The sequence below is a fragment of the Rhizobium anhuiense bv. trifolii genome (genome assembly GCF_024346605.1).
Taxonomy (GTDB): domain Bacteria; phylum Pseudomonadota; class Alphaproteobacteria; order Rhizobiales; family Rhizobiaceae; genus Rhizobium; species Rhizobium anhuiense.
On the sequence record NZ_CP098803.1, the window covers coordinates 4,566,198 to 4,622,944 of the forward strand.

51 protein-coding genes, 1 tRNA gene and 2 pseudogenes (1 of these 54 only partly in view) are annotated in these 56,747 nt (G+C 61.4%); 24 read left to right on the forward strand and 30 right to left on the reverse strand.

The window, feature by feature from the left end:
* Positions 1-57: the 5' portion of a gamma-glutamylcyclotransferase gene (locus NE851_RS30980; RefSeq protein ID WP_047615472.1), read on the reverse strand. 474 nt of this gene lie to the left of the window's left edge; only the first 57 of its 531 coding nucleotides appear in the window; its start codon is at positions 55-57; its stop codon lies off the left edge, out of view.
* A gap of 52 nt (positions 58-109) precedes the next feature.
* Here NE851_RS30980 and NE851_RS30985 point away from each other — a divergent pair, with 52 nt between their 5' ends.
* Positions 110-1,126 carry a DUF2125 domain-containing protein gene (locus tag NE851_RS30985; RefSeq protein WP_047615879.1) on the forward strand — a complete coding sequence of 339 codons (1,017 nt, stop codon included), beginning with the start codon at positions 110-112 and terminating at the stop codon, positions 1,124-1,126.
* 13 nt (positions 1,127-1,139) lie between these two features.
* Here the strand turns inward: NE851_RS30985 and NE851_RS30990 are convergent.
* The 4 genes and pseudogenes from NE851_RS30990 to NE851_RS31005 all read right to left on the reverse strand — a co-directional run bounded on the left by NE851_RS30990 (position 1,140) and on the right by NE851_RS31005 (position 4,500).
* Positions 1,140-1,560: pseudogene (locus NE851_RS30990) on the reverse strand (GNAT family N-acetyltransferase).
* A 7-nt stretch (positions 1,561-1,567) separates the two neighbouring features.
* Entirely contained in the window at positions 1,568-2,494 is a 927-nt protein-coding gene (locus NE851_RS30995; RefSeq protein ID WP_028756429.1) for a prephenate/arogenate dehydrogenase family protein, read from the reverse strand.
* A complete protein-coding gene (gene hisC, locus NE851_RS31000; protein WP_174824525.1) occupies positions 2,491-3,588 on the reverse strand; it encodes a histidinol-phosphate transaminase in 1,098 nt (365 codons plus the stop codon). The genes NE851_RS30995 and hisC overlap by 4 nt, the downstream gene beginning before the upstream one ends.
* Before the next feature lie 135 nt (positions 3,589-3,723).
* The gene (locus NE851_RS31005) at positions 3,724-4,500 is read right to left on the reverse strand and encodes a class I SAM-dependent methyltransferase (RefSeq protein WP_028756431.1); all 777 of its coding nucleotides are present in this window, start codon (positions 4,498-4,500) and stop codon (positions 3,724-3,726) included.
* Positions 4,501-4,553: 53 nt separating this feature from the next.
* Here NE851_RS31005 and gloB point away from each other — a divergent pair, with 53 nt between their 5' ends.
* Both gloB and NE851_RS31015 read left to right on the forward strand, forming a co-directional pair.
* Positions 4,554-5,324 (forward strand): hydroxyacylglutathione hydrolase, encoded by a 771-nt coding sequence (gene gloB / locus NE851_RS31010; RefSeq protein ID WP_028756432.1) that lies wholly within the window; start codon positions 4,554-4,556, stop codon positions 5,322-5,324.
* A complete protein-coding gene (locus NE851_RS31015) occupies positions 5,324-5,752 on the forward strand; it encodes a cupin domain-containing protein (protein ID WP_047615477.1) in 429 nt (142 codons plus the stop codon). Before gloB ends, NE851_RS31015 begins: the two co-directional genes overlap by 1 nt.
* 112 nt (positions 5,753-5,864) lie before the next feature.
* On the opposite strand, the gene yddG is transcribed toward NE851_RS31015, so the two are convergent.
* Both yddG and NE851_RS31025 read right to left on the reverse strand, forming a co-directional pair.
* Entirely contained in the window at positions 5,865-6,752 is an 888-nt protein-coding gene (gene yddG, locus NE851_RS31020; protein ID WP_047615891.1) for an aromatic amino acid exporter YddG, read from the reverse strand.
* Positions 6,753-6,782: 30 nt separating this feature from the next.
* Entirely contained in the window at positions 6,783-7,562 is a 780-nt protein-coding gene (locus tag NE851_RS31025; RefSeq protein WP_254959620.1) for a DUF3108 domain-containing protein, read from the reverse strand.
* A gap of 240 nt (positions 7,563-7,802) precedes the next feature.
* On the opposite strand from NE851_RS31025, the gene rpmB reads away from it, so the two are divergent.
* Positions 7,803-8,099 (forward strand): 50S ribosomal protein L28, encoded by a 297-nt coding sequence (rpmB, locus tag NE851_RS31030; RefSeq protein WP_028756436.1) that lies wholly within the window; start codon positions 7,803-7,805, stop codon positions 8,097-8,099.
* A 112-nt stretch (positions 8,100-8,211) separates the two neighbouring features.
* Complete coding sequence (locus NE851_RS31035; RefSeq protein ID WP_017962311.1) at positions 8,212-8,847, forward strand: VUT family protein; 636 nt, start codon at positions 8,212-8,214, stop codon at positions 8,845-8,847.
* Here NE851_RS31035 and NE851_RS31040 read toward each other — a convergent pair whose 3' ends face one another.
* The 5 genes from NE851_RS31040 to NE851_RS31060 all read right to left on the reverse strand — a co-directional run bounded on the left by NE851_RS31040 (position 8,848) and on the right by NE851_RS31060 (position 14,449).
* A complete protein-coding gene (locus NE851_RS31040; protein WP_047615484.1) occupies positions 8,848-9,414 on the reverse strand; it encodes an ATP-binding protein in 567 nt (188 codons plus the stop codon).
* A gap of 136 nt (positions 9,415-9,550) precedes the next feature.
* Positions 9,551-10,588: an esterase-like activity of phytase family protein gene (locus tag NE851_RS31045; RefSeq protein WP_028756439.1), complete on the reverse strand. Its 1,038-nt coding sequence runs from the start codon at positions 10,586-10,588 to the stop codon at positions 9,551-9,553.
* A gap of 24 nt (positions 10,589-10,612) precedes the next feature.
* Complete coding sequence (gene cobT, locus NE851_RS31050; RefSeq protein ID WP_047615893.1) at positions 10,613-12,514, reverse strand: cobaltochelatase subunit CobT; 1,902 nt, start codon at positions 12,512-12,514, stop codon at positions 10,613-10,615.
* Between the two features lie 12 nt (positions 12,515-12,526).
* Positions 12,527-13,519, reverse strand: a complete 993-nt coding sequence (gene cobS, locus NE851_RS31055; protein ID WP_047615895.1) for a cobaltochelatase subunit CobS — start codon at positions 13,517-13,519, stop codon at positions 12,527-12,529.
* A 309-nt stretch (positions 13,520-13,828) separates the two neighbouring features.
* On the reverse strand, positions 13,829-14,449 hold the full coding sequence (locus NE851_RS31060) for a J domain-containing protein (RefSeq protein WP_028756442.1): 621 nt from the start codon (positions 14,447-14,449) through the stop codon (positions 13,829-13,831).
* Positions 14,450-14,551: 102 nt separating this feature from the next.
* Here NE851_RS31060 and NE851_RS31065 point away from each other — a divergent pair, with 102 nt between their 5' ends.
* Positions 14,552-14,836: a BolA family protein gene (locus tag NE851_RS31065; RefSeq protein ID WP_028756443.1), complete on the forward strand. Its 285-nt coding sequence runs from the start codon at positions 14,552-14,554 to the stop codon at positions 14,834-14,836.
* Positions 14,837-14,932: 96 nt separating this feature from the next.
* Here NE851_RS31065 and NE851_RS31070 read toward each other — a convergent pair whose 3' ends face one another.
* The 3 genes from NE851_RS31070 to NE851_RS31080 are packed head-to-tail and all read right to left on the reverse strand — an operon-like array spanning position 14,933 to position 17,960.
* Entirely contained in the window at positions 14,933-16,243 is a 1,311-nt protein-coding gene (locus tag NE851_RS31070) for an HlyC/CorC family transporter (protein ID WP_028756444.1), read from the reverse strand.
* A complete protein-coding gene (aroB, locus tag NE851_RS31075) occupies positions 16,243-17,373 on the reverse strand; it encodes a 3-dehydroquinate synthase (protein WP_127431853.1) in 1,131 nt (376 codons plus the stop codon). The genes NE851_RS31070 and aroB overlap by 1 nt, the downstream gene beginning before the upstream one ends.
* Entirely contained in the window at positions 17,370-17,960 is a 591-nt protein-coding gene (locus NE851_RS31080) for a shikimate kinase (protein WP_028756446.1), read from the reverse strand. The genes aroB and NE851_RS31080 overlap by 4 nt, the downstream gene beginning before the upstream one ends.
* 148 nt (positions 17,961-18,108) lie before the next feature.
* Between NE851_RS31080 and NE851_RS31085 the strand changes: the two genes are divergently transcribed.
* The 5 genes from NE851_RS31085 (at position 18,109) to NE851_RS31105 (ending at position 21,935) form a co-directional block, all read left to right on the forward strand.
* Positions 18,109-18,285, forward strand: coding sequence for a hypothetical protein (locus NE851_RS31085; RefSeq protein WP_012759201.1), 177 nt, complete (start codon positions 18,109-18,111; stop codon positions 18,283-18,285).
* A 5-nt stretch (positions 18,286-18,290) separates the two neighbouring features.
* The gene (gene xerD, locus NE851_RS31090) at positions 18,291-19,244 is read left to right on the forward strand and encodes a site-specific tyrosine recombinase XerD (protein WP_127431854.1); all 954 of its coding nucleotides are present in this window, start codon (positions 18,291-18,293) and stop codon (positions 19,242-19,244) included.
* A gap of 62 nt (positions 19,245-19,306) precedes the next feature.
* Positions 19,307-20,260, forward strand: coding sequence for an acetyl-CoA carboxylase carboxyltransferase subunit alpha (locus tag NE851_RS31095; RefSeq protein ID WP_028756449.1), 954 nt, complete (start codon positions 19,307-19,309; stop codon positions 20,258-20,260).
* A gap of 197 nt (positions 20,261-20,457) precedes the next feature.
* The gene (locus NE851_RS31100) at positions 20,458-21,705 is read left to right on the forward strand and encodes a L,D-transpeptidase family protein (RefSeq protein WP_028756450.1); all 1,248 of its coding nucleotides are present in this window, start codon (positions 20,458-20,460) and stop codon (positions 21,703-21,705) included.
* Positions 21,706-21,710: 5 nt separating this feature from the next.
* Positions 21,711-21,935, forward strand: a complete 225-nt coding sequence (locus NE851_RS31105; RefSeq protein ID WP_028756451.1) for a sulfurtransferase TusA family protein — start codon at positions 21,711-21,713, stop codon at positions 21,933-21,935.
* Positions 21,936-21,982: 47 nt separating this feature from the next.
* Here NE851_RS31105 and NE851_RS31110 read toward each other — a convergent pair whose 3' ends face one another.
* Positions 21,983-23,164 carry a CobW family GTP-binding protein gene (locus tag NE851_RS31110; RefSeq protein WP_028756452.1) on the reverse strand — a complete coding sequence of 394 codons (1,182 nt, stop codon included), beginning with the start codon at positions 23,162-23,164 and terminating at the stop codon, positions 21,983-21,985.
* Positions 23,165-23,182: 18 nt separating this feature from the next.
* On the reverse strand, positions 23,183-24,316 hold the full coding sequence (locus NE851_RS31115) for a D-alanyl-D-alanine carboxypeptidase family protein (protein WP_028756453.1): 1,134 nt from the start codon (positions 24,314-24,316) through the stop codon (positions 23,183-23,185).
* Positions 24,317-24,487: 171 nt separating this feature from the next.
* Between NE851_RS31115 and NE851_RS31120 the strand changes: the two genes are divergently transcribed.
* The 3 genes from NE851_RS31120 (at position 24,488) to NE851_RS31130 (ending at position 26,776) form a co-directional block, all read left to right on the forward strand.
* Entirely contained in the window at positions 24,488-25,651 is a 1,164-nt protein-coding gene (locus NE851_RS31120) for a M20 aminoacylase family protein (protein WP_028756454.1), read from the forward strand.
* 54 nt (positions 25,652-25,705) lie between these two features.
* Positions 25,706-25,782, forward strand: a tRNA-Arg gene (locus NE851_RS31125).
* 469 nt (positions 25,783-26,251) lie between these two features.
* Complete coding sequence (locus NE851_RS31130; RefSeq protein ID WP_127431855.1) at positions 26,252-26,776, forward strand: hypothetical protein; 525 nt, start codon at positions 26,252-26,254, stop codon at positions 26,774-26,776.
* A 167-nt stretch (positions 26,777-26,943) separates the two neighbouring features.
* On the opposite strand, the pseudogene istB reads toward NE851_RS31130, so the two are convergent.
* Both istB and istA read right to left on the reverse strand, forming a co-directional pair.
* Positions 26,944-27,740, reverse strand: a pseudogene (gene istB / locus NE851_RS31135) (IS21-like element helper ATPase IstB).
* Positions 27,730-29,256 (reverse strand): IS21 family transposase, encoded by a 1,527-nt coding sequence (gene istA / locus NE851_RS31140; protein ID WP_127431856.1) that lies wholly within the window; start codon positions 29,254-29,256, stop codon positions 27,730-27,732. The pseudogene istB and the gene istA overlap by 11 nt, the downstream one beginning before the upstream one ends.
* 716 nt (positions 29,257-29,972) lie before the next feature.
* Here istA and NE851_RS31145 point away from each other — a divergent pair.
* From NE851_RS31145 to eat, 3 genes are read left to right on the forward strand one after another with little or no spacing between them, the layout of a single operon-like run.
* Entirely contained in the window at positions 29,973-31,421 is a 1,449-nt protein-coding gene (locus NE851_RS31145) for an ethanolamine ammonia-lyase subunit EutB (protein WP_127431857.1), read from the forward strand.
* Positions 31,418-32,164 carry an ethanolamine ammonia-lyase subunit EutC gene (gene eutC / locus NE851_RS31150; RefSeq protein WP_028756456.1) on the forward strand — a complete coding sequence of 249 codons (747 nt, stop codon included), beginning with the start codon at positions 31,418-31,420 and terminating at the stop codon, positions 32,162-32,164. The genes NE851_RS31145 and eutC overlap by 4 nt, the downstream gene beginning before the upstream one ends.
* A 29-nt stretch (positions 32,165-32,193) precedes the next feature.
* The gene (gene eat, locus NE851_RS31155) at positions 32,194-33,558 is read left to right on the forward strand and encodes an ethanolamine permease (RefSeq protein ID WP_164736002.1); all 1,365 of its coding nucleotides are present in this window, start codon (positions 32,194-32,196) and stop codon (positions 33,556-33,558) included.
* 177 nt (positions 33,559-33,735) lie between these two features.
* Here the strand turns inward: eat and NE851_RS31160 are convergent, their stop codons facing one another.
* Entirely contained in the window at positions 33,736-34,254 is a 519-nt protein-coding gene (locus NE851_RS31160; protein WP_063476277.1) for a DUF2937 family protein, read from the reverse strand.
* A 160-nt stretch (positions 34,255-34,414) separates the two neighbouring features.
* On the opposite strand from NE851_RS31160, the gene NE851_RS31165 reads away from it, so the two are divergent.
* Together NE851_RS31165 and NE851_RS31170 are read left to right on the forward strand one after the other, a co-directional pair.
* Positions 34,415-34,657 carry a hypothetical protein gene (locus NE851_RS31165; RefSeq protein ID WP_018482748.1) on the forward strand — a complete coding sequence of 81 codons (243 nt, stop codon included), beginning with the start codon at positions 34,415-34,417 and terminating at the stop codon, positions 34,655-34,657.
* A 128-nt stretch (positions 34,658-34,785) separates the two neighbouring features.
* Positions 34,786-34,938 (forward strand): hypothetical protein, encoded by a 153-nt coding sequence (locus NE851_RS31170; protein ID WP_164736003.1) that lies wholly within the window; start codon positions 34,786-34,788, stop codon positions 34,936-34,938.
* A gap of 77 nt (positions 34,939-35,015) precedes the next feature.
* On the opposite strand, the gene NE851_RS31175 is transcribed toward NE851_RS31170, so the two are convergent.
* Complete coding sequence (locus NE851_RS31175) at positions 35,016-35,318, reverse strand: BON domain-containing protein (protein WP_028756459.1); 303 nt, start codon at positions 35,316-35,318, stop codon at positions 35,016-35,018.
* A 62-nt stretch (positions 35,319-35,380) separates the two neighbouring features.
* Positions 35,381-36,031 (reverse strand): hypothetical protein, encoded by a 651-nt coding sequence (locus NE851_RS31180; protein WP_047615501.1) that lies wholly within the window; start codon positions 36,029-36,031, stop codon positions 35,381-35,383.
* A 381-nt stretch (positions 36,032-36,412) separates the two neighbouring features.
* Between NE851_RS31180 and dxr the strand changes: the two genes are divergently transcribed.
* Complete coding sequence (gene dxr / locus NE851_RS31185; RefSeq protein WP_028756461.1) at positions 36,413-37,603, forward strand: 1-deoxy-D-xylulose-5-phosphate reductoisomerase; 1,191 nt, start codon at positions 36,413-36,415, stop codon at positions 37,601-37,603.
* Positions 37,604-37,657: 54 nt separating this feature from the next.
* Here dxr and NE851_RS31190 read toward each other — a convergent pair whose 3' ends face one another.
* The 6 genes from NE851_RS31190 to NE851_RS31215 form a co-directional block, all read right to left on the reverse strand.
* Complete coding sequence (locus NE851_RS31190) at positions 37,658-38,731, reverse strand: ABC transporter ATP-binding protein (protein WP_174824527.1); 1,074 nt, start codon at positions 38,729-38,731, stop codon at positions 37,658-37,660.
* Between the two features lie 23 nt (positions 38,732-38,754).
* Positions 38,755-40,677 (reverse strand): glycoside hydrolase family 127 protein, encoded by a 1,923-nt coding sequence (locus tag NE851_RS31195; RefSeq protein WP_127431859.1) that lies wholly within the window; start codon positions 40,675-40,677, stop codon positions 38,755-38,757.
* Positions 40,678-40,696: 19 nt separating this feature from the next.
* A complete protein-coding gene (locus NE851_RS31200; protein WP_063476273.1) occupies positions 40,697-41,560 on the reverse strand; it encodes a carbohydrate ABC transporter permease in 864 nt (287 codons plus the stop codon).
* Positions 41,557-42,474 carry a carbohydrate ABC transporter permease gene (locus NE851_RS31205; RefSeq protein WP_063476272.1) on the reverse strand — a complete coding sequence of 306 codons (918 nt, stop codon included), beginning with the start codon at positions 42,472-42,474 and terminating at the stop codon, positions 41,557-41,559. The genes NE851_RS31200 and NE851_RS31205 overlap by 4 nt, the downstream gene beginning before the upstream one ends.
* A gap of 73 nt (positions 42,475-42,547) precedes the next feature.
* The gene (locus NE851_RS31210; RefSeq protein ID WP_063476271.1) at positions 42,548-43,786 is read right to left on the reverse strand and encodes an ABC transporter substrate-binding protein; all 1,239 of its coding nucleotides are present in this window, start codon (positions 43,784-43,786) and stop codon (positions 42,548-42,550) included.
* 54 nt (positions 43,787-43,840) lie between these two features.
* Positions 43,841-44,818: a LacI family DNA-binding transcriptional regulator gene (locus NE851_RS31215; protein ID WP_063476270.1), complete on the reverse strand. Its 978-nt coding sequence runs from the start codon at positions 44,816-44,818 to the stop codon at positions 43,841-43,843.
* Positions 44,819-45,212: 394 nt separating this feature from the next.
* Between NE851_RS31215 and NE851_RS31220 the strand changes: the two genes are divergently transcribed.
* A complete protein-coding gene (locus NE851_RS31220) occupies positions 45,213-45,872 on the forward strand; it encodes a DUF4145 domain-containing protein (RefSeq protein ID WP_127431860.1) in 660 nt (219 codons plus the stop codon).
* A gap of 260 nt (positions 45,873-46,132) precedes the next feature.
* Here the strand turns inward: NE851_RS31220 and hemA are convergent, their stop codons facing one another.
* Positions 46,133-47,347, reverse strand: coding sequence for a 5-aminolevulinate synthase (gene hemA / locus NE851_RS31225; RefSeq protein ID WP_254962465.1), 1,215 nt, complete (start codon positions 47,345-47,347; stop codon positions 46,133-46,135).
* Between the two features lie 326 nt (positions 47,348-47,673).
* On the opposite strand from hemA, the gene NE851_RS31230 reads away from it, so the two are divergent.
* The 3 genes from NE851_RS31230 to NE851_RS31240 all read left to right on the forward strand — a co-directional run bounded on the left by NE851_RS31230 (position 47,674) and on the right by NE851_RS31240 (position 56,197).
* On the forward strand, positions 47,674-47,931 hold the full coding sequence (locus NE851_RS31230) for a YMGG-like glycine zipper-containing protein (RefSeq protein WP_028756469.1): 258 nt from the start codon (positions 47,674-47,676) through the stop codon (positions 47,929-47,931).
* Between the two features lie 169 nt (positions 47,932-48,100).
* Positions 48,101-50,029, forward strand: coding sequence for an autotransporter assembly complex protein TamA (locus NE851_RS31235; protein ID WP_174824497.1), 1,929 nt, complete (start codon positions 48,101-48,103; stop codon positions 50,027-50,029).
* A gap of 66 nt (positions 50,030-50,095) precedes the next feature.
* Positions 50,096-56,197, forward strand: a complete 6,102-nt coding sequence (locus tag NE851_RS31240) for a translocation/assembly module TamB domain-containing protein (protein WP_127431333.1) — start codon at positions 50,096-50,098, stop codon at positions 56,195-56,197.
* Positions 56,198-56,268: 71 nt separating this feature from the next.
* On the opposite strand, the gene NE851_RS31245 is transcribed toward NE851_RS31240, so the two are convergent.
* Positions 56,269-56,706: an Lrp/AsnC family transcriptional regulator gene (locus tag NE851_RS31245; protein WP_174824498.1), complete on the reverse strand. Its 438-nt coding sequence runs from the start codon at positions 56,704-56,706 to the stop codon at positions 56,269-56,271.
* Positions 56,707-56,747: the final 41 nt, after the last annotated feature.

Here is a 56,747-nt window from a genome sequence, read left to right on the forward strand (position 1 = left end):
CTCGAAGCCCGGATTCCACATCAGTGAACCGTAGCCAAATACCCAAAATTCGTCCATATCGCACGCCAATACCGGGAATCACATTCGCGATTCACCATTGGAGAACATCATGGCAGCGTCAAGCCGATCCGGCAGCAGCCAATCCGGCAGCGGCAAGAAATTCTGGTTGCTGGGTGGAGGCGTCCTCCTGGCGATCGCGCTTTATACCGGCGGCTGGTTCTATGCAGCGTCGGCGCTGAAGACCACGGTGTTGAAGGCGATCGCGCCGGGCGGAGAGGCTGGCGTCAGCGGCGAATGCTCCGATATCGAATTCCGCGGCTATCCCTTCCGCATCGGCCTGTTCTGCTCCAGGATCGACGTCGACGACAACGTCAACGGTGTCTCCGCCACCTTCGGCGCGCTGCGCTCGGCAGCCCAAGTCTATGCGCCCGGCAATATCGTGTGGGAGCTCGATTCGCCGGCCGAGATCCGCACCGGCAACGGCCTTTCGATCTCGGCCCAATGGACGAACCTGCAATCGAGCCTTGCGACCAGGCTCAGGGGCATCGACCGCAGCTCGACCGTCATCGAGGGGCTGAAGGCGATGGCGGTCTCCTCTTTCACCGGCCAGACCATCAGCTTCGATGCGGCCCGCACCGAAATCCATCTGCGTCAGAACGGCGCCGATCTCGACGGCGCGATCTCCGTGCAGGATGCGAACACGGCGATCAAGGATTGGCCGCAGATCTTCCCGAAACTGTCGGCCAGCATTGACCTGACCGTCGCCGGCAAGGCCGGACTGATCGACGGCAGCGACCCGAATGGCCTCAATGGCGCCACCGGTGAACTGCGCCGCATCGTCGCCGACATCGGCGACGGCAAGGTGATGACGCTCACCGGCCCCTTCTCCTTCGACGAGCAGGGCTTCCTTTCGGGAAAATTCAAGCTGGAGATCGAACAGCTCGGTCCCTGGAGCGACAGCCTGAAGCAGGCCTTTCCCGACCTCGCCTCGACCGTCAACACGGCGACGAAGCTCTTGAAGGCGCTTGCCGCCGGCAGCGACAAGGTCTCGGTCGATCTCGTCGTCGATCGTGGCAACGCCACCGTCAGCGGCTTCATCCCGCTCGGCCGGATTCCGCCGATCTGACCTATCTCGCCTTTCAGGCTATCGGCTTGATGAAGAAGACCTCCGGCACCGATTGCAGGCCTGGCAGCTCGATCGCACCGGTTTCAGTAAATCCGTTGCGGCGATGCCAGTCCTGGGGGCCTGCTTTCATCGCATTCGCTCGACGTCATCAGCAGACGGGCGCCTTCGCCACGCATCGCCTCTTCCCAGGCGAGAAACAGCGCGGTGCCGACGCCCGACCGGCGATGGCCGGGCAGGACGCGGATCATTTCCATATAGGGAACCCTGCCCCAGAAGCGGGAGAAGCGCAGAAAGCCGACGATCTCGCTGCCCTCCTTGGCAACGAGGTATTCGCCGAGCGTCACGCAGCGCGATACCCATGCTTCACCGGAACTGGCATCTTCGCGAACCAGCCAATCGGTATCCGCGTGGCTCGCGTTCGCCACTTCCACCATCGCGGGGCTACTTCTTATCAAGCGCGTGGGGGCGGCCGAAATCAGGCGCGTCGACATCCTGGCCGGCCTGGACGATCGAGCGGCGGATGGCGCGCGTGCGGGTGAAGAGTTCGAAAATCTTGTCGCCCTCGCCCCAGCGGATGGCGCGCTGCAAATAGGCGAGATCCTCCGAGAAACGCGCCAGCATTTCGAGGATCGCATCGCGATTGTGCAGGCAGACGTCGCGCCACATGGTCGGATCGGAGGCGGCAAGGCGGGTGAAATCACGAAAACCCGAGGCGGAATATTTGATGACCTCGGACTCCGTCACCGTCTCCAGATCGTCGGCAGTGCCGACGATATTATAGGCGATGATATGCGGCAGGTGCGAAACGATGGCGAGCACCTTGTCGTGATGCTCGGCATCCATCTCATCGACCTTCGAGCCCAGCGCTTCCCAGAAGCTGCGCAGCCGCTTCAGCGCCACCTCGTCGGTACCGGCGACCGGCGTGAAGATGCACCAGCGGCCTTCGAAGAGGCCGGGAAAGCCGGCATCCGGGCCGGATTTTTCGGTACCGGCCAGCGGATGGCCGGGGATGAAATGCACATTATCAGGCATATGCGGCAGCATCTGTGCGATGACCGAGGCCTTGGTGGAGCCGACATCGGTGACGACAGCCCCGGGCTTCAGGCTTCCCGCAATCTCCTTCGCCACGCTTTCCGAAGCGCCGACCGGCACCGAGACGATCACCAGATCGGCATCCTTGACGGCATCCTGCGACGACGTCGTGTAGCGGTCGCCAAGGCCGAGTTCTTCCGCACGCTTCAGCGTATCGGCGCTGCGGGTGGCGACGACGATCTCCCTTGCAAGGCCGAGCCGTCTGATATCGTAGGCAAGCGAAGAGCCGATCAGGCCGATGCCGATCAGCGCGATCCGATCGAACTGCACGCTCATGACTGATGTCCCATAAATTCGCTGAGCGCGGCAATGACGCCGCGGTTGGCCTCTTCGGGACCGATGCTCATGCGCAACGCATTGGCGAAGCCATAGCCGCGGACGGCACGCAGGATGTAGCCGCGGCTCGTCAGGAACTCGTCGGCATCGGCGGCGCGCTTGCCGTCGATCTCGGGGAAATGGATGAGGACGAAATTGGCGACCGACGGCGTCACCTTCAGCCCGATCGCTTCGAGCGCCCGGGTGAGCGTCTCCACCCACATCTGATTGAAGGAGACGGCCTGCTGGACGAAGGCTTGGTCGCGGATGGCCGCGGCGCCGGCGGCGATTGCCGGCGCGTTCAAATTGAACGGCCCGCGCACGCGGTTCAGCGCGTCGACGATCTCGGCGGGCGCATACATCCAGCCGACACGCAGCGCCGCAAGACCATAGGCCTTCGAGAAGGTGCGGGTCATCACCACGTTGGCATTGGAGGACACGACCTCGATGCCGGCTTCATAATCGTTGCGGCGCACATATTCGGCATAGGCAGCATCGAGCACGAGGACGACATGTTTCGGCAGCCCGGCCTGCAGGCGGCGGATCTCGCTGACGGGAACATAGGTGCCTGTGGGATTGCCGGGATTGGCGATGAAGACGATCTTCGTCTTCTCCGTCACCGCGGCAAGGATCACATCGACATCGACGGTACAGTCCTTTTCCCTGACGACGACAGGCACGGCACCCGCGCCCAGGATCTGGATCTTGTAGACGAGGAACCCGTGCTCGGTGATGATGCCCTCGTCGCCGGCGCCGAGATAGACATGGCAGAGCAGGCCGAGCAATTCGTCCGAACCGTTGCCGCAAAGGATGTTTGCCGGATTGAGACCATGCACGGCGGCGATCGCCTCGCGCAGCTCGACCGCCTGCCCGTCGGGATAACGCGCCAGAGTGTCGGCAGCCGCCTTGAACGCCTCGATTGCCTTCGGGCTGGCGCCGAGCGGCGTTTCGTTGGACGAAAGCTTGTAGACGCGGGCAACGCCCGGCGCATGTTCCTTACCCGGCACATAGGCTGCGATATCGAGAATACCGGGACGCGGAACGGGCTTGCTCATCTCAACGCTCATGGGTCGACCTTGGAATTGCCGGAAATCCGGGCTGAAAAACACCAAGTGGCATTAAAGCGGAATGCGATTGTTGTCGAGAGGTATGGGCGTGACGCAAGCAGCCTGAGAAGGCTGAGAGCGGCGTCAGCGGTTGCGTGTGGTCGGCACGCCATGCGGTGCGAGAACCGGCACGAAGACGCGGCGGGAAGCCCGCGCTGCAACCGGCAGCCCCTGATAAAGCCGCTTCTGCGCCTCGACGATGATGACGCCCGAGAAGGCCGGCCACAGCGTTCGGCCGATCCGCTCGAAGGCACGGCGAAGGCGCAGAATGGTCCTGAGCTTCGAAGGTGGGAAGAACAGCGCTTCAGCCGTCGCGCCCGGCGTGAAATTCGTCTCGCGCAGCAGATGCGTCAGCTGGCCGCGCGAATAGGGCCGGCCCGAACCGAAGGGTGTATGCTCCATGCGCGCCCAGACGCCGCGCCGGTTCGGCACGACGATAACAAGCCGTCCGCCCGGCGCCAGCACCCGCCAGAGCTCCTTCAGCGTCTCGCGCGGACTTTCGGCGAATTCCAGCGAATGCACCATCAGCACCCGGTCGATCGAGGAATCCGGCAGCGGCAACTCCTCGTCAAAGACAAGCGTCGTCGACGAGAGCGAGCCCATCGGCCAGTTCACCGCGCCCTGCCCGGCCGGCATGAAGGCGAAGGTGCGCTCGGTATCGGCCTGGAAACGGTCGAGGAAGGGCACGGCATAGCCGAGACCGACCAGACGCTCCTGCGGCAGCCGCACCCAGAGCGAGGATAGCGCCATGGCGATCGACTGCTCGGCAAGACGTCCGAGCTCGGAATGATAGAACTGGCGTAGGTCGACGATATCGGCGTGCATTGCGACAAATGTTATCAGCGGGCGGTTGGACTTCAAGGCCGGAACCTCTACATTCCCGCGAGACTCCTGAGACAAGGGATTATTGAACGATGAAACCTTTGGAATTAGACGTTTTTCTCTGCCGCACCGACAATTTCGGCGTTCTCGTGCACGATCCGGAGACAGGCTTGACCGCGGCGATCGATGCGCCGGAGGAGGCGCCGATCCTGGAAGCGGCGACTCGCCGCGGCTGGAAAATCAGCCATATCTTCACCACCCACCACCACACCGACCATGTTAGTGCCAACCTGGCGCTGAAGGAGCAGTTTGGCTGCGAGATCATCGGCCCGATCAACGAGGCCGTCGCCATTCCCGGCCTCGACCGGACGATGGCCGATGGCGACAGCTTCCTTTTCGGCGATCACACGGTCAAGGTCATCGAGACTCCAGGCCACACCGCCGGCCATATCTGCTATCACTTCGTCGACGACAAGCTGCTCTTTGCCGCCGACACATTGTTTGCGCTCGGCTGCGGCCGGCTGTTCGAACGCCCGGCCGCCGACATGTGGCATTCCCTGCAGAAGCTCGCCGTGCTGCCCGATGAGACCGCCGTCTATTTCGGCCATGAATACACCTTGTCCAATGCCCGCTTCGCGCTGACGGTCGATCCGGACAACGAGCGCCTGAAGAGCCGCGCCGCCGAGGTCGAGGCCCTTCGTGCCGACGGCAAATTCACCATTCCGACGACGCTGGGACTGGAAAAGGAGACCAACCCGTTCCTGCGCGCCGCCGATCCGGCGATCCGCCGCAATCTGATCATGGAAGGCAAGACCAACGAGGAGGTCTTTGCCGAGATCCGCAAGCGCAAGGACAATTTCTGATGTCGCCTCAGGACATCATCCGCGAACTCGGCATGCAGCCGCATCCCGAGGGTGGCTGGTATGTGCAGACGTTTCGCGATACGGCGGGCGGAGAACGCGGCCACTCGACGGCGATCTATTACCTGCTGACCGGGGGCCAGCGCTCGCGCTGGCATCGCGTCCATGACGCGGTTGAGGTCTGGCATTATTACGCCGGCGCGCCGCTCTTCCTGCATCGTTCGGAAGACGGAACCGCAAGCGAGACCCTGACGCTCGGAACGAACCTGTCCGCCGGCGAGCGGCCGCAGGCGATCGTTCCCGCCAATTGCTGGCAATCGGCCGAAACCCTCGGCGATTTCACCCTGGTCGGCTGCACCGTCTCGCCCGGCTTCGAATTTTCGAGCTTCGAGATGGCGCCACCCGATTGGAAGCCCGGCGCTAGAGCATGATGCCGAAAAGTGTGAGCGGCTTTCGGACGACATCATGCTCTAACTATATAATTTAGAACAGGATTCAGAATTTAGGCCAACCGGGCGTAAAATCTGAATCCTGTTTTAAGGCCTACTCTGCCGCAGACTGCGCCGGAACCTTGCGGCGGAACATGTCCTGGGCGGCCAGCACCGCCCCGCCGGTAACGAGCAGGCAGGCAAGAGCAATGCGCCAGCTCGGCTCGGCAAATCCGAACAGCAGCAGGATCAGCGTCGAAAGCAGAGGCGCGGCATAACTTGCCGCGCCGAGGATCTGAATGTCGCCGTTCTTGACGCCGTGATCCCATGCATAGAAGGCAGCACCGACCGGAAAAAGCCCGAGCCCGGCGACGGCAACCCATTCGAAACCCGTGGCCGGCCAGACGGTCGTCTCCAGGCCGAGATGGCAGAAGAACGACAGGATGGATGTCGCAAGGCAAAAGCCGGTGACGACATCCGTGGAGACGGCATCGAAACGCCGCGTCAGCAGCGAATAGCCGGACCATGTGAAGGCGCACAGAAAGGCGGCCCCGTAGCCGACGGCATAGGCGCCGTCGAAATCGATGCCATTGCGGCCGACGATCAGGAAGGTGCCGCAAAGCCCGGCAAGCGCACCCGCCAGATGATACCAGCGCATCCGTTCGCCCGGCAGCAGCGCCGAACCGACGACGATCAACAGCGGCCAGAGATAGGCGACCAGCCCCGCCTCCACCGCCGGTGCGTTGCGGAGCGCGGTGAAATAGAGGAAATGATAACCGAACAGCCCTGCAATACCCGTTATCCAGACCTTGGCCGGCTGCTTCAGCAGCGCCAGCCGCGCGGGGTTGAGGACAAGCACCACGAGGCCGGGGATGCTGCCGATCGCAAAGCAGATGGCCGCAAGCTGGAACGGCGGCATCTTGCCGGAGGCGGCCGTGAACAACGCCAGGAACGACCACATCAGGATGGCCGTAAAACCGATCAACGTCGCGCGAAGCCTCACCCGTCCCCCTTCACGGAGACAGAAGCTCCGTCAGCTGTCGCTGCCGTATTTGACGGCAGTGATCGTCACCATTCCATATTCGGTTGGAATACGCACATAGACGGGAGCGTATACATTTGCCGCGTCCGACTTGGCAAACCAGATTTCCATGCGGTTGCTCTTGCTGAGATAGTCGATGTCCTTGCGGCCCTTCTTGTAGCCGGAGCGCGGCACGAAGCGCACGCCGCAGACATCCGCCTTGCCTTTGAAGCCGTTGGTCGAAAAATCCTCGTCGCCCTTCGGCGAAAGCACCAGATCCATGCGCGTCTCGCCGTCGAAGATCGGCAGCGTCTGCGAGCAGACCTTGGTATCGCCGGTGAAGACCAGGCCGGAGATCGGATCGAGCACCGATCGCATGTCGCGCGGCGTGACGTCGATCCAGTTCTTCGGACGCTTCGGCGCCGGTGTCGTCGTCGCCGAAACGATGTTGCCGTCGCGGTAACTGACCTCGTAGACGCGGGCCTTCTTGCCGCTCTTGTAGTAGAGCGAATATTTCTGCGCCTGCAATCTGTCATTGCGCACGACACCGCTCACGCTGGTCTTGGCCGAAATCGTCGTGACGAGATCGGCAAGGCCGGCAGAATTGATACTGCCGGCGATCTTGTAGCTGTGATCGTCCTCGATCTGCGTCAGGAAGGCCGCGCGCGCGATCGGCAAGCCGGCGAGCGTCACCCGGTATTCCGTCCGATGTTGGATTTCGGCCGCCGATGCCGGTATGGCAAGCAGCGCGGCGATGGCCGAAATGAAAATCCGTCTGCCCGAATGAGCCATGAATCAAGCCTTGTCTTGGCGCGCGCTGGCAGCCTTGTTAAGCGCTCTATACTCCTGCCGTGAAGGGAAGAAAACAGCAGCTTTTTGACAGAATTGCGGGAAAGGCCAAGGTTTGGCTTGACGCAAGCAGCCTGTCTGACTATAGAACCGCAACTTTCCAATCATGCCTGTTGGATTGCGCGCCTGGTTTTGCCGGGAATGTCAATTCGATGGCCCGACAAAAACAAGAATAGGTGTTCCATGTCCCGCGTGTGCGAATTGACCGGCAAGGCCGTCCTGACTGGTAACAATGTCAGCCATGCCAACAACAAGACCAAGCGCCGGTTCCTGCCGAACCTGTGCCAGGTCACGCTGATTTCCGACGCTCTCAACCAGCGTTATCGTCTTCGCGTTTCGGCTGCTGCCCTTCGCTCCGTCGAGCATCGTGGCGGCCTCGATGCCTTCCTGCTGAAGGCTGGTGAAAACGAACTCTCGATGCGCGCGCGCCTGCTGCGCCGTCAGATCGTGAAGAAGACCGCCGAAGCCGCTGCTGCGTAAGCTTCTGCCTTTCTTTCATACGGCTTCAAAAGGCTTGAACGGATAATACCGGACAAGCCTTTTGCTTTGTCGGTTTACTCCTCCAACTGGTGGCATCACCCAGGATAAAAAAATGCTGAAGACCCGCTATACCATCGCCTATGTCGCGCTGATGACGCTCGTCGTCGTCGCCTCCAACTTCCTCGTCCAGTTTCCGCTGAACGCCGAAGTCGCCGGCATCAACCTTGCCGACATCCTGACCTGGGGCGCCTTTTCCTATCCGATCGCCTTCCTGATCACCGATCTGACCAACCGCCAGTTCGGCCCGCAGGCGGCCCGTAAGGTCGTCTTTGCCGGCTTCGTCGTTGGCGTGACGCTCTCCTTCTTCACCTCGGTTCCGCGCATCGCCATCGCCTCCGGCTCGGCCTATCTCGCCGGCCAGTTGCTCGATATCGCCGTCTTCAACCGCCTTCGCCGCCAGGCCTGGTGGCGCGCGCCGCTGGTCGGCTCGCTGATCGGCTCGGCGCTCGATACGGTGATGTTCTTCTCGCTGTCCTTCGCCGCGTTCTTCGTCTTCCTCGGCCCGAACGATCCTTTCGCGCTGGAAGCAGCTCCCGTCCTGGGCGTCTTCGCCACGGAGGCTCCACGCTGGATTTCCTGGGCGATCGGCGATTTCGCCGTGAAGATGATCGTCGGCCTCGTCATGCTGCTGCCCTATGGCGCGCTGATGAACGTACTGCGGCCGATGCAGGCCGCCCGCGCCAGCTAATCACCGACGCCGCCGGACCGCACCGGCGGCGATCGCCGGATGCAGCAGAGCCTCTGCAACCAGATCGTCGATATCTCGTGACGAATCGAGCCGCAACACCGGCGCTGTCTGCGTTTCCAGCCATTGCTCATGCGCCGCAAGACTGCGGCGTTCCGGACCGGCTGTGTCGTAACTCGCCGCCCACTGCAGGAATTCCCCGCTTTTAACTTCCATGTCGCCACCGGGCCCGATCCTGTTTCCATACCGGGCAATCTCCCGCGCATGGATTCGCGCCATCCGCAGTTCCGGCTCGATCCTGAGAAATACGATCAGCTCGTAAAGCGGCTCCACTGGCCCGCCCCATTTCAGCGCCGATCCGGAGAGAACCCAGCCGTCATGCCGTGCGGTTTCATCAAGGAGCAGCCGGATACGCTCGTCGGCATTCCTCGGCGTCGTGAACGGCGGATCGGTCGGCATCCAGAAGAAATCGTCGGTGTCGAGATGGGCGATATCGAGCCTTTCGGCAAGCGCACGGCCGAGCGATGTCGTACCGGAACCGGACGCGCCCATGACATGAATATGCACCATGAATCTCCCTCCGAAGACGGATCCCCGATTGCGCGGGATAGCCGAGGCATATGACATCAGTCTGACGCTCTAGCATTTTCAATCCTCGCATCGCGCTTTCCGAAAATCGATTCCGATTTCGGGCCGGTGGCTAGGATCAATTCCGCTTCTGGGAACTCGGCGCTACCCACGCGGCTTCTTCCGAAAGCCGGAATTCCAGCATCAGGTTGCGCTGCAGGATCGAATGATTGTCGTCCGACACCAGGATGATATGGGTCGTGCCGTCGGCCGCCTGAAAGGCATCGAGCCCTTCCATATTGTCGATCTGCGAGTTGAAATTACCTTCCAGCAGCAAGTCGCCGCTGACGACGGCGCCGGGCTTGATATCGGCGCCCTTGATGCGCCGAAGGCGCATGCCGATGCCTTCGGCCATGTTGAAGCGGCGTTCCAGCAGCAGCAGGTCGCCGTTCGGCAGGAAGGCGCCGTCGGTGACGTCGAAGCTGCCATCCCGCTCGACCGAGAAACGCCCTTTCAGCGGCCCGCTGAGAATGGCCGCCAGCCGGTTGCCGTCGCTGTCGAGACCGCGCTCGGAGACGATGACCACGCCGCCCTTCAGCGGGCTCGATGCCGGCGCCACCGTGATGGTCTCGATGCCGCGATTGTCGCTCAACATCTTCCGCGGGATAAGGATCGGCAAAGTGGCGATCGCGCTCGAATCGGCGAAGCCGGGGTCGGGATAGACATCGACGCGATGGCGCTGCTCGAAGGAGACCAGAATCCGGTCACCGTCCAGCGCCAGGCCCTCGGCATCCATATATCCCTTGCCCTCGAAGCTCAGCCCGGCGCTGTTCTTCATCGGCGTGATCTCGACATCCAAAAGGCCGGAAAGCCTGCCCTTGACGTCGCGCTCGATGCTGCCGGTCAGCCATTGGCCGGTATCGAGCACGACGACGAAATGTTTTTGGTCCGGCCGGAAACGGATGGAGGAGAGCGAACCGAACAGCGCGCGGCTGGACACCATCTCCAGCCCGCCGAGAAATTCCATCGATCCGAATTTCGTCTCTGAAGAGCCGATCCTGAAGTCCGATATTTGCCGGCTAATGACCGGCACCTCGTCAGCAGCCCAGGATGGAAAGGCGCCTGTGGCGATACAGAGGGCAATCGACGCCGCACCGCAGAGACGCTTGATCGTCATGCCGGGTATTTCCTTTGAGCGACATCAGCCGGCACGGCGCAGCCGGCCGCCACGCGGCTGGACGGATTGATCTTCGAATAGCGAGGCAAGCTGCTCGGTCATTGCACCGGCAAGCTCGTCCGCATCGACGATCGTCACGGCGCGGCGATAGTAGCGCGTCACGTCGTGACCGATGCCGATCGCCAGCAATTCCACAGGCGAGCGCGTCTCGATCCGTTCGATGACGGCGCGCAGGTGCCGCTCCAGATAATTGCCCGGATTGACCGACAGCGTCGAATCGTCCACCGGCGCCCCGTCCGAGATCATCATCAGGATGCGGCGCTGCTCGCGGCGTGCGAGCAGGCGATTGTGTGCCCAGATCAGCGCCTCGCCGTCGATATTTTCCTTGAGCAGACCCTCGCGCATCATCAGCCCGAGATTGGCGCGGGCGCGCCGCCACGGCGCGTCGGCCGACTTGTAGATGATGTGGCGCAGGTCGTTGAGGCGGCCCGGCGTCTGCGGCTTGCCGCCGGCAAGCCAGCTTTCACGCGCCTGCCCGCCCTTCCAGGCCTTCGTCGTAAAGCCCAGGATCTCGACCTTGACGCCGCAGCGCTCCAGCGTGCGGGCGAGAATATCGGCGCAGGTGGCGGCAACCGTGATCGGCCGGCCGCGCATCGAGCCCGAATTGTCGATGAGCAGGGTGACGACAGTGTCGCGGAACTGCGTGTCGCGCTCCATCTTGAAGGACAGCGCCTGCATCGGATCGATGATGATGCGCTGCAGCCGGGCCGGATCGAGATAGCCCTCTTCCAGATCGAAATCCCAGGAACGGTTCTGCTGCGCCATCAGCCGGCGCTGCAGCCGGTTGGCGAGCCGCCCGACCGCGCCCTGCAGATGCGCCAGCTGCTTGTCGAGGAAAGCGCGCAGGCGCTCCAACTCGGCGGCATCGCAGAGCTCCTCGGCGGTGATGATCTCGTCGAACTCTTCGGTATAGACGTGATAATCGACCTTCTCGTTGAAATCGGCAAAAGGCGTGTTCGGACGGCGGGTTTCGCCCGGCGTTTCCGAATCGTCCTCGCCCTCTTCCATCATGTCGTCGTCGGAAATCTCGGCGCCTTCGGTCTCGCCGTCCTCCATCTGCTCGTCGGCGACTTCGCTGTCCTCGACGGGGGCGGCATCGGTGCCGGCATCCTCGTCGACCTCGTCCTGATCCTGCTCGTCGCCGTTCGGCTGGTCTTCCTGCTCCGACTGGTCGTCATTGTCGGCTTCGCTGTCGTCGTCGCCATACTCCTCGGCCATTTCCATGGCCGACAGCATGTTGCGGATGACCTTGGCGAAGGCCTGCTGGTCGTTGATCGAGTTCGACAGGTTGTCGAGCTCGGTCCCTGCCTTGTCCTCGATGAAGCCGCGCCAGAGATCGAGCACCTTGCCGGCAGAGGCCGGCGGGCGCTGGCCGGTCAGCTTCTCGCGCACCATCATCGCCACGGCTTCGCCGACCGGTGCGTCTTCCTGACGCTCGATGCCGGTAAAATTCGCCTTGGAATATTTCTCCTCGGTCATCGAGCGCAGGTTCGACGCCACGCCCTCCATGCGCAGCGCGCCGATCGATTCGACGCGCGCCTGCTCGACCGCATCGAAGATCGCCCGGGCGTCCGAGCCCTGCGGCGCCATCGTCGCATGCACCTTCTCGTCATGGCAGGCGAGGCGCAGCGCCATGGAATCGCCGAGCCCGCGGGTGACCGCCAGCTCATGCGCCGTCGGCCGCTTGGAAAGCTCCGGCAGCCGGATGCGCTCGCCGGTCATCCCCGGCCGTTCGTTGGCGAAGGTCACCTCGACATCGCCGTCGCCGGCGATCGAGCGCACGCAGCCGGTTATCGCCCGGCGCAATGGCTCGACGTCGACAGGCGCGCCGGGTTTTGCTTTCGAATTGTCACCGCGAGCTGCCATGATCGGTCGATCTCAAGCTCCGAGAACGATATTGGCGGCACTTTCCTTCAGCTCGACGCCGAAGGCGCGCTGATAGTGCTCGGCGACCAGCGGCCGCTCCAGCTCGTCGCACTTGTTGAGGAAGGTGACGCGGAAGGCGAAGGCGAGATCGCCGAAGATCTCGGCGTTTTCAGCCCAGGTGATGACCGTGCGCGGGCTCATGACGGTGGAGAGATCGCCGTTCATGAAGGCGGCGCGCGTCAGATCGGCAACCCGAACCATCTTCGAAACCGTCTCGCGGCCGTTCTTGTCCTTGCCGAAGCTCTTCACCTTGGCCGCGACGATATTCACTTCGTGATCATGCGGCAGGTAGTTCAGCGTCGTCACGATCGACCAGCGGTCCATCTGCGCCTGGTTGATCTGCTGCGTGCCGTGATAGAGGCCGGTCGTGTCGCCAAGGCCGATCGTGTTCGCCGTCGCAAACAGGCGGAAGGCAGGGTGCGGCCGAATGACGCGGCTCTGGTCGAGCAGCGTCAGGCGGCCGGAGGATTCGAGCACGCGCTGGATGACGAACATCACGTCGGGACGGCCGGCATCATATTCGTCGAAGACGAGTGCGACATTGTGCTGATAGGCCCAGGGCAGGATGCCGTCCTTGAATTCGGTGACCTGCAGCCCGTCCTTGACGACGATCGCATCCTTGCCGACGAGATCGATACGGCTGACATGGCTGTCGAGATTGATGCGCACGCAGGGCCAGTTGAGGCGCGCCGCCACCTGCTCGATATGCGAGGACTTGCCCGTGCCGTGATAGCCGGAGATCATCACGCGGCGGTTATGCGCGAAGCCTGCGAGAATGGCGAGCGTCGTGTCGCGGTCGAACAGGTAGTCGGGGTCGAGGTCCGGCACATAGGCGTCGCCCTTGCTGTAGGCGGGAACGCGGATGTCGGAATCGATACCGTAGGCCTCGCGGACCGAAACGGTGGTATCGGGCAGTTCTGATATATCCAGGTCGATCTTGCTCATCATGTCTCCAAGGCGGGTGATGCCACCCGGCCATACTGTCTCAGGCCATGTCGCAACCCGGACGCCGCGATTTTATTCCACGCCCGTCCAGGTCGGAACGTCGGCGATACTTCTCCGGGACTGAAACGAAACCTCGGCGGGATGATGACCGCGTGCGAGCATTCTTGAAAGAGTCCCGGACAAGAAACGCCGCGTCCGGAAGGTCGGCGGAGGCGATGTCGGGAAAACGCACAAATATGAGCCGCGTTTGCCTGCGGCCTCAGCCGATTTGGACCATACCCGATTGAAGCCCAAGAGCAAGGATGGGAATTAACAAAAACCGTTCTGCTTCAACAATTGATAGGCCTGGATGACGGCGCGGAAACGCTCCTCCGAGCCGCGGTCGCCGCCATTGGCATCCGGATGGTGTTTCTTGACCAGTTCCTTGTAGCGGCTCTTGATCTCCGCCGACGTCGCATTGGCGTCGAGGCCCATCGTTTCGAAGGCTTTGCTTTCCAGCGATTTCAGTTTGCGGGCCTGGGGAAAACGCGGTCCGCTGCCCTTGCCGCCGCCTTCCTTGACGAAGCCAAAGGGATCGCGAACGCGGGTATAGGCGCCGGAGCGGACCTCCGAATGCAGCGGACTGTCCTTCGCCGCCTTGTTGACGCCGACGGTCCATGTCGGCCGGTGGCCGGTGATTGCCTCTTTCTGATATCGCGCGATCTCACCGTCGGAAAGACCGGAGAAATAATTGTAGCCTTTGTTGTAGTCCTTGACGTGCTCGAAGCAGAACAAAAAGAACTGGCCTTCCGCATTGCGTCCGACAGGAGCGCGATGCGTGCCTTTCTTGTCGCAGCCGTCCCACTGACAGGTAGGCGGTGCCTGCTCTGGCTCCGGCTCCCGTTTGCGGCGTGTTCGGATGCGATCGAAATATTTGGAATCAAGTCTCATGACGGCGCTAATTATGGTCCTGCCGCGAAGCGACAACAAGAATTGACAAATGGGAATGTTACTGGCTTGGTGGGAACCCTTTTCGCGAAGCTGCAAGACCGGATGATGACCCTGCGAACCCGCATTGAAGAAAAACTGGTCGAAGCCTTCGCGCCCGAACGCCTGAGCGTCATCGACGAAAGCCATCTGCATGCCGGCCATCAGCCTGATATCACGGGCACCGGCGAAACCCATATGCGGGTGAGAATCGTTTCGGCCAAATTTACCGGCATGTCGCGGCTGGCGCGCCACCGGGCAATCACCGACCTGTTGAAACCGGAGCTGGATGCCGGACTGCACGCGCTGGCCGTAGAACCGGCAGCACCTGACGAACCGACCCGCTGGTAGCGGCAGCAAAGCTTATATAGGCATTGGCGGCCGGCAATCCTACAGCGCCGCGCATCTTTTCAGATGCGCAAGGGATACTGTAGCAATTTGAATGGATCAGGCTGGCTTTGCGCCGTCTTCCCCGGCCGGGCGGATACGCAGCTTGGTGATGCGGTTCTTCTCCCGCTTCATGACGATGAAACGCTTGCCATGAAAGGTGAAGGCCTGGCGCTCTTCCGGGATGGTCATCGATTCGTGGATGACGAGGCCGGCGATCGTCGTTGCCTCCTCGTCGGGCAGGTTCCAGTCGAGCGCGCGGTTCAAGTCGCGAATCGGTACGCCGCCGTCGACGACGACGGAACCGTCGGCCTCCTGACGCACGCCCTGTATTTCGATATCGTGCTCATCGGAAATGTCGCCGACGATTTCCTCGAGAATATCCTCCAGCGTGACGATGCCCTGCACCTCGCCATATTCGTCGACGACGACGGCGAAATGCTGCTTGCGGCGCAGGAAAGCGTTGAGCTGATCCTCGAGGTTGGTGCTGTCGGGCACGAACCACGGCTTCTGCGCGATTTTCACGATATCGAGGTTCTGCGGCTCCATGTTCGGCTCGGCAAGCGCCCGCAGCAGATCCTTGGCGTGCACGACACCGATGATGTTGTCGATCGTGCCGCGCCACAACGGCATGCGCGTATAGGGGCTTTCGAGAATGGCGCGCACCACCGCTTCCGGCGGATCGTCGGCATTGATCGCCCGCATCGCCGTGCGGTGGACCATGATGTCGGACAGTTCGAGCTCGCTGAGATCGAGCACGCCACCGAGGCGGTCACGGTCGGCCTTCACCACCGATCCCTCGCGGTGCAACAGGTCGACGGCGCCGCGCAGTTCCTCATGGGCCGTCAGCATCGAGGTCTCTCGTGACAGATTGATACCGAACAGCGAAAGAATCCGGCGAACGATCGCATTGACGAAGGAGGAAGCCGGGCCGACGACGATGACGAAGAGCCTGGCCGGGATAGCGATGGCGAGTGCGAAGCGGTCGGGCGTCGAAATCGCCCAGCTCTTCGGCAGCACTTCGGCGAAGATGACCAGGATAACGGTCATCGCCAGCGTCGCCAGCGCCACGCCGGAACTGCCGAACAGCCCGAGAAAGAGGCTGGTGGCGATCGAGGATGACAGGATGTTGGCGAGATTGTTGCCGATGAGCAGCGCCCCGATCAGCCGGTCGCGCCGCTCGATCAGCTGCCGGACAAGGCCGGCGCGTTCGTCGCCATTGACTTCAAGCGTATGGATACGGCTGCGCGAAACGGCGGTCAGCGCGGTCTCCGAGCCGGAAAAGAAGGCGGACATGAGCACGAGCGCCGTGATCGAAAGGATCTCCGGCCAATATGTCGCGAGAAATGCCAGAGCGCCTTCGACCGACATCAGGGATGCTTTTCCCGGAGAAAGCTGATCACTTCGGACGCCGGAACATCGTCGGCGACGAAGGACTGGCCGATGCCCCGTGTCAGGATGAAGGTGAGCTTGCCGCTTTTGACTTTCTTGTCCTGCGCAATCGCATCCATCAGCGATTCCGCCGGCGGCAGGTCGCCCGGAATATCGGACATGCGGGTCGGCAAGCCGACCTCCTTCAGATGCCGTTCGACGCGCCGGGCGTCGTCCGGGCTTGCAAGGTTCATGCGTGCGGAGAATTCGTGCGCCAGCACCATGCCGATCGAAACACCCTCGCCGTGCACGAGGCGCGAGCTGTCATAGGCGGTCGCCGCTTCGAGCGCATGGCCGAAAGTATGGCCGAGATTGAGCAGCGCCCGTTGACCGTTCTCGCGCTCGTCGGCAACGACGACATCGGCCTTCGCCTGGCAGCTCTTGGCAATCGCCTCGATACGCGCGGGGCCGCCTGTAAAAACCGACGTCCAGTTCGCTTCCAGCCAGGCGAAGAAATCCGGCTTGTCGATCAGCCCGTATTTCGCCACTTCGGCGTAACCTGCGCGGAATTCGCGCTCGCTCAGCGTATCCAGCACATCGGTATCGGCCAGCACCAGATCCGGCTGGTGGAAGACCCCGATCAGATTCTTGCCATGGCGGGAATTGATGCCGGTCTTGCCGCCGACCGAGGAATCGACCTGCGACAGCAGCGAGGTCGGCACCTGGACGAAACGCACGCCGCGCCGGACGATGCCGGCGGCAAATCCCGAGAGATCGCCGATGACGCCTCCGCCGAGCGCGATGACGCAATCATTACGTTCGACGCGAGCCTCCAGCACCTTGTCGCAGGCCGTGATGAGATGTTTGAAGCTCTTGGTCTTCTCGCCCGCTGGCAGGACGACCTCAGCCGACACGATGCCCGCTTGATTCAGGCTTGCGACGAGAGCCTCGAGATAGAGCGGAGCGACATTTTCGTCAGTGACGACAGCCGCCTTGCGGCCCTTGAGGCGAGAGGCGATCTCGGCGCCTGCCCGTGCAATCAGCCCCGGCCCGATCAGGATGTCGTAGGCGCGCTCGCCGAGCGGCACATGCACCGTTCGGATCGTGGAGGCGGAGGGTATCGCATTCATGACGCTGCACTTTCCTTCTGAGCTTCGATCATGGCCTTCAGCACCTCGTCGGCCATGATTTCCTTGCGCACGTCGCGCGAAAGCACGGTGATATCTGCCTGCGCGTAGATCGGATAACGCGCGTTCATCAGGTTTTCGAGCGTCTGCTTGGGATTTTCGGTCTTCAGCAGCGGCCGCGTGTCGCGTTTGTTGACCCGCTCCCACAACACGTCGAGATCCGCCTTCAGCCAGACCGACAGGCCGCCCTTCTTGATATGTTTGCGCGTCCGCTCGTTGATGAAGGCGCCGCCGCCGGTAGAGACGACACGCGGCCCGCTTTTCAGCAGCCGCTTCATCACCCGCGTTTCCAGCGCCCGGAACTCTTCCTCGCCATAGGCGGCGAAAAGTTCGGGGATCGTCATCCGCGACACACGCTCGATCTCGAGGTCGCTGTCGACGAAGGGAATGGCCAGCTGGCTGGCGACGATGCGCCCGACGGCGGATTTGCCAGCGCCCATCAGCCCGACAAGGATCAGATTACGTGAACCGAGCGCGGCGCGAGCTCTGTCTTTCAGGCTGTCAGCAACGGTCAGCAGTGGTTCACTCATCGGTCCATTCACACTTTGTTTGCAAACGGTATCGACAAATGCAGATGGAGCGTCAAGTCGCGGACAAGGGAATCATGGCTTGAATACCGCTTCTTGCACTTGCAGACAGGCTTCCTATAACAGAAGCAGAGCATGAAGGAGTTGCCGGATGCCGACCCTGTTCCGTTTCCTGTTCGTCTGCGCGATCCTCGCCGGGACGGTCTACGGAGCGATGCTGGCGCTTGTGACCTTCGTGGAGCCGCAGCAGCGCGACGTGACGATCCGCATTCCGTCCGAGCGGGTCAATCCGCCCGCCACGGGCGCCATCGACACGACCAGGAAGTGACCGACATGGTGGATTTCGGCCGCGTCCACGTGGAATCCTTCCTGGAGATGATGAGCGCCGAGCGGGGTGCCGCCGCCAATACGCTGCAATCCTATGAGCGCGACCTCGATGACGTCAGCTCCTTCCTGAACGGCCGCAGCGTGCGGCTGACCGAAGCCGCCTCCGCCGATCTCGCCGCCTATCTCTCCTCGCTCGCCCAAAAGGGCTTCAAACCCTCTTCCCAGGCGCGCCGGCTTGCCGCCATGCGGCAATTCTACAAGTTCCTCTATGCCGAGGGCCTGAGGACCGACGACCCCACCGGCATTCTCGACGCGCCGAAGAAAGGCCGTCCGCTGCCGAAGACGATGGGCGTCGAGGAGGTCGGCAGGCTGCTTTCCCAAGCTGAGACCGAGGCGGAAGATCCGGCTCCGGGCCAGCTGCAGCGCCTGCGCATGCTGGCGCTGCTGGAGCTTCTCTATGCCACCGGCATGCGCGTCAGCGAACTCGTTTCGCTTCCTGCCCGCGTGCTCGATCAGGAAGGCCGGTTCCTGATGATCCGCGGCAAGGGCAACAAGGAGCGGCTGGTGCCACTGTCGCAATCGGCAATCACAGCCTTGAAATCCTATGGGCGCCTGCTGGCGACCGAAAACGCCGCGGCAAACGAGCCGCAGGAAAGCGCCTGGCTGTTTCCCGCCGCCTCGAAGGAGGGATACCTGCCGCGCCAGGTTTTCGCCCGCGACCTCAAGAACCTGGCGATCCGCGCCGGCCTGACGCCGTCGCTGATCTCGCCGCATGTCATGCGCCACGCCTTTGCCAGCCACCTGCTGGCCAACGGCGCCGATCTGCGCGTCGTGCAGGAACTGCTCGGCCATTCGGACATTTCGACTACGCAGATCTACACACATGTCCTGGAAGAGAGGCTGCAGCAGCTCGTCCAGACGCATCACCCCCTTGCCAAACAGGCGAAAAAGCACGAATAGGACCGGCGACATGGGGCGGAGCCAGGAAAACGCCCCGGGCACAAGGAACGGAAACGCACCTCATGCACAATTATCTCGACTTCGAAAAGCCGATCTCCGACCTCGAAGGCAAGATCATCGAGCTGAAGAAGCTCGCAACGGAAGACGAGAGCATCGACACCACCGATGAAATCGGCAGGCTGGAGGTTCGCGTCCGTGAGGCGATCGTCGAAATCTACTCCAAGCTCAACGCCTGGCAGAAGACCCAGGTTGCCCGCCATCCGCAGCGCCCGCATTTCGTCGATTATGCCAAGACGCTGTTCCAGGAATTCACACCGCTTGCCGGCGACCGCAAGTTTTCCGAAGATGCCGCGATCCAGGCGGGCCTTGCCCGTTTCCGCGGCCAGCCGGTCGCCGTCATCGGCCAGGAAAAGGGCAACGACACCAAGAGCCGCATCAAGCACAATTTCGGCAGCCCCCGTCCGGAAGGCTACCGCAAGGCGATCCGCATCCTTGAAATGGCCGATCGTTTCGGCCTGCCGGTGATTTCGCTGGTGGATACGGCAGGCGCCTATCCCGGCGTCGGCGCCGAAGAACGCGGCCAGGCCGAGGCGATCGCCCGCTCGACGGAAATGTGCCTCGGCGTCAAGGTTCCGCTCGTTTCCGTCGTCATCGGCGAAGGCGGCTCGGGCGGCGCGATTGCCATCGCCACCGGCAACCGCGTCTATATGCTCGAGCATTCGATCTACAGCGTCATCTCGCCGGAAGGCGCCGCCTCGATCCTCTGGCGCGATTCCACCCGCGCCCGGGAAGCGGCGACCAACATGAAGATCACCGCCGAAGACCTGAAATCGCTCGGCGTCATCGACGGCATCATTTCCGAGCCGCTCGGCGGCGCGCATCGTGATCCCGACAGCGTCATTGCCGCGACCGGCGATGTGATCGCCAATGCTCTGGCCGAAATGGCGTCGCGCTCCGGCGAGCAGTTGCGCAACGATCGTCGCCAGAAATTCCTCGCCATGGGCCGCAATCTCTAACTCAACTTCGGCTCTTCACCGATTGGGGCCAAATCTTGGCCACATTGATGTTATCTCTAACTTTCGCGCTTGCGGGGATGTTCGTGGCAAGTCATAGGCTGGTAGGGATTTATAAAGTATAAGCCGCCTATGATTCCTTCCAATGCCCGGACTCCATAGGCGGGACCGGATCGCACTATCTTTATGGGCTAGTTTGGATGCGCATACGTCATTTTGCCTATATTTCCCTCATGGCGCTGGCTCTGTCCGGCTGCAATGACGCGTTGGAAACCGCGCAGGTCGATCTTTCCAAGGTCAAGAACAAGGTGGAGCAGCCGCTTCCCCCACATATCCTCACCGCCATGGCCGCCAAGGGCATGGACCGCAATTCGCCGATCATGATCCGCATCTTCAAGGAAGAAGGTGCCATGGAGATCTGGAAGGCGAAGACCGACAACCGTTTCGACAAGGTCGCCGATTACAAGATCTGCGCCTGGTCCGGCCGTCTCGGCCCGAAGGTAAAGACCGGCGACCGGCAGGCGCCGGAAGGTTTCTACGAGCTGACGCGCGCCAACCTGAACCCCAATTCGAAATATTATCTGGCGATCAACACCGGCTTCCCGAACCGCTACGACGCGGCGAACGGCCGCAGCGGCTCCGATCTGATGATCCACGGCGCCTGCTCGTCCTCCGGCTGCTATTCGATGACCGACCAGCAGGTGCTGGAGATCTACGCCTTCGCCCGCGACGCCTTCAAGGGCGGCCAGGCAACGGTGCAACTGCAGGCCTTCCCCTTCCGCATGACCGCGGAAAACATGGTCAAGCATCGCCTCGACAGCAATTACGACTTCTGGAAGATGCTGAAGGTCGGCTACGACAATTTCGAAGTCACCAAGCGCCCGCCTGAGGTGAACGTCTGCGAGAAGAAATACGTCTTCAATCAGCAGGCAACCGACGGCAGCGCCTTCAATGCCGCCGGCAAGTGCCCTGCTATGTCGACACCGCCGGCGCTGACGGCGGCCCTTGCCTCCTACGGCAAGACCTATGATGCCGACTATGCCAAGGCGATGAGCAAATATGACGGCATGGCCTGGTACGATCCCACGGAAGCCGAGCGCAAGGCCGTGGTCGCCAAGCTGCGTAAGGGCCGCGAACTCGCTTACGCCCCGACCGGCACCTCGCTGGAAGCCGGCCGCATGGTCAAGGTCGCCGAACTCGAAGACCTGATGGCCAAGCGCACCGCGCAGGGCCTTGCCGCCAAGAGCGCGCCGGGCGCCACGCCGGCAGCGCCTGCCGGGCCGCAGGCAATCTCCGCCCAGCCGCAGGAAACGGCCATCGCTGCCGCCACACCGGCGGTCGTGCCGGTGCCGATGCAGAATCCGCTGGCCTTTACCGCGCCCGAACCGCAAGAAACGGCAGACGCCGCGGCAAAGAAGCCGTTCTGGAAATTCTGGGCGAGGAACTGAACGGCTTGAACCCCGTTCTCTACGATCTTCGCGGCCTGAAATGCCCATTCCCCGTGATCAAGACACGCAAGAAGCTTGCCGCCATGGCAAGCGGTGCACTCATTCGCGTCGACACGACAGATCCGCTGGCTGTGATCGACATGCCGCATTTCTGCAATGAGGAAGGCCACGAGCTGGTCGAGACGGAAAAGACCGAAAGCGGCCATCGCTTCCTGATCCGCAAGCGCTAAAACGCGTCGTTATCGCAACACCGCTGCCGAGTTTTTCGCGACATGCTCTAAATTCGCATGCCGGGGATAGCAAGCGGATTGTCGGACAGCGCCGCGCGGTCGGGCATGTCGATGCGCGGCTTGCCTAGGAAGGCGTCGAAGAGGTCCTTCACGAAGGCTTCCGGCAGATCCCGGGTGATCAGCACCATGCGCGTGCGCCGGTCTTCTCCCGGCCAGGCAGGCAGCCGCACCGGCGGATGGAAGATGCTCTGCACCCCATGCAGCACCAGCGGCCGATCCGGCCGGTCGGAGACCGACACGATCGCCTTCATCCTCAAAAGCTTCTCGCCATGGGCCGAACGCAGGAGATCGATGAACATGTCGAGCGCCATCGGATCGATCGGCTTCTCCTCGATGATCGAGAAAGAGCGGATCGAGGCATCGTGACGATTGACGTCGTGCGGGTCCTGATCCGCATGCCCGTGATGATGATGGTGGTGGTGCCCATGGTGATCGCCATCATGATCCTGATCGCCATCACGATTGTCATCGTGATTGTGATGATGATGCGCCTCATGCGCATCCTCGTCCTGCAGCCAGCGGCCGACATCGGCGATCTTCGTCGCCGGATCGTAAAGCCCGTTCACCAGCACTGCGGCACTGCCCGCCTCGGCACTGTCGGCATCCATAATCGCCGCCCGAGGATTGAGCGCCCGCAGGCGCTTTTCCAGCCCGTCGGTTGCCTCGGCCATCGCCTTTTTCGAGACGATCAGCCGGTCGGCGACCGCTGCCTGCTTGCGCGCTTCCTCATGATTGTCGAGCGTCTGCAGGCCATTCACGGCATCCACGACGGTCACGACGCCATCGAGTTCGAAATTTGTAGCGATGACCGGATTTCCCATGATCGCCTGCATGACGGGTGCGGGATCGGCAAGGCCCGTCGTCTCGATGACGACGCGTTTCACCGGCTTGACGCGGCCCGTCTGCACGGCATCCATCAGGTTCGCCAGCGTATCCACCAGCTCGCCGCGCACGGTGCAGCACAGGCAGCCATCGGACAGTTCGATGATCGAATCGCCGGAGCTTTCGACCAGGAGATGGTCGATACCGACATCGCCGAATTCGTTGATGATGACGGCCGCATCCTTCATCACCGGGTCTTTGAGGATACGGTTGAGCAGCGTCGATTTGCCGGCGCCGAGAAAGCCGGTCAGGATGGTGACCGGAATCCTGTCGTTGAGCGCGCTCATGTCATTTTACCTTGAAGCTTAAAAGGATGTCGGGCGCGGCATCGGCACCGGCACGTTGGCGATCGCGCTTGCGGTATCGCCCCGCGCCATCTTTTCCGGCTGCGCGGCCGGCTGAGGGTCCTGGCCCGGAATGAGGCCGGCGAAGACGAATCGCGGATCGTGGTCCATTTCCAGGATATAGGGCGACTGCACCCTCATCCGGCCGACCTCGTCGCGCGTTTCGCTGCGCACCTTGGCGCCCTTGGCGCTGCAGATATCGGCGGTGATGTCGGTAACCTGATCCTGTCCCGGGCCGTAGGGCCGCAGCGAACCCAGCGTGTCATTGCCGGGAAACTGCGCGGTGAACCCCTTCTGCAAAAGGTTCGCCGTCGCATCGGCGCGCGCCGCAAGACTGTCGGTGCCGAGCACGACGGAGACGAGAGTGCGGCCGTTACGCGTCGCCGAACCGATCTGGTTGAAGCCCGAGGCGCAAATGAAGCCGGTCTTCATGCCATCGGCGCCGGCGAAGCGGCCGATCAGCATGTTGAGGCTCGGTACATTCTGCTGGCCGGTGGTGAAGCCCTCCAGCGAGAAATAACCGGCATATTGCGGAAAATCGCGGCGCAACGCCACGGTCAGCACCGCGAGGTCGCGCGCCGTCGTATATTGGCCCTTGCCGGGCAGGCCGTTCGGATTGACGAAATGCGAATCCGTCATGCCGAGCTTCAGCGCCTCGCCGTTCATCCGCGTCACGAAGCCTTCCTGCGTACCGCCGATGGCTTCCGCGACCGCGACGGCGATGTCGTTGGCCGATTTCACCATCAGGATCTTCAGCGCGCTGTCGAGCGTCAGCTTCTGGCCCGGCTTGAAATACATCTTGGCAGCCGGCTGCGCGGCGGCGCGCTTGCTCATGACGATAGGCGTATCGAGGCTGATCTGACCGGCGCGGATCGCGTCGAACACGGTATAGACGGTCATCAGTTTGGTCAGCGAGGCTGGATACCACTTGCGGAAGGCTTCTTCATGCTCGAGCACGCGGCCGGTCTGCACGTCGACGAGAATATGCGGATTGGCCTGGGCAAGCGGAACGAAGGCAAGAAAGCTAGTTGTCGCAGCGACGATGAAGCTCAACGGTCGCAGCGCTGCAAACAAACGGAAGTGGCTCGTCGACACAGTTCGTCCTTCGGATATCAGGAAAATCTCGAAACCTTCCCCTATTTAGCCTATATGGCTATGACATGGCAAAGGTCATTGACTAAGTAATTTCCAAAAGCCTCACACCCCAGCTTCACACCGTTGTGATGCGGTGAAAGATTGTCGGGATTTCATAACAGGAACGCGAATATGCCGATTTTGAACAGAGCCGCGGAGTTGCAGGACGAAGTCGCCGAATGGCGCCGCCACATCCACGCCCGGCCCGAACTCCTCTTCGCGGTGGAAAACACGGCTGCCTTCGTCGCCGAAAAACTCAAGGAATTCGGCGTCGACGAGATCGTCACCGGCATCGGCCGCACCGGCGTCGTCGGCCTGATCAAGGGCAAGGGTGAAGGCCGCCGCACGGTCGGCCTGCGCGCCGACATGGACGCCTTGCCGCTGACCGAGATCACCGGAAAACCCTGGGCCTCGAAGACGCCGGGCAAGATGCATGCCTGCGGCCATGACGGCCACACCGCCATGCTGCTCGGCGCTGCGAAATACCTGGCCGAGACCCGCAACTTCAACGGCAATGTCGCCGTCATCTTCCAGCCCGCCGAAGAAGGCGGCGGCGGCGGCAATCTGATGGTCAAGGACGGCATGATGGAGCGCTTCGCGATTGAAGAGGTCTATGGCATGCACAATCTGCCGGGCCTGCCCGTCGGCCAGTTCGCCATCCGCAAGGGCGCGATCATGGCGGCGACCGACGAATTCACCGTCACCATCAAGGGCCGCGGCGGCCACGCCGCCCAGCCGCACCGGACGATCGACCCGATCGCCATCGGTGCCCAGATCGTCGCCAACCTGCAGATGATCGCCTCACGCAGCGCCGATCCGCTGCGCTCTGTGGTCGTCTCGGTGACCAAGTTCAACGCCGGTTTTGCCCATAACGTCATTCCGAACGATGCCACCTTCGCCGGGACGGTCCGCACCCTCGACCCCGAGGTGCGCACACTCGCCGAGACACGGTTCCGGCAGATCGTCGAGGGCCTGGTCGCAGCCCACGGCGCCGAGGCCGACATCAGCTTCCACCGCAATTATCCGGTTACTGTCAACCACCCCGACGAGACAGAGCATGCGGTCGCCACCGCCAGTGCCATCGCTGGTGAAGGCAATGTCAACGCCGAGATCGATCCGATGATGGGCGGCGAGGATTTCTCCTACATGCTGAACGCCCGCCCCGGCGCCTTCATCTTCATCGGCAATGGCGACAGCGCCGGCCTCCACAACCCGGCCTACGACTTCAACGACGAAGCCATCGCCCACGGCATCTCCTATTGGGTCCGCCTCGCCGAACAACGCCTCGGCGCTTAGCAACAATTAAGGCTTGGCTTCCCGCCAAGCCTTTTGTATGCATGGCGTGCAAGTGGTCCCGTAGCTCAGCAGGATAGAGCACCAGATTCCTAATCTGGGGGTCGCGCGTTCGAATCGCGCCGGGATCACCAGTCAAACAGATGCTTATCTCCCTTGAAAGAACGCACGTTCCTGTGGAATCGCTCGAAAGGTCTGTCCCCACAAGCGCTGTTTTGTCCCTGACGCTTCAATAGATTTGTCCCTGAGATCAAAACCTGTTTTTCTCGTTCCAGGTCTTTGATTAATTTCTCGGTGGTGGGAAGCCATATGGCTCAGCCGACGGCCGCCTCCTTGAATTGCATCACCGCTGCGGCTTCGATGTTGATGCGCCTACTCGTGCAGTAGGGAGCTTGGTTTGAAGGCTGATCCTTGCTGGACTCCCGCCTTGACCCGATCTGCTCTCCCAGGACAGGGATTTCGACGGACGCTCGTCGATGATTGGAACCGCACTGAGCGCGGCATCGAGGCTCATTTTGGATAGGCGTATGGCAGCGCCGGTTAATCCACCGGCGCGATTTGGGTGCGATGGAAACTCGATCACGCTTATGCTACCGAGCCGTCATGGATAAAGAGGATTTCGATATGCTCTTTAATGAGCGCGTGGCTGGCCGCTTAGCTCGGCTTGGCTTCGTGTCGAAGGGCAAGACGCTGTACTTCCAAGAGAAGCACTTTACAATTGCGCTCGTCCGGCTGGGTGGCCGGATGAGCAGTCCCGGGTCAATCTCGCATATTCTCTGTTTTCGGCACTCGTTTCTGCGGGACAGGACCGAACGGATTCCGAGCAAGTTCCCCACAGAAGTGTTCGATTATCCCTATAAGTTCAAGCCGCTCGAAGATGCCGATAAGGAATTGGTCTATCGGCCTCAGAATCTGAATTATGATTACGAGCGCTTTCATTGGGAGAGCGCTGATGAACGATCAGTCTGTCAAGAGCTTGATCGAATAGCGGCTCATATCGAGAACCGATTTCTTCCGTGGGCTAAGACCCTGACGCCCGCGACGGCGAGGTTAGAAATCACGCAGTTTGGTGAGAAGGCGTGGTGCGAGCAAATGTGGATCGCAGACTACGCTGCTGCGGCTGAATGACCGCTATCCGTCAAACTACGACATAGCGTTTTCGCGAAAATCCTAATATTCGCGACAGAAAGATGATCGGTAGGAACGCTTCGGGATGACGTCAGACTGAAGTCCTATAACCTGTTGATTTGCACTGAGAAGTGACCCGGCATTTGCGCCGAGAATTGACCCGTCTCTTAGGTATGTTTCGGGTCGGTGGTTGCCGTCAAGTTTTTGCTTTTCTCCTTTGTAGTTTTGGGCCCATGAGCTGAGCTGTTCTTGAATCGGAAGCTGTCGTTTCCGGTTTCGAGGATGTGGCAGTGATGCGTCAGGCGATCGAGCAGCGCGGTGGTCATCTTGGCGTCGCCGAAGACGCTGGCCCATTCGCTGAAGCTCAGGTTGGTGGTGATGATGACGCTGGTTCTCTCGTAGAGCTTACTCAACAAGTGGAAGAGCAGTGCGCCGCCTGATGCGCTGAATGGCAGGTAGCCAAGCTCGTCCAGGATAACGAGGTCGGAGTGTATGAGGCGATTGGCGATTTGACCGGACCGTCCTTGGGCCTTCTCCTGCTCGAGAGCGTTGACCAGTTCGACGGTCGAGAAGAACCGAACCCGCTTATGATGATGCTCGATGGCTTGAACGCCGATCGCCGTGGCGACATGCGTTTTACCTCCGCCGGGTCCGCCAACCAGAACGATGTTGTTAGCCTCGCCGAGGAAGTCGCAGCGATGAAGCTGGCGCACGAGCTCTTCGTTGATCTCGCTGCTGTCAGATCACGGTAGGCGGGAAAGCGTGCCGTCTTGAGCTGATAGGCTCTCGATCTGACCTCCCTTTCTGCCGTCTCCGCTTTGAGGAGCTGCGACAGGACCGGAATCGCGGCCTCGAAAGCCGGCGCTCCCTGTTCGGTCAGTTCCCCGACAGCCTGGGCCATACCGTGCATCTTCAATTGCCGCAGCATGATCACGATCGCGCCGCTTGCTGGGTTATGACGCATGGCGAATCTCCGTCTTTCTCAGGGTGTCGTAGCGTTCGACATTGGCCTTTGGTTCATTGGTGAGTGTCAGTGCTTGCGGCGCATCTATGGTCGGCGGCGTGAAGGATTTGCCGTTAACGAGGCGATGCAACAAGTTCAGCACATGCGTCTTGGTCGGAACGCCGGACTTCAGCGCCATGTCGACGGCCGAGAGGACGGCTTGTTCATCGTGCTGCAGGACGAGCGCCAGGATATCGACCATCTCACGGTCTCCGCCGGGCTTCTTTAGCAGGTGCTGCTGCAAGGTTTTGAAGGCCTCGGGAAGCTCGGTGAATGGAGCACCGTTGCGCAGAGCGCCGGGTTTGCGTTGCACGACCGCGAGATAATGTCGCCAGTCATAAACCGTCTGTCCCGGCCGATCATGGGAGCGGTCGATAATACGCTGGTGTTCGCAGATGATCAGGCCTTCGGCGACGACGACGACACGATCCGGATAGACCCGCAGGCTCACCGGTCGATTGGCGAAGGACGCCGGAACGCTGTAGCGGTTGCGCTCCAGATGCACGAGGCAGGTCGGCGAGACACGTTTGGTGTATTCGACAAATCCATCAAATGGACGGGAGACCGGCATGAGAGTCCGTGCTTCCTCCGCCCAGATATCGGCGATGGTGCCGCGCATTTGGCCGTGTGGCGTCTTCGCCCAGAACTCTTTGCAACGTTGCTCCAGCCACTCGTTGAGGGCCTCCAGCGATGGAAAGCGCGGCATGGGTTGCCAAAGGCGATGACGAGCGTCCTGGACGTTCTTCTCGACCTGCCCCTTTTCCCAGCCTGACGCCGGATTGCAGAACTCCGGTTCGAACAGATAGTGGCTGGCCATCGCCAGGAAGCGGCCGTTGACGTCGCGCTCCTTGGCGCGGCCGACCTTGTCAATCGCCGTCTTCATGTTGTCGTAGATGCCGCGCCGGGGGACGCCACCGAAGACGCGAAATGCGTGATTGTGGGCGTCGAACAGCATCTCGTGCGTCTGCAGGAGATAGGCCCGGACGATAAAGGCCCTGGAGTAGCTCAGCTTCGTATGGGCCACCTGCAGCTTGGTGCGCTCATTGCCGATGATGGCCCAATCTTCCGACCAATCGAACTGGAACGCTTCACCGGGTTCGAATGCCAAAGGCACGAATGTTCCGCGTCCCGACCTCTGAAGTTCTCTCTGCCGGTCGGCTCTCCAATCCCGAGCAAAAGCGGCGACACGGCAATAGGAACCCTCGTAGCCCAAGCTCAGCAGGTCGGCATGGAGCTGCTTGAGAGTCCGCTTCTGTTTGCGGGATTTGTTCGCTTCCGTCTTCAGCCAGGCCGATAGTCTATCGGCAAAGGGGTCAAGCTTGCTCGGGCGGGCCGGGACCTTGAACTTTGGCTCCACGCCATCAAGACCGAGATATTTGCGGATGGTATTCCGGGACAGGCCGATCCTGCGGCAAATCTCCCGGATCGATAAATGCTCTCTAAGATGCCAGCGTCGGATCACGCTCAATAACGCCATGTCGATCACTCCATAGCTCCCGCTGAAAACACGCGGAGCAAGGTTCAAAACATCGGTCAATTCTCGATGAAAATATCTCGCAATGCCGGATCACTTCTCAGTGCAAATCAACAGCAATACAATCAATGGCCGCCTATCTCCTCTGGGACAAACCTACCGAACCGCTCCATCCTGCGGACATGCAAGAACGCAATAATGATGTCATGAGAAACCGGCCTTTGATCGGTAATAGCCAGGCCAAGTGTCGCGTTGAGGCCGCACGACCGAACTCTTCGGATGCAGAAATTGGCGATCGATTGGATTCGTTCAATTGGCTAGTTTTTCGACATCGGCGTCGATCTACGGTCAGTCAGCTCAAAATGGACGATCGCGTCTCAGCACAGACTGCCCCATCGAAAAAACACTCCGGCTAGAACCGCTGGATCAGGACGATCAACGAATATATTTGCAATCAGTGTTGAGCCGGTCGCAAATCTGCGCACATCGGAGCATGCTATCGCAAAGTGGATAGAACCACGCTAGCGAATTAGCCGTCCTAAACTGAAAACAGTCTCTGCAATAACCGCGCGCAGCGTCGGCCCTGATGGTCAGCCATGCGAAGTCCTTGGCACGGCTGCCTCGGCATCCCAGCCCGTAAAGAATGGCACGCTTCTTGCGTTGTTTGGCGTAGTGCCGAGCATACTCGGCGGAAGCCCGCGAATGCCCACAATCGGAAGGTGGACGAGTTCCCGGACATCGAGAATAGGCTGATCGACGGCCAGGAGCAGATGACAACATATTCGATCGTTCTAGGACGCGAACGCCATGTCTTTCAGGATCTGAAATCGGTATTGGCTTGCGCTTCGCCATTGAAATCAGGTGACGTGCTGGCCGGGATCGCCGCGTCAAGCAACGAGCGGCGGGTGGCCGCCCGCTATCTGCTTGCGGATATGCCTCTCAAAACCTTCCTGGAGGATCTCGTCATCCCATACGAGATCGACGAGGTCAGCCGACTGATCGTCGACCGCCATGATTGGACGGCATTCGCGCCGATATCTCATATGACGGTCGGCGAGTTTCGCGATTGGCTTCTCTCCTATGACGCGACCGCCGAAAGACTGCTTGCCATTGCACCGGGCCTCACCCCCGAGATGGTCGCGGCGGTCTCCAAGATCATGCGCAACCATGATCTGATCACCGTCGCCGGCAAATGCAGGGTGGTCACGGCCTTTCGTTCCACGATCGGTCTGCCCGGCCGGCTGTCGAGCCGTCTTCAGCCCAATCATCCCACCGATGATCCTGAAGGTGTCGCCGGCTCGACGCTCGACGGACTTCTTTATGGGATCGGCGATGCGGTGATCGGCATCAACCCGGCTACCGACAATCTCGAGGCATGCACAAGATTGATGGTTCTTTTCGACCGGCTGCGCGAACAGTTCGATATCCCGACCCAATCCTGCGTGTTGACCCATGTCACCACGTCAATCAAGGCGATCGAGGCTGGAGCGCCGCTCGATCTGGTGTTCCAGTCAATCGCCGGCTCGGAAGCCGCCAATAAGGGTTTCGGCATCGACCTCGCCCTCCTGAGGGAAGGCCAGCAGGCGGCACTTTCCATGAAGCGCGGCACGGTCGGCAACAATGTCATGTATCTGGAGACCGGCCAGGGCAGCGCCCTCTCGGCCGACGCCCATCATGGCGTGGACGAACAGACGGTGGAGGCGCGGGCCTATGCCGTTGCACGTGAGCTCGATCCGTTGCTCGTCAATACCGTGGTCGGCTTCATTGGCCCCGAATATCTTTTCGACGCCAAGCAAATTATCCGCGCCGGGCTCGAAGACCATTTCTGCGGCAAACTGCTTGGCGTGCCGATGGGGGTCGACGTTTGCTACACGAACCATGCGGAAGCCGACCAGGACGATATGGACAATCTGATGGTGCTGCTGACTGTCGCGGGTGTCAGCTTTCTGATCGCGGTGCCCGGCGCCGACGACGTCATGCTCAATTATCAGAGCCTTTCCTACCACGATATTGTCGGCCTCAGGCACCAGTTCAATCGTCCGCCGGCTCCGGAGTTCGAAGCCTGGCTTCATCGCATGGGCATGCTTGATCACACGGGTCGTCTTGCGCCTGCCAGCGCCTCGGGCGCCTTCTTCCGCAATCTCTTGAGCTACAGGGCATCCGCATGACTCCCTTCGAACGCGATCCGTTTGCGCGGTTCCGCAACGCCACACGCGCCCGCATTGGGCTTGGAAGAGCAGGCGACGCCTTGCCGACATCGGCAATTCTCGACTTCCAGCTTGCCCATGCCCGGGCGCGGGATGCCGTGCATGGGCAAGTGGATTTTGTCGCCCTTGCCAAGCAGCTTGCTCCCGTGCCGACGATCCGGATTCGGTCTCGCGCCAAAGACCGGACGATCTATCTGGCGCGCCCGGATCTCGGCCGTCAGACCAACGCAGCCGATCTCCCGAGCCCAGGCGATCGTTATGATATCGCCTTCATCATTGCCGACGGACTTTCGGCCTCGGCGGTCGAGCACCACGCGGTGCCGCTGTTTAACGCATGCATGAAGCGTCTCGGGGCCTTCAGCGTCGCCCCGGTGATATTGGGCGAGCAGGCGCGGGTGGCATTTGGCGATGAAGCGGCGGCGGCGTTTGGTGCGGAAGTTGCCATCGTGCTGATCGGCGAGAGGCCGGGACTAAGCGTGCCTGACAGCCTCGGCGCCTACATCACCTTCCGACCGCAATCGGGACGGCGCGACAGCGAGCGCAACTGTATTTCCAATATTCATGCCGACGGGCTCAGCTACGAGGTCGCGGCCGACAAGATCGTCTGGATCGTCCGGGAGGCGCTGCGACTGCAGCTGACCGGTGTCGATCTCAAGGAAAATGCCGAAGGCGCCATAGAAGCGCTGCCACACCAAGAAGCATAAAGTTCAATCTACAAAACAGGGGAACAATCATGTCAAATTCTCAACCGACGCTCGCCAAGAGCCTGACCGGGCTGCACTTATGGGGACTTGCAGTCGGCCTCGTCATCTCCGGCGAATATTTCGGCTGGAGCTATGGCTGGGCGGCGGCCGGCACACTCGGCTTCTTGATCACCACGATTCTGATCGCCGTCATGTACACCACCTTCATTTTCTCCTTCACGGAGTTGACAACGGCTATTCCGCATGCGGGTGGGCCGTTTGCCTATGCGCTCAGGGCCTTCGGCCCGCTCGGCGGCTTCGTTGCGGGCTTTGCAACACTGGTGGAATTCGTCTTCGCGCCTCCGGCCATCGCGCTTGCGATCGGCGCCTATCTCAATGTGCAGTTTCCGGGGCTCGATCCGAAACTGGCGGCCGTCGGCGCCTATCTCATCTTCATGGCGCTCAATATCGTCGGCGTCACCATCGCCGCGACATTCGAGCTCTTCATTACCATCCTCGCCATTATTGAACTCCTGGTCTTTATGGGTGTCGTTCTGCCCGGCTTCTCCGTCGCCAACTTCGCGGCCAATGGCTGGGCTGGCGCCCCTGAATTATCGGTTGGCGCCATTGGAGGCATCTTTGCCGCGATTCCGTTCGCCATCTGGTTCTTCCTGGCGATCGAAGGTGCGGCAATGGCTGCAGAGGAAACCAAAAATCCCACCCGCACCGTGCCGATCGCCTATATCGCAGGGATTCTCACTCTCGTATTCCTGGCTTTCGGCACGATGATCTTCGCGGGAGGTGTTGGCGACTGGCGTACGCTGTCCAACATCAACGATCCGTTGCCGCAGGCGATGAAGGCTGTCGTCGGAGAATCCTCCGGCTGGCTGCACATGCTCGTCTGGATCGGCCTGTTCGGCCTGATCGCATCGTTCCATGGCATCATCATGGGGTATTCCAGGCAGATCTTTGCGCTGGGTCGCGCAGGCTACCTGCCGGAAGTTCTCGCGAAGATTCACCCGAAATTCCGCACGCCCTACCTTGCTATCCTCGCAGGCGGCGTTGTCGGCATTGCCGCGATCTTCTCCGACAACCTGATCCAGATCGGCGGCTTGCCGCTGACTGCCAATATCGTCACGATGTCGGTGTTCGGCGCGATCATCATGTACATCGTCTCCATGGCATCGCTGTTCAAACTTCGTCGGACCGAGCCCGAGCTTGCCCGGCCGTTCAAGGCCTGGGGCTATCCGGTTATCCCGGCCATTGCCCTTGGGCTTGCGCTGGTCGCGCTGGCGGCGATGATCTACTACAACTTCCTGATCTTCTTGATCTTCCTGGCGATGGGCGCGGTAGCGTTCGGTATCTGGCGCTTGCTGTCCGGCGGCGTCGCCAAGGAAGCGGCCGCTTCCGCGTAACAAGGCTCTCCGGCCCGATCATCAAGCAGGCAACGGGACGAGCCTGTTTCGATCGATATCAACGATCCCCCACCGACATTTGGCGGGGGAATTCGAGCACAAAGCCCAGCCCGCTCGCAAAATTCTTAATTTCCTCCTCGAGATAAGCTCGCGCCAAGCCGCTTTCGCCGTCGTTGGTTACCGCACCTCACGATGGACCCGCCGCGTCCTCACCGCCTGCCGCGCGCCTAATCCCAGCAGCGCCGCCACGATCCAGCCACCGATAAAACCGATCGCGCCCCAGACAAGCCCGGCAAAACTGACCGGCACGCCGGGCACGAAATCACGCCAGGTATTGGCGAAGACGACGTCATCGGCATTGCCCAGCAGCACGAAGGGCTTGGCGACGGGTGCGGCGGTACCGAGGTGGAGCTGCTGCGACAGCAGCGTTTCGTAGCGCGTGATCGTGCTGCGCATCGAGACGCCGCGGTCGCGCAGGAAATCATCGGACGATTGCGCATAGGCGTTCAGCGCTTGCTGGCGATCGAGATGGTGTTCGGCCGCCTGGGCATTGAAATCCTCGACGATGACGCGCAATTCGTCGATCGCCCCGCCGATCCGCTGGCGGTATTGCTGCGCAAATTCCGGCGCCTGCGAAAACACCGTGCCGCCGGCAAGCCCGGCGACAATAGCGATGATTCTTGCAATCGGACCCATGATTGATGCCTCCGGCTGTCCCCTGCGCTAACGATCCGCGGCCGTAAAGGTTTCTGCCTTCGACACAATCGGTAACGCTATGTGATTGAACCGACGGCGCTTCCGGCGAGTTGATGCCCTGACCAACCCAGAATGACCAACTCAGAAAGAGAGACTTGTCATGAAACAGATTATCCTTGCCTGCACGCTCACTGCTGCATCCATCTTTTCCGCAATGCCGTCCCAGGCGGCAAGTGTAACCATCACCACGGACGACGCGCGTCCCACCTACCGTCATGCGGAACGGCCCTATTACCGCCATCACATGAGGCCGCGCCACGTCTCCCAGGATTGCTTCACCAAGACGGAAAAAATCCGCCGTCACGGCCATACGGTCGTCAAGGAAACCCGAATCTGCCGATAAGGCAAATCCCTACGGGAAAGCCCGGCTGATCTTCGCAGCCGGGCTTTTCATCTGATCTCGCCTCGATCTCGCAGATGAGGAACTTTCGCAATATCAGCCGCGTTTATTGCGAAACGGGAGTGTTCATCATGCGTATCAAGATGATTCTTTTGGCCATCGCCTATGTCGCCGTCAGCGCCGTGCTGCTGGCCATCGCCTACCAGCCGCAGGGGTCGGGCGCCATGCAGAAGACGGATCGTCTGGCCGGCTCGTCCTTCCTCGTCGAACGCTTCGCCGGTTGACCAGCTGAGCGCGGCCCTACCGGTGACGACGTGATAGTCCTCGTCCGGGATGTTTGGCCCCGGAGCGAGCTTTCGGTTTAATGCGTGCCGTCAAGTGACAATCCACCAAGCGGGCCGCCAAGCAGGATTCGGTTCTGCACCGAATGCACGCCCTCGACCGCCTTGGCGACCACGGTTGCCCGTTCGATCTCGCCGACCGTGCCGACAGTGCCGGTGAGCACGATGTGGTCGTTTTCCATCGTCACCTCGACATCAGACGCATCAATCCCGCCGGCAATCGCCAGCGCATTGGCGACATCCGCCTCAACAGATGCACGATTGGCGATTTCCGCTTCCATCTCGGGCTCGAGCCCGTGAAATGTCTGCTCCTTGAAAACCATGATCCATTCCTCCGTGAAACCTGCTTAGCAAACGCCGTTCGACGGAGTTGGTTTCAGCGCCGCTACCACTGCACGCGATAGCGGAGATTGATGCTGCCGGTCTCACCTCCCGAAAACGGATTGTTCACCGAGGCATCGAGATTGAGGTTCGGCAGGATGGCCTGGTTGACCGCCACCGTGCTCGAGAAGTCGCCGCTGGCATTGCTGACGCCTGTGCCCGCCGAAAGCGACGTTCCCGTCCAGGGATGGATCAGTTTCAGCGCCTGCGATGCCGTCACCGAGGCCTGCCTGATATCGACCGCATCAAATTGAACGCTGATGGACCGGCTCGATTGCATATCGAGCGAATCGGACAGGATCCAGCTGCGCGAGCGGCTCAGCGTCAGCGCGCCGCTGCCGCGCAGCGTATCGACGCTGACCTTCGCGCCCTGCTGCGATTGGCCCGCTGGCGTGACGGCCGTCTTTACGATCCTGCCCCAGAGCATTGCCTGTTCGGAATCGGGCAGCGGCGCGCCGCCTTTGGTCGAGGCAAGGGCTATGTCGGCGCCGGCGCTCGTTTCCCATTCCGCCGGCAGGCGAAAACCCAAGGTCGCCTTGTAGGACCGGTCCGAAAGCTTGGCCGGCGACCAGATCACCAGATCATCAGCTCTCGCTGCAACGGTGAGCGAGAGCAGGATGGCGAAAAGAATGCATGCTATTTTGAATGTCGTCATGAAGTTAAGAACGTTTTGACCTGACACGGGGCCGCCGTGCCGAAACCGACGCAACAGCGGACATGAAGCGCTCGCAGCCGAACGCGATGGGGGATCACGGCAAGCCGTCCATCCCGGTTTCATCCTCGATTTAATGTTGGCCGAAAAGGCCGGCGGCACGCGTGCCAGTTCTTCGATGGACGCCGCAGCGCCCCGAATTGCCATGCGACCGTGACCGGCCGCAGCGGAATCGCGATTCCGCCAGCAATGTTAGAAGGATCACATCTACCTGCGGCTCTGTAAACCCCTTATGGGCTGAAATCTGCTGCACCGCACACTTGCCGCCCCTTCCAAACCCTAGTAGAGCCTGAGCCTACGAGAGAAATTTTCGCGAAATTTCACATGATGACCGGCAAAAGCGCGCCGCGGCGCCTCAGCATCTTCGGTTCGACGGGTTCGATCGGCCAGAATACACTCAATGTCGTCGAGCACCTGGGCGGACGGGAGAATTTCGAAATCTCCGTGCTGACCGGCAACGGCAATATAGAATTGCTGGCCCGACAGGCGAAATCATCCGGCGCGCGGCTGGCGGTAACGGCAAACGACCGGCACTACGAATCACTGAAAAGCGAACTTTCCGGCAGCGGCATCGCCGTCGCCTCGGGAAAATCCGGCCTGATGGAAGCGGCTGAGCGCGAAGCCGACTGGGTGATGGCGGCAATCGTCGGCACCGCAGGCCTGGCGCCGACGCTTGCAGCTGCGCGCCGCGGCGCCGATATCGCCCTTGCCAACAAGGAATGCCTGGTATCGGCGGGCGATCTCTTTATCGCAGCCGTTCGCCAGGGCGGCGGCAGGCTGCTTCCTGTCGACAGCGAGCACAATGCCATCTTCCAGGTGTTGGAGGAAACCCAGCGCCACGCGGTCGAGCGCGTCATCCTGACGGCGTCGGGTGGTCCCTTCCGCACCGCCTCGCTGCGGCAGATGGCCGATGTGACGGTGGAAAGCGCGCGCGCCCACCCGAACTGGTCGATGGGGTTGAAGATCTCGATCGACAGCGCCTCGATGTTCAACAAGGCGCTGGAGATGATCGAAGCTCGACACCTTTTCGGTCTCAGGCCCGAACAGATCGAAGTCATCCTCCATCCGCAATCGATCATCCATTCCATGGTCGGCTATACGGATGGGTCGGTGCTGGCGCAACTCGGCGCACCGGATATGCGCACCGCCATCGGTTATGCCCTGTCCTTTCCGCGCCGGCCGAACCTGCCGATCGAGCGGCTGGATTTCGCCAAGCTCGCCAGGCTGGATTTCGAGGCGCCGGATGAGGTGCGGTTTCCCGCGTTGCGGCTGGCGCGCCTGGCGATGACGCGCGGCGGCGTTCAGGGTGCGGTGCTGAACGGCGCCAAGGAAGTGGCGCTTGAAGCCTTCATCGAGGGGCGGCTGCCCTTCCTTGCCATGGCCGAGATCACCGAGAGGGTCATGGACGATCTCGCCGGCCTGCCGCCGGCTGCCGGCATGGACGATGTCTTCGCCGCCGACAGGCAGGCCCGGCAGAGAGCGGCGGAGCTCATGACACCGGCGATCGCCGTGTGAAATGCCCACGGGCCGTTCGCCGAGAGGCCGCCCGCTTATCCCTGGCGGCCGCCATTACCGCAACCGGTTGCCGCCCTCGTCGAACAATCTGCAATCCGACGGTTCGAACAGCAGGCTCACCTGCTCACCCGCTGCGATGCTGACCGGTGACCGATGCTCGACGGTGAGCGACTGGCCATCGGCAAGCTGGCAATAGAGATATTGCGTTCCGCCGAGATACTCCGAAAAATCGACCCTGGCCGTCAGGCTGCCCGAAAGGTCGGATGCCACCTTCAGATGCTCCGGCCGCAGGCCGAGCGTCACCGCGGCGCCAACCGGCCTGTCTGCCGGCGGCAAGCCGCTGCCGATGCGCCGGCCTGCGACTTCGACCAGACCGCCCTCACCCCAGCGGGCGTTCAAAAGGTTCATCCGAGGCGAGCCGATGAAGCCCGCGACGAAGGTATTCGAGGGATTTTCGTAGATTTCCCGGGGCGTCCCGGCCTGTTCGACACGGCCATCGCGCAGCACGACGATCTTGTCGGCGAGCGTCATCGCCTCGGTCTGGTCGTGCGTGACATAGATCATCGTGTTGCCGAGTTCGCGGTGAAGGCGGGCGATCTCGATGCGCATCGAAACGCGCAGTTCCGCATCGAGATTGGACAGCGGTTCGTCGAACAGGAAGACATCGGGCTTGCGCACGATCGCACGGCCGATCGCCACGCGCTGCCGCTGACCGCCGGAAAGCTGTCCCGGCCGCCGGTCGAGAAGATGATCGATCTTCAGGATCGCGGACGCGGCCTTGACACGCGTCTCTATCTCGGCGGCTTGCGTGCGCGCCATCTTCAAGCCGAAGGCCAGATTCTCCCGCACGCTCATATGCGGATAGAGCGCGTAGGACTGGAAGACCATGGCGATGCCGCGCTCGGATGGATCGAGATCGGTGACAACACGTCCCTTGATTTCGACCTCCCCGTCGGTCACGTCTTCCAAGCCGGCGATCATGCGAAGAAGCGTCGATTTTCCGCAGCCGGACGGCCCGACGAAGACGACGAATTCGCCCTCGGCGATCGTCAGGTCGATGCCGTGAACCACCTGCAGACTGCCATAGCTTTTTCGCACGTCCTGGAGCACGACGCTCTTGTTACCCATATCCTTCGTCATCCCCAAACGGCCTATTTGTCCGACTGGACCCAGACGAGCATCTCTCCGGGCGCGCGGTTGTCCCAGAGATGATAGGGCACGAAACGCGCGGTGGCGACCTGCCTTTCGGCCGGCGCTTTGCGGTAGAGCGGCGTTCCCCAATTCGATGTTTCCTCGCGCTCGACCTGGAGATCGAGGGCGACGGCATCGTTGAGATCCTTCAGCACCACGGTTTCGGCGGCCGGAAGCTCGCGGGGCAGGACGATGGCGTTGAGGTCTTCGCCATTGTCTGTGGTTTCGACGCAATAGACGAGCGGGCCGCGCATCAATGCGACCCGGCCGGCATCCTGACGCACCTTCGGATTGGCATATTGCGGGCGAAGCGAAAGCGGCAGGTAGAGGGCGACACGATCGCCGTCGGCCCATTCACGATCGATCCTGATATATCCGTCCTGCATATTGGCGTTGAGATCGAGCATCGTTCCGTTGATGCTGAGGGTGGCGCCCTCCGCCCAGTCCGGGATGCGCAGCGACAGCGCGAAGCGCGCCGGCCTCTCCAGCCGGGTGGTAAAGGCGACCGCGCCCTCCCACGGGTAGTTGGTCACCTGCTCGAACTCCACGTTGGCGCCGTTGGCAAGCTTCAGCCGCGCGGTGCTCTCGCCATAGAGATGCACGGCGATCTCGTTGTCGGCAACGGCGTACATATAGGAGCCGATCGAGGTCACCAGCCGGGCAATGTTGGGCGGGCAGCAGGGGCAATGGTGCCACTTCCAGCGGTGGTGCTTGCCGGCACTTTCGAGCGGATTGTCATAGAAGAACGTCTTGCCGTCGGTCGAAAGCCCCGGCAGCGCGCCGTTGTAAAGCGCCTGCTCCATGATATCGGCATAGCGCCGATCCGGACCGCGGCCGAGCATTCGGCTTGCCCAGAACACCAGGCCGACCGAAGCGCAGGTCTCGGCATAGGCGGTGGCATTGGGCAGGTCGTAATAGTCGGTGAAGCCTTCGTTGGAGGCTGCCGGGCCGATGCCGCCGGTAATGTACATCTGCTTGGTGGTCAGATCGTCCCAGAGCGTTTCCAGCGCCGCCGTCAGGCTGTCGTCCTTGTATTCGGTGGCGATGTCGGCCATGCCCGAATAGAGGTACATGGCGCGCACCGCATGGCCGACGACCTTCGTCTGCGCACGCACCGGCTGGTGCGCCTGCGCATATTCATAGGTCTTCTGGTGGTATTCGGAGACATTGCGGCCGTCGCGGCTTGCCTCGGCGGTGAAGAAATGCGGCTCGGTGCCGCGTTCGTCGATGAAATATTTCGACAGGTCGAGATATTTCTTCTCGCCGGTCACGCGGGCGAGCTTGACCAGTGCCAGCTCGACTTCCTCATGGCCGCAATAGCCTGATATCTGGCCTTCGCCGTGGCCAAAAATCTTGATCATGTAATCGGCATAGCGGCACATGATGTCGAGCAGCTTGCGTTTGCCGGTCGCCTGGTAATAGGCGACCGCGGCTTCCATGAGATGGCCGGCGCAATAGAGCTCATGATGGTCGCGCAGATTGGTCCAGCGGCGGTTCGGTTCGACGCGCTGGAACCAGGCGTTCAGATAACCGTCCTCGTCCTGCAGTTTCTCATACATGTCGATGATTTCGTCGGCGCGCGCCTCGAGCTTCGGGTTCGGCCGGCGATAAAGCGAATAGGCGATGGTCTCGATCGACTTGCCGAGGTCGGAATCCCAGAACATCTGCGTCGTCCCGCCCCAAGGCTGAATGGGAATGACGACCCCGGGGCTCGGCTGGCTGACATCGATCGCCTTGAGCATGCCGGCCTCGACGCAGCGGTCGAGCAGGGTCTCGGCGGTGGAATTGCAGACGGCGTCCTGCCATTTGCCCCAGAAGCCGCCGAGCTCGACATCGGGAACGGCGACGGGACGAAACTGGCGATCGTTGCTTGCTTTGGTCATGGCTCCACTTTCTCTCAAATCATTTCACCGCGCCGGCCATCAGCCCGCGCATGTAGTAGCGTTGCAAAAGCAGGAAGACGATCAGGCAGGGGATCGTCATGACGACGACACCGGCTTGGACCGCTCCCCAGTTGATGGCGCCGAGCCGTCCGGCGCGAACCGCCGTCATCAGCACCGGCAGGGTGTATTTCTCATTGCTGGAGAGCAGCACGAGCGCCGCGAGAAACTCGTTCCAGGCGTTGAGGAAAGCAAAGATCGCGACCGTCGCCACACCGGGAAGCACCAGCGGCAGAAGAACCCGGACCAAGAGCCTGAGGTCGCGCGCGCCGTCGATGCGCGCCGCCTCTTCGATCTCCTTCGGCACGGCGTCGAAGGCGTTGCGCATCATGAAGACCGAGAAGGGCAGTTGCAGCGTCACATAGACGAGCGTCAGCCCAAGCAGCGAATTGTTGAGGCCGAGCTTTGCCAGGATGATGAAGAGCGGCGTCAAGATCGATTGGAACGGGATCATCAGCGTCGCGATGATCAACACGAAGAGCGCATTCTTCATCGGGAACCGGTAGCGCGAGAAGCCGTAGCCGGCGAGCAGGCTGACGGCGACGGTGAGCACCACGGTGGCGACCGAAACGAACAGCGAATTGATCATGTGCCGCCATATGCCGGCGCCGAACGTATCGAGCAGCGCATAGGAATCGATGCTGACGCCGGAGGTCGGCCACGGCGGCAAGGGCGGCAGGCTGGCCTCCGTGCCATGTCGGAAGGACGACAAGAGCGTGATCGCGAAAGGGGCGAGAAAGAAGATCGATATGGCGATGCCGGTCAGGTGATAGACCGATTTCGTCCGGATCGCCTTGCGCGTGCGGCGCTCTTTTGAGGTGGTCATGGACGCTCCTCCCCGACGCGAAGCAGCCAGAGCTGCACGATGCTGATCGCCACCAGGATGGCGAGAAGCACGATCGAGAGTGCTGCGCCATAACCGAGATTGAACGACACGAAGGACTGATTGAAGATGTAGTAGACCACCGAGATCATCTTGTTCTGCGGTCCGCCTGCGGTCATGATGTAGAACTGGTCGAAGGCGAGGATCGAACCGGTGACGGAGACGATCAGCGCCAGCGCGATCGTCCTGCGCATCAGCGGCAAGGTCAGATGCCTGAACCGCTGCCAGCGGCCGGCGCCGTCGATGCGGGCGGCCTCCGTCAGCTCGGACGGAATGGCCTGGAGCCCGGTTAGAAGAATGATCATGGTGAAGCCCGCGATCTTCCAGACGACCATCACCACGATCGTCAGAAAGGCGGTGTCGAAGGTCGCGAGAAGATTGGGGCTCTTTTCCAGAAGACCGAGCGCCTTCAAGGCGGGACCGATGAAGCCGCTATCGACATTGGCAAGCCAGACCCAAAGCAGCGAGGCCGTGGCAAGGCCGACCACGACGGGCAGGAAGATGATCGTGCGGTAGGCGCTGACGAACTGCCGTTCCTTTTCGACGAAGATCGCCAGCGGAAAGGCGATCGCGAAGATCGCGACAGTGACGATCACCGTATAATAGGCCGTGAAATTCAGCGCCGTCATGAAGCGGCTGTCGTTGGCCATGCGAACGTAATTGTTGAAGCCGATCCAGCGCGACGCCCCCATCAGCGGCCAGTTGTGAAGGCTCATCCATCCAGTGAAGAGAACCGGCATGATGAAGAAGACGATGACCAGCGCCATAGCAGGCGCGATGTAGACGAGGCCGCGCCAGTTCGATTTGCGCCGTCGTCTGCGTCGAGGCAACAGGATCTCCGAACCGAAACCGGTCATCAAACGCTCCGCATCTGTCAATTGAAATTGGCCGGGAAGCTGCCACCGCTCCCCGGCCGCGGCCGAGGGAGAGTTATTGGCCGCTATCGATGATCGATTGCATTTCCGACTGGGCGCTCGAAAACGCGCCGTCGACGTCCTCGCCGAAGATCGCGGCGTTGGTGAAGCTTGCCCAAGGCCCGTTGGCGCTGTTGATCAGATCGTTGAACTGCAGCGTATAGGGCGTCTTGGCGACGGCGATCGCCTTCAGGCCAACCTGCATGCGCGGGTCGAGACCCTCCAGCACCTTGTCGGCGATATCACCGCGCGTCGGCAGGCTGCCATATTTCGCCATGATCTTCTGGCCGTCCATCGAATAGACGTATTCGAGGAACTCCTTCACCGCATCGATCTTCTTCGTGCCCTTGGTGATGACGAAATTGTCGCCGCCGGCAAAGGACGAAGGCTTGCCGTCGACACCGGGAATGAGGGTCACGCCGAAGTTGATATCGGGATGTTCGGTCACCAGCGTGCCGATGGCAAAGGCGCCGAGGCTTTGCTGTCCGATCTTGCCGTTGGTGAAGGTCAGGAAGTTGGCGCCGTTGTCGCTGGCAGCACCCGCCGGCACGAGGTCCTTCTTGACCATGTTGCGGTAGATATCGACCGCCTTGCGCATCTGAGGCGTATCCAGCGTCGCCGTCTTGCTGTCGGCCGACAGGATATCGACGCCGGCGCCCCAGACCAGCGGCGTGAAGGTGAAGATCATGCAGCCGCCGCAGCCGCCGCCGGAGAAATAGAAGCCGTAGGTATCGTCACCCAGCGCCCGGATCTTCTCGGCATTGGCGGTGATTTCGTCCCAATTCACCGGTGCTTTCTCCGGGTCGAGACCGGCCTTCTTGTAGAGGTCCTTGTTCCAGGCAAAGACCGAGGTTTCGACCGAAAGCGGCAGGCCGTAGATCCGATCCTGATAGGTGCCGAGGCGAACATGCGACGGCGAAAGCGAATTGAAATAGGGAAGCGACTTCGCCCAGTCCGTCAGGTCTTCCAGCTGGCCGGCCGCGGCAAAGGCAGGGTTATAAATCAGATCCATCGACAGGGCGTCCGGCGCCTGTCCGCCGGCGATCGCCGTCGCATATTTCTGCACCAACTCGGAGAACGGCACCTCGGTCATCACGACCTTGTTCTCGTGACCGGAATTATAGGCTTCGACGACCTTCTTGAAGGCATCGCCGATCCCCGAGCGAACCCACATCTCGACATTTTCGGCAGCCGACGCGGCCGATACCAGACATAGGGTAGCGATGCTGGTCGCCACCAATAAACGCTTGATCATGACACTCCTCCCGATATGGCGCATCTCCCTGCGCCTTTGCTCATTCCCTTGTTCTCATTCCGTGGAAGCTTTGCTCCCGCATGACTGCCGGACGATCAGCCGGCAGGGCAATTTCCTCACGCCCGGCTCGACAGGCCGTCCTTCCGCGAGCGCCAGCACCGTCAATCCGGCCTGCCGTCCGAGTTCCTTCAATTCCATGTCCACCGTCGTCAGCGGCGGCCGCGTCTGGGCCGCGACAATCTCCCAATTGTCGAAGCCGATGACCGAGACGTCCTGCGGCACCTTGACGCCGCGCTCGCGCAACGCATCCACAGCGCCGCGGGCGATCTGGTCATTGCCGCAGAAGAGCGCATCCGGTTTTTCTCCCGGCCTCTTCCACAGCTGTTCGACCGCGTCATGGCCCCAGCTTTCCGACCAGACGCCGTAGAGCACCGGTTCGCGGTGACCGGCCACCTCGTGATAGGCGCCGGCGCGTTCCCGCACCGAGAAGAAGTCCTCCGGCCCGGTGATATGGGCAATCCGCCGCCGCCCGATCTTCACGAGCCATTCCACCGCCAGCCGCGCACCCTGCTCGTCGTCCGACCGGAAGGTAACGCTGTTCTGCGTCCCCTCCGTGAAGGCGTAGACAACAGGCACATGCAAATTCGACAGATCGACGGGCAGGCGCCGATCCAGGCGCTTCCCCGTCGCGATGATGCCGTCGACCTGTTTGTCCAACATCGCATCGACATGGATCTGCGCAAGGGCCGGATCGTCTTCGATGGCGCACAGGAAGACCGAAACGCCGTGATCGACGAGCGCGTCCGAAATACCCGCCATGACAGGCAGCGTGAAACGGCCGTAGGTATCGTTCGTCAGCAGCCCGACGGTGAAACTGCGCTTGCTGAGAAGACCTCTTGCCAGCGCATTCGGCCGGTAGCCGATTTCGGCGGCGATCCGCTTCACCCGTTCACGCGTTTCCGACCCCATCCGGCCGGTATCGTTGAGCGCTTTCGACGCCGTCGAGATGCTCACCGCGGCAGCCGCCGCCACCTCGTGGATGGTGATCCTGCCCCTTTTTCCTCCCGATATGTTCAGACCTTCCTCCTTCTGAAGTGACATGAGAAAAGCTTTTACCAACTTGCATGTCAAGTGAGAAAAGGTTTTCTCATGCAATTCCAAGAGGGTCAGGAGGCGCAGGCTACAGCAAGGAAGCATAGGAAAAGACCGATGCGATCTGATCGGAGCGGATTGCAATACGTCATAGAGTTGCCAACTTTGCGACAGGCGATATCGACAAACGACAACTCAAGGCCTTCCGTACGTGACGCCTTATTGCATTTGCCTCGCGACTGCAGGTTGAATTCTTAGTAGACGTATGTGACCTTCAGAACGTCGCTGACTTCCTTGAAGAAAGCGCTTCCACAAGATCTGCGGAACGGAACACATGCCCACACAGAAATTATCGGCACGCTTTGCTGACTTAATTGTCCAAGCGAGGACGGTCGAAGCGACCAAAACGCATCATCGCTCGGAATACTCCGGTGAATATGACAGCGTGGACAAAAATCAACTCATCGGCTGGAAAGTAAAGGCGAAAAACCTCCTAGCATCCGCGTGCGCTAAGGACTCAGAACATTATCAAGCGTTTGTGGAGGCTGAAAAGCCGGAGAGCTATAGGGATAGCTGGCAGGAGCTTCAGCAGTTGAAGTCCATTCTGATGGCCGCCCAAGAGGACTACAACGGCGGTTATCTTGATAAGGTTCGTTCGCTCGTTCAGGCGGAACTATTCAGCGATGAGTTGGATCAAGCGCGACAGCTCCTTGCAGCATCGTACGCTACACCGGCCGCTGTCGTCGCTGGCGTTGTGCTTGAAACCAAACTTCGCGACATGTGTATCGCCCAAGGCCTTTCCACCGGAAAGCTCGACAAAATGAATGCCGATCTAGCCAAAGCTGGCGAGTACAGCCTGCTGGTCCAAAAGCGGGTCACCGCAATCGCAGACGTGCGGAACAGTGCGGCGCACGGCCACCCAGAAAAATTCACTGCTGATGACGTCCGAGAAATGATCGAATATGTGGAACGTTTCCTCCTCGATCATTCATAGCAACCGCCCGAGAGCCTAATTCGAGGGACCGTTGCAATCATAGCCGGCGCGCGCAAACCTTTACTTCCGAAGGACGCGGCAACGGTGACGAAGCCCGTTTTTGAAGTGCCAATAGTAAGAAAGATTGGAAGTACGCTGACTGACAAAACTTTTCGGGCGAGACGATGAGCGGAAGAAGGTTTGCAAAAGCAAAACGATGACGGTCAGGATCTCTGGCGGAGATCCTGATTCATGGGGAAACCCAAGCAATCATCGAAAAATCAGGCAACCATCCGCGCCAATGCACAGCGCGACCAGAGCGAATGCAGCGCCTCGACCAGATGGGCGATATCGGCATCGGAATGCAGCGGGGTCGGCGTGATGCGCAGCCGTTCGGTCTTCTTCGGCACCGTGGGGTAGTTGATCGGCTGGACGTAGACGCCGCAATTGTCGAGCAGCAGGTCGGAGATCCACTTGCACTTGGCCGCATCGCCGACCAGCACCGGCACGATATGGCTCGGATTGGGCATATGCGGAATGCCGCGCTGGTCGAGCAGCGCTCTCAGCTTGCGGACCCGGTCCTGATGGCGGGCGCGCTCGAACTGGCTGACCTTCAGATGCTGGATCGAGGCGACGGCGCCGGCGGCGAGCGCCGGCGGCAGCGCCGTGGTGAAGATGAAGCCGGAGGCGAATGAGCGGATGAAATCGCATAGGGCCGTCGAAGCGGCGATATAACCGCCCATCACCCCGAACGCCTTGCCGAGCGTGCCCTCGATGACGGTGAGCCGGTCCATCAGCCCTTCGCGCTCGGCAATGCCGCCGCCGCGCGGGCCGTACATGCCGACGCCATGCACTTCGTCGAGATAGGTCATCGCGCCGTATTTGTCGGCGAGGTCGCAGATCTCCTTGATCGGAGCGATATCGCCGTCCATCGAATAGACGCTCTCGAAGGCGATCAGCTTCGGCGCCTTCGGATCGGCGGTCGCAAGCTTGGCTTCGAGATCGGCCACGTCATTGTGCTTCCAGATCACCTTGTCGCATTTGGCGTAGCGGATGCCCTCGATCATCGAGGCATGGTTCAGCGCATCGGAGAAGATGATCAGGCCGGGGATCTTCGCACCGAGCGTGCCAAGCGCCGCCCAGTTGGACACATAGCCCGACGTGAAGATCAGCGCCGCTTCCTTGCCGTGCAGATCGGCAAGCTCACGCTCGAGCATGACGTGATGGTGGTTGGTGCCAGAAATATTCCGGGTGCCTCCCGCACCCGCGCCACAGTGGTCGATGGCGTTCTTCATCGCCTCGATCACCTTCGGGTTCTGGCCCATGCCGAGATAGTCGTTGGAGCACCAGACCGTGACTTCCTTTTGGCCATCGGCCGTATGGCGCGTCGCGCGCGGGAAATTGCCGCGGTGACGTTCGAGATCGGCAAAAACGCGGTAACGGCCCTCAGCATGAAGCCCGTCCAGCTCGTTTTTGAAAAACGCTTCGAAATCCATCATATGCTCCAGTATCACGCGGACGTTCTTGATGACCGGACGTCCGCGCGTCAATGCTTACCCTTTGCTTTAACATCAACTGCGGCAAAAGGCCCAGATTTTTGAATGATTCCAGATAAAAAATATGCGAGCCGAGATCAATGGAATTGATGCGGCAGAATGCAGCGAAGTTTGCCAACCATGCGAAAGGTGACGACGGCCGCATCGCAAAAAAATCAGCACATCGGATGGACAACCCTTTCTTCCGACATAGTTTTCGGTCTAGCGTGACGAAAAAATAGAAGGGACGGCCTTTGCCCGTTGGGCAACAACCTCGGAGAGAAAAGATGAAGAAAGCTGTCATACTCGCATTGATCGGCCTGTCGATCGCAAGCTGCACACCGACACAGCAGGGCGCCGGCATCGGCGCTGCATCCGGTGCCGTGATCGGCGGCGTCGTCACCGGCGATGTCCGTGGTGCGGCAGTCGGCGCCGCCATCGGCGGCGTGTCCGGCGCCCTGATCGGCAGTGTCGCCGAACAGCCCGGCCAGTGCTACTATCGCGACCGTTACGGCCGCCGCTACATCGATAGCTGCCCGCGCTGAGAGCGCTTGGAAAGCGTCAAATTCGGAAAATCCCGGACACATGTCCGGGATTTTTTGTGCTAAATTAGCGCGTTGGCAATTTAAAATGGTACACGCCGCGCGATTTTGCCGCTAAGCTGTTCACGGCTGGGCAACGAAGCTTCATTGTAGGCATAACCAAAAGCGGCGGATGCGGATCAGAGGGACAGGCCCGAAAACAGGTACTGCGTATCGGCGAACAGGCACCATGATGGTGGTCGCAGCGGCAGCTGCGTTCTCACCGGTCCTGATCGGCGACGCTTATGCCTTCAAGCTTTTCGGCATCACCATTTTCGGCAAGGAAGAAGACGAAGGTGAACAGGTGCCCGATCCGGTGCGCTACCACGTCGACCTCAGAGCCGATACCGTCGATCCCGACCTGAAAGAAGCGCTGGAAAACAGTTCCCGCCTCCTCAGTGACCAGAAACTGCCGGTGTCCGGCGATCTCGGCATCGTCGTCAAGGCGCGCGACGACCGTGAGCGGCTGATCGCCACCTTGTATGAAAAGGCCCGCTATGGCGGCCTGGTAACGATCACCATCGACGGCAGAAACATCGACGACCTGCCGCCCAATCCGACATTCGACCGGTCCGGGCCGATCCCCGTCACCGTCGACATTGCTCCCGGCCCGGTTTTCAAGGTCAGGGAGGTCCAGTTCGGCGGCGATGCCGCAAACCATAATCCCGCCGATTACGATCTCGCCCCGGGCGCCGAGGCCGGCTCGCTCGCCATCATCAGAGCCGGCGACAAGATCGTCGAACAGTTGAAGAGCGAAGGCCGTCCCTTCGCCAAACTGACCGAACGCAAGGTGGTCGCCGACCACAAAAGCGATACCGTCGATATCGTCCTTGCCGCCGAAGGTGGTCCGGTCGCCCCGATCGGCGATGTCGGCGTCACCGGCGAGAAGACCGTCAAGCCAGCTTTCATCCAGCGTTATTCCCGGCTGAACAAGGGCGAAGCCTATTCCCCGGAAGCGTTGAAGAAAGCCGGCGAGCGCCTTCGCGCCCTCGGCGTCTTTTCGAGCGTCACCATCCACGAAGGAGATGCGCTGGCGCCGGATGGCACCCTGCCGATGACGATCGAGGTTTCCGAAGGCAAGAGGCGCTATTTCGGCGTCGGCGCGCAATATTCCACCACCGACGGCTTCGGCATTCAAGGCTATTGGGGCCACCGCAACCTGTTCGGCGAAGCCGAAACGCTGAGGATCGAGGGAGCGGTCTCTCGGCTTGGCGAAACGACGGATGTGGGCAGCCTCGACTATTCCGCCGGCATCCTCTTCACCAAACCCGGCGCCTTCTTCCCCGCCGCCACCCTGAAGGCCGGCATCGTCGCCAAGACCGAAAATCCGGATGCCTATAATGCGACGCTCGTCACCGCCTCGCTCGGCCTGTCCTACGAGTTGACCGACCAGGACAGTGTCTCGGCGAGCGGCGAGCTCAGCTGGGAGCGCGACGACGACGCATTCGGCGAGAACGACTATCTGACCTTCACCCTGCCGATCCAATATGATCGCGACGCACGCGACGACAAGTTCAACCCGACGGAGGGCTATCGCGCGACCTTCTCGGCAAAGCCCGGCTACGAAATCTTCAACGCCACGCCCTATGCGGCATTCCAAGGCTCGATCTCCGGTTATCTGCCGTTCGGCCAGGACGACGGCTTGGTGCTGGCCGGCAAGGTAGCCGCCGGCGTCCTGATCGGCGGCGACAGCATCGGCGACATTCCCGCCACGCAGCGCTTCTTTGCCGGCGGCGGCGGCTCGGTCCGTGGATACAGCTATCAGGAAATCTCGCCCTATAACGACAATGGCGATGCCACCGGCGGCCGCTCCTATGTGACCGGTTCGCTGGAGGCCCGCATCAAGATCACCGATACGATCGGCATCGTGCCCTTCATCGATGTCGGTACTGTATCGGACAGCACCTTTCCGGGTTTTTCCGATATCCGCGCCGGCGCCGGCGCCGGAATACGATATGCAACGCCTTTCGGCCCGCTGCGGCTTGATTTTGCCATGCCGCTGAACAAGTACGAAGATGGCACAGATTACGGAATCTACGCCGGCATCGGCCAATCCTTCTAGAATTGCCGATCCGCTCGTGTTTTCCGATCTGCGAGCCGTCATGAAAACGGGGTAGTGTCCGCGCCGATGCAAACGCTGGCAAAAATCGTCAACTGGATCCTGCGGCTCACCGGCTATGCGCTGGGCGCCACTTTGATTCTCGCTGTCGCAGCCCTTGCGATCTTCGGCTTCACCAGTTTTGGCGCCCGCATCGTCACCGAAAGGATAGCCTCGACGCTTTCCAACCGCGACATGACGATCGAAGTGCGTGAACCGCAAGGTCTTCTGACCGGCGGGCTTCGCGCTGCCGAGATCTCCCTCTCCGACACCCGGGGCGTCTTTGCGGAAATTCATGGCATCGCAATCGACTGGAATCCGCTGGCGCTGCTGACCGGAACCTTCCACGCCAAACGCTTCGAGATCGAAGCGATCGACGTGCTGCGCAAGCCGGTGCGCACCCTGCCCTCGCGGCCCCGAACTGAAGCCTCCGGCGGATTCAGCCTGCCGATCAAGATCGATATCGACCGCGTCGCACTGCCCAATATCAAACTCGCCGCACCCATTGCCGGGCGTGCCTTTGCGCTCGCCGCCGAAGGCAGCCTTTCGGCGAACGGCGATGGCGGCGAGGCTATCGTCAATGTCAGCCGTCACGCGGTCCCCGATGCGCGGCTTGCCGCCGACATCGCCTATGCGCCGGCCGAAAACCGGCTGCGGCTAAAGGCACAGCTTTCCGAACCGAAGGGCGGGCTGCTGGCGGGCTTTCTCGGCCTGCCGGACAGCCCGGCGGTCAACATCGATCTCGACGGCCAGGGGCCGATATCCGATTGGAAAGGCAAAGTGCAGGCCGCCCTCGACGGGCAGCAACGCGCCGCAATCGAGGCCCGGCATCAGATCTCGGCAGACGGACTGCATCACCTCGACCTCAAGGGCGGCGGCGACCTGAGCTCGCTGCTGCCATCGGCATTCCGGCCGCTTTTTGCCGGCCAGACCAATATTGATCTTGCCACCACCTTCGACAACCACGGCAAGATCGATATCCAGACCGGCAATATCGCCACCGGCAGCGTCGTCATCGCTGCCTCGGGCACCCTCGATCCGGCCGGCAACAACAGCCTGAACGCCAATCTGCTCGGCACCTCGGGGCCTGTCGATTTCCGCTGGCCGCTCGCCGAAGGCGAAGCGCGCTTCCTGATATCAGGTCTCAACCTGGCGCTGACAGGCGATGCGCAGGCGGCCCGGCTCAACGTCAGCGGCTCGCTCGACACCGCAACCCTGCCCCAGGCCGATATCGGCAACGTCAAACTGACAGCCAAGAGCGACGCCTTCAATCTCGCCGCGCGTTCTGGCAGCATCCAGCTGCGCCTCGTTGCCGGTGACATGAGCTTTGCCGAGCCGAACCTCAATCGCGCTGTCCAAGGACCGGTCACGATCGCCTCGCCGCTGCAGATCACGCCCTCCGGCATCGGCTTCAACGGCACCACCGTCGAAAGCGCCAATATCAACGGCAGCCTCAACGGCTCCTATCGGCTGGCAGACCAGGCGCTGACCGGCAACCTCAAGCTCACCGTCGAACCGGCGGCCCTGCCGGCTGCGGCAACAGCCAGGTTCGACGGACCGATCTCGCTCGAAAGCCAGGTGGTCGGCACCATCCCGTCGAAATTCGCGCTGTCCAATCTCGTTCTCAAGTCCGGAACGCTGGAAGCGGCCGGCAACGTCGCGCTTGATGGCCAGATGTTGAATGCCGATCTCTCCGGCCGGCTGCCTGACGTCGGCAAGCTCATCCCCGGCGCCAGCGGCGGGGTGGGTTATGCGTTGAGAATAGGAGGTGAGCTCCCGGCAGTCTCGGTGACGGCCAATCTCAAGGCCACCAGCCTTGACATGGCCGACCGCAAGCTCGGCAACCTCAATATCGACCTGTCGGGCCTCGCCGATCCCAAGGCGCCGCAAGGCAAGATCGCCGCCACCGGCACGATCGACGGCCAGCCGATCGGCATCAACGGCGACATCAGTTCGAAGGACGGCAAGACGAGTATTCCGGCACTGACCGCCGATATCGGCGGCAACCGGTTGACCGGCAATGTGGAATTCTCGCCCGCGCTGGAGCCGACAGGCGCCCTGACCTTCGATTTCCCCAATCTCGGCCTGCTCGCCGCACTCGGCGGGCAAAGGGCCGAAGGCGACCTTAAAGGCTCGCTCGGCGTCAGCAGCGATGGCGGCAGGATCGCGCTCAAGCTGCTCGCAACAGGCGGCTCGATCCGCCGTGATACGCTTGCGATCGTCAAGCCGGATATCGATGTCACGGTCAGCGATCTCAGCGCCCTGGCCGCAAGCGGTACGGTCAAGGCCGAGGAGGTGAGTGCCGGAACGAATAAGCTTGCCGGCCTTTCGCTTGGGTTCACCAAGCAACAAGACCATACAGATTTCGATCTCAATACCGCCTATGACGGCAATCCCGTACTGGCGACCGGCAATATCGAGGCGGCGGGCGGCACGATGCACCTGAACCTCGATCGGTTCTCGGCAAGCCCCCGCAATATCCCGATCGAGCTTGCCGCACCAACGCAGGTTACAATCGCCAGCGGGGCCGCCAGCCTGAACGGACTGACGTTGAAGACCGGAACCGGCTCGGTCACCGTCACCGGCTCCGCCGGCGAAACGCTGAAGCTCGATGCCGACATCCACCAACTGCCGGCAGCGCTCGCCAACGGTTTCGTGCCCAATCTCTCAGCCGGCGGCACGATCTCCGGAAGGATTGCCGTGACGGGAACGCCGGCAGCACCCGTCGCCGACTTCAAGCTCGACTGGAAGGATGCGACGACGGGCCAGACCAAGGGCGCTGGCCTGGCGCCGCTCGGTATTGCCGCCGGCGGCAAATTCGCCGACAACAAGCTCGATTTCGACACGACGGTCGGCAGTGGTGACGGCCTCTCGTTCAAGGCCGCCGGCAATGTCTCGCTCGCCGACCCGAAGGCACCGGTGCTTGAGGTCGACGCCGATATCCTCAACCTGCCTGCCCGCATCGCCAATGGTTTCGTTCCCGATCTCGCCGCCGAAGGCACGATCACAGGAAAATTGACGGCGTCGGGCTCCCTCGCTGCTCCAACCGCCAATGTCGATCTCGATTGGAAAAGTGCTGCGACGAGCCAGACGAAGCGCGCCGGCCTTGCGGATCTGACCGTCAAGGCATCCGGAAAATACGCCGACAGCAAGCTCGATTTCGACACGGCGATATCAGGCGCCAACAGCCTCTCGCTGAAAACATCAGGCAATGTCGCCATCGCCGGCACGACGATCGGCAACGTCAAAGTCGACGCCACGCTGACGAATGTCCCGGCGAATATCGCAAACGGTTTCGTCCCCGATCTCGCCGCCGAAGGGGCGATCTCGGGAAAGGTCTCGGCCAGCGGCCCGCTTTCCGCCCCGAGTGCCGATTTCGATCTCAACTGGAAAGACGCGGCGACGAGCCACACGAAACGTGCCGGCCTTGCAGCGCTCGGCGTGACCGCGTCGGGAAAATTTGCCGAAAACAAGCTGGATTTCAACGCGGCAGCCCGCGGCGATCAAGGCCTCTCACTGACGGCCATGGGTAATGTCGCACTCGCCGGTACGGCGATCGACAGCATCAAGGTCGATGCCGAGGTCGCCAAGCTTCCGGCCAGTCTCGCAAATGCCTTCGTTCCCGATCTGGCCGCCGGCGGAACGATCTCCGGCACTGTGTCCGCCGCCGGGACACCCGCCGCACCGAAGGCCGACTTCAAGCTCGACTGGACGGATGCTGCGACCAGTCAGACCCGAAGCGCTCATCTCTCTGGCCTCGCGCTGTCCACATCCGGACGCTTCGCCGACGATCGCCTCGATTTCGATGCCAATCTCGCCGGCAAGGACGGCCTCTCGCTCAAGGCCGCCGGCAATATCGCGATATCGGGCACATCAGTTCGTAACATCGACGTCAAGGCCGATCTTGCCAACCTGCCTGCAGGTCTCGCCAACGGCTTCGTCCCCGGTCTAGCCGCCGAAGGCACGGTCTCGGGAACGGCATCCGCCTCCGGAGCACTGCCGAAACCGGCCGTCGATTTCAAGCTCGACTGGAAGAATGCCGCCACCGCCCAAACCAGGAGCAGCGGCCTGTCGGGACTGAGTGCTGCGGCATCCGGCAAATTCGCCAATGACCGGGTCGATTTCGACGCCAACCTCGCCGGCAAGGACGGCGTGCTGGCCAAGGCAAAGGGCGGCGTCACCATCGCGGGAACGGCCATCAGGGACCTTTCGATCAATGCCGATATCCCGGCGCTGCCGGCAAGTATCGCAAATGCCTTCGTTCCCGATCTTGGTGCCGAAGGCACGCTCTCGGCAAATGCCGTGACGTCGGGAACGCCGACAAATCCGATCGTCGATTTCAAGCTCGAGTGGAAAGATGCCGCGACCAGCCACACCAAGGCTGCCGGCATTTCCCGCCTTGCGCTGGCGGCGACGGGAAAATACGCCGGTGACAGGCTGGATTTCAATGCCGCCCTCACCGGCAGCGGCGGCATTGCGCTGAAAGCCACCGGCAATCTCGCCATCGAAGGCACATCGATCCGCTCGCTCGACGTCACGGCAAACACCAGCAATCTGCCGGCTGGCATCGCCAACGGCTTTGTTCCCGGCCTTGCAGCCGAGGGCGCGGTCTCGGCGACCGTCAAGGCCACCGGTGCGTTGTCTTCGCCCTCCGTCGACTTCAAGGTCGACTGGAAGAACGCAGCGACGAGCCAGACAAAGGGCGCCGGCCTTTCGCCCTTCAACATCGACGCATCCGGCAAACTTGCCGGAAACAAGCTGACGGTCGAGACCAGCCTTGCAGGTGACGCCGGCATGTCGCTGAAGGGCGGCGGCAGTGTTGCGATCACAGGCAATCGCCCCATCGACATGCGCTTCAACGGCAATCTTCCTTTCGCCGTGCTCGGCGCCCCGCTTGCGCAGCAGGGTCTCGTCGCTGACGGCGTCGCCACCGTCAATCTCCAGATCGGCGGAACGGCCGCAGCACCCGTCATCAACGGCACTGTCTCGACCAATGGCGCAAAGCTCGTCGACGTCCGGCGCAATCTGGCCGTCAACAACCTTGCGGCAACGGTGACCTTCAATGGCAGCCAGGCCGTGATATCGCGCCTCAACGGCAGCCTTGGCAGCGGCGGCACGATTTCGGCCAGCGGCACGATCGGCATCCAGCCGGCCGGCGGCTTTCCCGCCGACATTTCGATTAAGCTCGATAAGGCGGTCTATGTCGATGGAACCCTTGTCGTCTCGACCGTCAATGGCACGCTCGGCCTACGCGGGCCGATTGCAAACGCGACGCTGAGCGGCAAGCTTCGGCTGGACAAGACCTCGATCACCGTCCCGGAAAAATTGCCGACCTCGCTCAGAGAAATCGACATCCGGCATAAGAACGCGCCGCGGGCGGTGCTGGCGCAGCTGCGTGATGACGGCGAGCGCAAACCCGGCGAGAAATCCTCCGTGATGACACTGGATCTCGAAATCGACGCGCCATCGCATATCTTCGTGCGCGGCCGCGGCATCGATGCCGAGCTCGGCGGCCGCGTGACCATTCGCGGGACGGCGGCGGCACCGGTCGTCACCGGCGGTTTCACCATGCGCCGCGGCCGCCTGACCATTCTCAACCGCCGCCTGGATTTCTCCGACAAGAGCCGGATCACCTTTGCCGGCGACCTGACGCCGGCGCTCGAGATGGAAGCGACCTCGACCTCCGGTACCACGACGCTGACCGTCGACGTCGCCGGCCTCGCCACCGACCCCGCCATCACCTTTTCTTCCTCGCCCCAGCTGCCGCAGGACGAGGTCCTCGCGCAGCTGATTTTCGGCCAGTCGATGTCGAAGCTCTCACCCGTGCAGATCGCCCAGCTCGCCGACGCCGTCAGCCAGTTGGCCGGCAACCGCTCCACCTCGCTTTTCGAAGGCCTGCGCAACCAACTCGGCGTTGACGACTTTGACGTCAGCACCGATTCCAAGGGCCAGACGAGCGTCAGCGTCGGCCGCTATCTCAACGACCGCACCTATTTCGAATTGCAGCAGGGTGGTTCGGCCGGCGCCAAGGCGGTGATCAACCTCGATGTCGGCCGCGGCGTCAAGCTGCGCGGCGGAGCAGGCGGCAATGGTGAAGGCGAAGCTGGCATCGTCTATGAACGGGAATACTGATGCATCGCATCTCGCCTGAAGCTGCTGCGCGGCAGTTTTGGAATGACGGCATGCACGAGCTCTAAGCCGCCTTAGAAACCGGTCTTGCTCGTCTTGAGAAGAATGTTGGTCTCGGTCGAATTGATGCCGTTGATCAGTCGGATGCGGCGCAGCGTCTCGTCGAAGGAGGGAAGATCCCGATCCTCGAGTTCGGCGACGAAATCCCATTTGCCGTTGGTGCTGTGAAGTGCGCGCACCTGTGGCAGGCCCCGCAGCTGATCGGCCACCCTGTCGGCGAGCTTGCCGAGCACCTCGATCATGACGATGGCGCGCACGCCGGCGGACCGCGTCTCGTGACCGGTGCGGATGGTGAAGCCGACGATGGTGCCGCTGGCGACCAGCCGGTCGATCCGGGCAGCGACCGTTGCCCGCGATGCACCCGTCATCGCTGCAAGCGAGGAGACGGAAATCCGGGCATTGTGGCGAAGGGCACTGAGAAGTTCGGTGTCGAGATCATCCACGCTGATCACTTTGTCAAAATAGGTTTATCATTCTGCGCAATCATAATCCA

Excerpts from the sequence above, each read along its gene's own strand:
- NE851_RS30985 (WP_047615879.1), top strand. The coding sequence starts at position 110 with ATGGCAGCGTCAAGCCGATCCGGCAGCAGCCAATCCGGCAGCGGCAAG.
- NE851_RS30995 (WP_028756429.1), bottom strand. The coding sequence starts at position 2,494 with ATGAGCGTGCAGTTCGATCGGATCGCGCTGATCGGCATCGGCCTGATC.
- hisC (WP_174824525.1), bottom strand. The coding sequence starts at position 3,588 with ATGAGCAAGCCCGTTCCGCGTCCCGGTATTCTCGATATCGCAGCCTAT.
- gloB (WP_028756432.1), top strand. The coding sequence starts at position 4,554 with ATGAAACCTTTGGAATTAGACGTTTTTCTCTGCCGCACCGACAATTTC.
- NE851_RS31015 (WP_047615477.1), top strand. The coding sequence starts at position 5,324 with ATGTCGCCTCAGGACATCATCCGCGAACTCGGCATGCAGCCGCATCCC.
- NE851_RS31025 (WP_254959620.1), bottom strand. The coding sequence starts at position 7,562 with ATGGCTCATTCGGGCAGACGGATTTTCATTTCGGCCATCGCCGCGCTG.
- rpmB (WP_028756436.1), top strand. The coding sequence starts at position 7,803 with ATGTCCCGCGTGTGCGAATTGACCGGCAAGGCCGTCCTGACTGGTAAC.
- NE851_RS31035 (WP_017962311.1), top strand. The coding sequence starts at position 8,212 with ATGCTGAAGACCCGCTATACCATCGCCTATGTCGCGCTGATGACGCTC.
- NE851_RS31040 (WP_047615484.1), bottom strand. The coding sequence starts at position 9,414 with ATGGTGCATATTCATGTCATGGGCGCGTCCGGTTCCGGTACGACATCG.
- NE851_RS31045 (WP_028756439.1), bottom strand. The coding sequence starts at position 10,588 with ATGACGATCAAGCGTCTCTGCGGTGCGGCGTCGATTGCCCTCTGTATC.
- cobT (WP_047615893.1), bottom strand. The coding sequence starts at position 12,514 with ATGGCAGCTCGCGGTGACAATTCGAAAGCAAAACCCGGCGCGCCTGTC.
- cobS (WP_047615895.1), bottom strand. The coding sequence starts at position 13,519 with ATGAGCAAGATCGACCTGGATATATCAGAACTGCCCGATACCACCGTT.
- NE851_RS31060 (WP_028756442.1), bottom strand. The coding sequence starts at position 14,449 with ATGAGACTTGATTCCAAATATTTCGATCGCATCCGAACACGCCGCAAA.
- NE851_RS31065 (WP_028756443.1), top strand. The coding sequence starts at position 14,552 with ATGATGACCCTGCGAACCCGCATTGAAGAAAAACTGGTCGAAGCCTTC.
- NE851_RS31070 (WP_028756444.1), bottom strand. The coding sequence starts at position 16,243 with ATGTCGGTCGAAGGCGCTCTGGCATTTCTCGCGACATATTGGCCGGAG.
- aroB (WP_127431853.1), bottom strand. The coding sequence starts at position 17,373 with ATGAATGCGATACCCTCCGCCTCCACGATCCGAACGGTGCATGTGCCG.
- NE851_RS31080 (WP_028756446.1), bottom strand. The coding sequence starts at position 17,960 with ATGAGTGAACCACTGCTGACCGTTGCTGACAGCCTGAAAGACAGAGCT.
- NE851_RS31085 (WP_012759201.1), top strand. The coding sequence starts at position 18,109 with ATGCCGACCCTGTTCCGTTTCCTGTTCGTCTGCGCGATCCTCGCCGGG.
- xerD (WP_127431854.1), top strand. The coding sequence starts at position 18,291 with ATGGTGGATTTCGGCCGCGTCCACGTGGAATCCTTCCTGGAGATGATG.
- NE851_RS31095 (WP_028756449.1), top strand. The coding sequence starts at position 19,307 with ATGCACAATTATCTCGACTTCGAAAAGCCGATCTCCGACCTCGAAGGC.
- NE851_RS31100 (WP_028756450.1), top strand. The coding sequence starts at position 20,458 with ATGCGCATACGTCATTTTGCCTATATTTCCCTCATGGCGCTGGCTCTG.
- NE851_RS31110 (WP_028756452.1), bottom strand. The coding sequence starts at position 23,164 with ATGAGCGCGCTCAACGACAGGATTCCGGTCACCATCCTGACCGGCTTT.
- NE851_RS31120 (WP_028756454.1), top strand. The coding sequence starts at position 24,488 with ATGCCGATTTTGAACAGAGCCGCGGAGTTGCAGGACGAAGTCGCCGAA.
- NE851_RS31130 (WP_127431855.1), top strand. The coding sequence starts at position 26,252 with ATGGATAAAGAGGATTTCGATATGCTCTTTAATGAGCGCGTGGCTGGC.
- istA (WP_127431856.1), bottom strand. The coding sequence starts at position 29,256 with ATGGCGTTATTGAGCGTGATCCGACGCTGGCATCTTAGAGAGCATTTA.
- eutC (WP_028756456.1), top strand. The coding sequence starts at position 31,418 with ATGACTCCCTTCGAACGCGATCCGTTTGCGCGGTTCCGCAACGCCACA.
- eat (WP_164736002.1), top strand. The coding sequence starts at position 32,194 with ATGTCAAATTCTCAACCGACGCTCGCCAAGAGCCTGACCGGGCTGCAC.
- NE851_RS31160 (WP_063476277.1), bottom strand. The coding sequence starts at position 34,254 with ATGGGTCCGATTGCAAGAATCATCGCTATTGTCGCCGGGCTTGCCGGC.
- NE851_RS31165 (WP_018482748.1), top strand. The coding sequence starts at position 34,415 with ATGAAACAGATTATCCTTGCCTGCACGCTCACTGCTGCATCCATCTTT.
- NE851_RS31170 (WP_164736003.1), top strand. The coding sequence starts at position 34,786 with ATGCGTATCAAGATGATTCTTTTGGCCATCGCCTATGTCGCCGTCAGC.
- NE851_RS31175 (WP_028756459.1), bottom strand. The coding sequence starts at position 35,318 with ATGGTTTTCAAGGAGCAGACATTTCACGGGCTCGAGCCCGAGATGGAA.
- NE851_RS31180 (WP_047615501.1), bottom strand. The coding sequence starts at position 36,031 with ATGACGACATTCAAAATAGCATGCATTCTTTTCGCCATCCTGCTCTCG.
- dxr (WP_028756461.1), top strand. The coding sequence starts at position 36,413 with ATGATGACCGGCAAAAGCGCGCCGCGGCGCCTCAGCATCTTCGGTTCG.
- NE851_RS31190 (WP_174824527.1), bottom strand. The coding sequence starts at position 38,731 with ATGGGTAACAAGAGCGTCGTGCTCCAGGACGTGCGAAAAAGCTATGGC.
- NE851_RS31195 (WP_127431859.1), bottom strand. The coding sequence starts at position 40,677 with ATGACCAAAGCAAGCAACGATCGCCAGTTTCGTCCCGTCGCCGTTCCC.
- NE851_RS31200 (WP_063476273.1), bottom strand. The coding sequence starts at position 41,560 with ATGACCACCTCAAAAGAGCGCCGCACGCGCAAGGCGATCCGGACGAAA.
- NE851_RS31205 (WP_063476272.1), bottom strand. The coding sequence starts at position 42,474 with ATGACCGGTTTCGGTTCGGAGATCCTGTTGCCTCGACGCAGACGACGG.
- NE851_RS31210 (WP_063476271.1), bottom strand. The coding sequence starts at position 43,786 with ATGATCAAGCGTTTATTGGTGGCGACCAGCATCGCTACCCTATGTCTG.
- NE851_RS31220 (WP_127431860.1), top strand. The coding sequence starts at position 45,213 with ATGCCCACACAGAAATTATCGGCACGCTTTGCTGACTTAATTGTCCAA.
- hemA (WP_254962465.1), bottom strand. The coding sequence starts at position 47,347 with ATGGATTTCGAAGCGTTTTTCAAAAACGAGCTGGACGGGCTTCATGCT.
- NE851_RS31230 (WP_028756469.1), top strand. The coding sequence starts at position 47,674 with ATGAAGAAAGCTGTCATACTCGCATTGATCGGCCTGTCGATCGCAAGC.
- NE851_RS31235 (WP_174824497.1), top strand. The coding sequence starts at position 48,101 with ATGCGGATCAGAGGGACAGGCCCGAAAACAGGTACTGCGTATCGGCGA.
- NE851_RS31240 (WP_127431333.1), top strand. The coding sequence starts at position 50,096 with ATGCAAACGCTGGCAAAAATCGTCAACTGGATCCTGCGGCTCACCGGC.